Here is a 54,313-nt window from a genome sequence, read left to right on the forward strand (position 1 = left end):
CCCCCCCCCCCCCCCTCCCCCCCCCCCCCCCCCCCCCCCCCCCCCCCCCCCCCCCCCCCCCCCCCCCCCCCCCCCACCGCTCAGGGGGTGTGCCGGACGGCGTTGGCGAGGATCGCGTCGCGCATGTAGGCGGCGAGGCCTGGCCTCGCGGCGTCGATGTTTCGCGTGAAACGTTCGTCCGAGACGTACATCTCGCCCAGGCAGGTGTGCATCTCGTACCCGCAGTCGTAGTGGTTGCGGGCGATCCCCTGCCGGTGGTCCTCGGCGGTGTCCATGGCCGCCTCGGAGTCGGCGGGCTCACCGGCGTCCATCAGGGCGACGAAGCGCCGGGTCAGCTCGTCGGCCTCGTTCTGGATGCGCTGCCAGTCCTCCTTGGTGTACGAGGCGGTCTTCTCCTTGGACTGGCGGTAGGCGTCGGTGTCGCCCCAGCGCTCCTGGACCTCCTCCTCGTACTGGTCGGGGTCGAAGTCGCCGAAGACCTCGAACTTCTCCTCGGGCGTGAGGTTGATGCCCATGCTGCGTGCCTCCATGGCGTGCTCCACGGCCGCCGCCATCTCCTCCAGCCTCTTGATCCGGGCGGTCAGCAGCTCGTGCTGGCGGCGCAGGTGCGCGCGCGGGTCCGCGGCCGGGTCGTCGAGCAGGACGGCGACCTCGTCGAGCGGGAAGCCGAGCTCCCGGTAGAACAGGATCTGCTGCAGCCGGTCGAGGTCCGCGTCACCGTAGCGCCGGTGGCCCGCGTGGCTGCGCTCGCTCGGTACGAGCAGGCCGATGTCGTCGTAGTGGTGCAGGGTGCGCACCGTCACTCCGGCGAAGCCGGCGACCTGTCCCACGGAGTAGCTCACTTCCGCTCCCTTCTCTGACGCCCTTCACGGTGCCTCCTCACGTGACGTGAGGTGCAAGTCCGGTGCGGTCCCGGGTGCCGGACCGTGACTGCCCCGCCTTGCGCGGCGTCCGGCGCCGGTGTCCCCCGTGTCCCCCGTCGGAGCTACCCGGAGCTGTCCACTCGGGGGTGATTCGCAGGAGTCGGCATTCTCGTAGCGTTCTTGGCAGGTCGCGGAAGGCGCGCGGCGGATGCCCTACGGAGGTCACCATGAGTACGACGCGCATCGCGTTGCCCCAGCCCACACGCCAAAAGGCCGGCCGCTTCTTCCGGTCTCCCCTCGGCTGGATGCTGACCGGGATCGTGGGTGTGGGCCTGGCGTCCAGCCTGGTCGCGGTGGGCGGGGTGGTCGCCGTCGTGGGTGCGGCCGTGGCGGTTGTCATCTACTGGGCGGTCATGCGCCACGTCGCCGGGCGGGACGTACCGGAGATCGCGAAGTCGGGGTCCGTGGTCCAGGCGTTGTCCGGTGTCGCGATCGGCTTCGTTCTCATCACCGTGTCGATGCTCACGCTCCTCACCGAGTTCTCGTTCGACGAGCGGCCCGGTAACGGCCTGTCGATCGTGGCGAGCATGGCCGCGATGCAGGTCGGCGCCGCCGTGACCGAGGAACTGCTCTTCCGCGGCCTCGCCCTCCAGGCACTGGAGAAGCTGTGCGGCAGCTGGGCGGCCCTGGCGCTCACCGCGGCGCTGTTCGGCGGACTGCACGCGGCCAACCCGGGCGCCACACTGTGGAGTTCGACCGCGATCGCCATCGAGGCCGGCGTCCTCCTCGGAGCCGCGTTCCTGTGGACGCGCAACATCTGGTTCGTCGTGGGCCTGCACTTCGCCTGGAACACCGCCCTGGGCCTGATCGGCATCCCCGTCTCCGGCCACGCCTCGGAGGGCCTGATGACCACCACTCCGACCGGCCCCGACCTGGTGACCGGCGGAGACTTCGGCCTGGAGGCGTCGATCGTGCCCGTCATCATCAGCGTGCTGATCGCGATCCCCATGCTCATCGCCGCCCACCGGCGCGGCAACCTGATACCCATGCGCCGCGGGCACCGCTGACACCCGGTGCCCTCCGACCACGAGATCTCGCCCCGCTCACCTACGAGCGGTGGCGAGATTCTCGTACCCTGCGCGCTGGACATGAGCCAATCGTCGACCGGCGCGTCAAGGGCCGGGCCCCGGACGCGATCGACCGCGTACGTCAGCGGGCGGTCAGGAGGGGAACTCGCCGCTCCTGACCGCCGTGACGAAGGCCGACCAGGCCGGGGCGGGGACGATTACCGCGGGGCCGTGGGGGTTCTTCGAGTCGCGTACGGGGACGCCAGAGGGAAAGCGGTCCAACACCTCAAGACAGCTGCCCTGGTCGGGCCCGCTGTACGACGATGTGCGCCACCCGGTCGCTATGGACGCATCCGGCATGCTGTGCTCAGTCATGGTGTCCGTAGTCCTTCGCTGTCGCTCTCATGAGGGCCAGTGACTCACGCTGAGGCAGGGCGTCACCCAGCGCAAGATCGTAAGTGTCCCGGAACCGCTCGACCATCGCCGGGGAATCATGCACTACGCCCGTGTGCAAACCCTCGACGTAGGCCACTGGCGGCTGGTCTTCGAACCCCATGAGGGTCAGCATGTTTTGCAGCAGCGGGTGGGCACCCAGGCCGAAGGGCATCACGTGCACACGGACGCGATTCGCCTCGGCCAAGCGAACAACGTGCATGATCTGCTCCGCCATGACTTCCGCCCCACCAACCGGCCGACGCAGCACGGCCTCATCCAGCAGGGCCCACACTACGGGCGTCACCGGATCTGCCAGGATCTCCGCCCGCTCCAGCCGTGTGACAACGGCCCTGTCACATTCCTCTTCCCCCAGAGGAGGGAAGGCAACGCCCAGAACCGCACGCATGTACCTTTCCGTTTGGAGGATGCCTGGCACATAGGACAGAGCGAACTCACGGATCATCGTGGCTTGCTGCTCGAACGCTCGCGCCGCTTCGAAGTGGTCGGCGACTGCGCGATCGTTCTGTGGCAGGAAACTGCTCAGCACATTCCCCGTGCCCAACGCGTTGTCCAGCCGTCGTGCGTCCTCCCGCGACGGGACCCGGCGTCCCGCCTCGATATGCGCGATGTGCGTTCGAGTCATGACCGCCGCCTCGGCCAACTGCTGCTGCGTCAGCCCCGCCGCCTCGCGCTGCTCCTTGAGCCAGTCGCCGTAGTTGGTGCCCACGAGATCAACTCCTTTGTGACAAATGCGCTGTCACTACCAGCCCCCTGGCGAGCCTAATCCCGACCGTCTCACTCTGTATGTCGATCGCTACAGAACGCGACATCGGTCACGGAGTCATACATGCTCGGTCTCATCGCCCGCCTCTTGGAACCACTGCTCAGCCTTGTCGCCCCTGGTACGGGACGACGCCGGCTCGACGCACGGGACGGATACGACCCTCCGCTCCCGCCCGTCGAGGGCCCGGCCCCACGGCAGTTCGGCACACGTCCTCTTCGCGGTGAGGACCACAACCTCGTTCGCCCCTACGTCATCGCGCACGAGCGCCGAGAACAGGAACGGCGTCGACAAGCCCGACGCCGTTCCCTGCTGATCGCCCCACAGGGGGTCCACCTGCCCCCGCGCCCGTACCCGACGCACTGCCTGGGACTGACCGCATGACACACCACGCCCCCACCCCCGCCCGACTCCTGCCCTGGGCAGGACCCGAGGGAAAGCCCTGCTATCTCCTGACCGACGGCAGCGGCCCGCTCTCCCGAGCCGCCGACACCGTCGAAAGCGTCCAACTCGGCATGGCCGGCGACCTCCTCGACCACGTGGCCGACATGCTGGACGACCCGGACGTGACGTCCGGACAGCTCCGCTACGTCCTTGCCCGCATGAGCGAGGCCCTGACCGACGTGAGGCGGATCGCGGAGAGCAGAGGTGCCCGGCTCCTCGCGCACGCGGACGCCAGGGCGGGGCGCTGACGTCCCCGCGCTCACCGGCTGAGCCGCGCGAACCTCCCCACCGCCAGCGGGAAGAACACCGCGAGCAGGGCCAGGGGCCAGGCGATCGCCGCCCATACGTGGCCGGACTCGCCGCCGGGGCCGCCGAAGAGGTCGCGGACGGCCGTGGCGGTCTGGGACATCGGGTTCCACTCGACGACCGTGCCCAGCCAGCCGGGCATGGAGTCGGGCGTGGCGAAGGCGTTGGAGAGGAAGCCGACCGGCCAGACCAGGATCTGCACCGCCTGCACCATTTCGGGCTTGCCCGCCACCAGGGCCAGGAAAATGCCGATCCACAGCATGGCGAACCGGAAGAGCAGCAGCAGGCCCACCGCGCCCAGGAAGGCACCCGGACCGCCGTCGGCCCGCCAGCCGAGCGCGTACCCGACCGAGATCAGCACGGTGAGACCGAGCGCCGACTGGAGCATGTCGGCGACCGAACGGCCCACCAGGACCGCCCCGTTGGCCATCGGCAGCGAGCGGAAGCGGTCGACGACACCCTTGTCGAGATCCCGGGTGACGGCGATCATCGTGCCCTCCAGGCCGAAGGCCATGGTGAGGGCCAGCATGCCGGGTACCAGATAGTCGACGTAGTCGCCGCTCACGCCCCGGCCGCCGCCGACCAGGTAGCCGAACATCAGCAGCAGCATGACCGGGAAGACCAGGTTGACGACGACCGTGACCGGCTGCCGCCCCCAGCGGGCCAGCTCCCGGAGGGTCATGGTCCACGAGTCGGTCAGGGCGTGCGCCATGGGGGTCGTGCCGGTGTTCGTGCTGGTTCCGGTACTCACGCTGATGCTCACACGGTCTCCTTCGTGCGGTCGGTGAGGTGCAGGAACACCTCGTCCAGGGTCGGGCGGCGCAGGGCCACGTCCTCCGCTTCCAGACCGGCCTCCTCCAGCGCCCGTACGACGCCGGAGAGCGCCGCCATGCGGTCGGTTACCGGCGCGCTGAGCAGCCGGCGGTCGGGGTCGACGCGGACGCCGGTGAGCGGCAGCAGGGCGGCCGCGGCGCCCAGTCGGCCGGCGTCGCGCAGGACGACGTCGACGCGGTCGCCGCCGGTGGCGGCCTTCAGTTCGTCCGCCGTGCCGTCGGCGACCACCCGGCCGGCGTCGACGACCGAGATGCGGTCGGCGAGCTGGTCGGCCTCCTCCAGGTACTGGGTGGTCAGGAGTACCGTCGTGCCGCCGCCGACCAGGGAGCGGACCGAGTCCCACACCTCGGCGCGGCCGCGCGGGTCGAGGCCGGTGGTCGGTTCGTCCAGGAAGAGCACCTCCGGTTCGGTGATCAGGGACGCGGCGAGGTCCAGGCGGCGCCGCATGCCTCCGCTGTAGGCGCTGACCGGCTTGCGTCCCGTGTCCGTGAGGTCGAAGCGCGCCAGGAGTTCGTCGGCACGCGCGCGTGCCCGCCGGGCGCCCAGGTGGTGGAGGCGGCCGAACATCTCCAGGTTCTGCCGGCCGCCGAGTTCCTCGTCGAGCGCCGCGTGCTGGCCGAGCAGGCCGATGCGCAGCCGTACGGCGTACGGGTCGGTCACGACGTCGTGCCCGGCCACCGCGACCCGGCCCGCGTCGGGCCGCAGCAGGGTCGACAGGACCCGGACGAGCGTCGTCTTGCCCGCGCCGTTGGGACCCAGTACGCCGTGCACCGTGCCGCGCGTGACCGTGAGGTCGAGTCCGTCCAGCGCGTTCTTGCTGCCGTACCTCTTGCGTGCCCGTTCGACGGTGATCGCTGCGTCGGCCACTGCACCTCCCGGTTAGTCAAACTTGACTACTTGCCCAGGACCGTATCCCCGTCGAAGGGTTTAGTCAAACTTGATTAGCCGAAGTTTTCCGACCGGCCTCCGTTGCCGGTCAGTCGCGGTCTTCGGAGTGCCGCTCCCGCGTCGCGTACGGGTTCTGCTCGCCCTCCCCCAGGACGCCGACGAACGGCTCGCCCTCCCCGGCGAACGTGTACGCGCCGCCGCGGATGCGCTCGATGAGCGCGCGGGTCCACTCGGCGCCGGTGTCGGCGGAGTGCACCCAGAGGTTCATGATCTCGCCGATGTGGCCGAGCTGCCCGGGGCCGGCCTCGGGCGTGTAGTACTCGGTGACGGACTTGCGCCACTGCCGGATGGCCCGGACCCGCTCCTCCAGGAGGGCGAGCACCTCCTCGCGCTCCAGGTCGACCATCAGGCCGAGTCCCGCGGAGAGCACGTCCGGCTTCTGGTCGTAGGCGGTGAGGGACGCGCGGAGGAGGCCGAAGTACTCCTCCGCGCCCCGCTCCGTGATCTCGTACTCCGTGCGCGGCGGGCCGCCGGCGGTCGACGGGGCGATCTCGTGGGCGTGCAGCAGGCCCTGCTTGGCCATCTGCTTCAGCGCGTGGTAGATCGAACCGGGCTTGGCGTTGGACCACTCGTGCGCGCCCCAGTACTCCAGGTCGTTGCGCACCTGGTAACCGTGGGCCCGCCCGTGCTGGCGGACCGCTCCGAGCACGAGGAGACGGATCACTGACATGGGCCCAGGTTAGGCCGCGACCGGTCATCCGGAGGAGCTGCCCTGCTCCTTCGCCATCAGGTCCCAGGCCGAGGCGCCGTCCAGCGATTCGCGGATGATGTCGGCGTGGCCTGCGTGCCGGGCCGTCTCCCGGATCAGGTGCAGACAGAGCCAGCGCATCGAGACGCGCTCGTCCGGCGGGAACCAGGGATCGTCCGGCAGCGGGAAGGTGTCGTCGAGGCTGGACACCGAGCGGACGAACGCCTCCGTCCCGGCGGCGACCTTCTCCCAGTACGCCAGCTGCGAGGCGACCGTCTCGTCGCCGACCAGGACGAAGCACTCGTGCCAGTTCGACTCGTCCCGCGCGACGGCCGGCGGCTCCTGCTTCGCGCGGGCGATCCAGCCCTGCTCGACCTCGGCGACGTGCTTGATCAGTCCGGCCAGGGACAGTTCACCGGCGGTGGGCCGGGACGCCGCCTGCTCGTCCGTCAGGCCCAGCACCGAGCGCCGGATGCCGCCGCGCTGCTCCGCCAGGAAGGAGAGCAGCGCTCCGCGCTCGTCGCCCTGCGCTTCGGGTCGCACGTGAGTGACCATGACGGGCCGCCTTTCGTCGGGTCCGGGGGCCTTTCCCCCGACACCGACGAAGCTACGGGCCCTTGCGGTCAGCCTCTGTCCGCAAGGGCCCGTCCGGAGAGGAGAGACTCAGAACGGGAACCCGCTCCGGCCGTGCTGCACCGAGATCCACTTCTGTGTGGTGAAGGCGTCCAGCATGGTGTCGCCGTTGAGGCGGCCGACGCCGGAGTGCTTCTCGCCGCCGAAGGGCACGATCGGCTCGTCGTGCACGGTCCCGTCGTTCACGTGGAACATGCCGGTGTCGATCTGCTTGGCGAAGTTGACGCCGCGCTCGATGTTCCCGGTGTGCACGGCGCCGCTCAGGCCGTACGGCGTGTCGTTGACGAGGCGTACGGCCTCCTCCTCGCCGTCGAACGGAACGAGGAAGGCGACCGGGCCGAAGACCTCCTGCCGCAGCAGGGCGGAGTCGGCGGGCAGGCCGGTCAGGACCGACGGCTCGACGAGGTTGTCCGTGGCCGTGCCGCGCACCAGGGCGGTCGCGCCCTCGGCGAGCGCCTGCTCCACGACACCGGACAGGGCGTCCGCCTGCGAGGAGTTGATCACCGGGCCGATGACGGTCGACGGGTCGCGCGGGTCGCCGGCCTTGAGGGTCTTCACCTTGGCGACGAACTTCTCGGTGAACTCGTCGGCGACCGAGCGGTCGACCAGGACACGGTTGGCGGCCATGCAGACCTGGCCCTGGTGGACGTACCGGCTGAAGACCGCGGCGTCGACCGCGTAGTCGACGTCGGCGTCGTCGAGGACCACCAGGGCGCTGTTGCCGCCGAGTTCGAGGACCGAGCGCTTGAAGTTCGCGGCGCAGACGGTGGCCACGTGGCGGCCGACCGTGTCGGAGCCGGTGAAGGAGATCACCTTCGGGACCGGGTGCTCCAGGAAGGCGTCGCCTATCTCCGCGATGTCGGTGACGACGACGTTGAGCAGGCCGCCCGGCAGGCCGGCGTCCTCGAAGAGCTTCGCGATCAGGGTGCCGCCGACGACCGGCGTGTTCTGGTGCGGCTTGAGGACGACGGCGTTGCCGAGGGCGAGGGCCGGGGCGACCGACTTCAGGGAGAGGAGGAAGGGGAAGTTGAAGGGGCTGATGACGCCCACGACACCGACCGGCACCCGGTAGACGCGGTTCTCCTTGCCGTCGACCGGGGACGGGATGATCCTGCCCTCGGGCGCCAGCGACAGGTGCACCGCCTCGCGCAGGAACTCCTTGGCGAGGTGCAGCTCGAAGGCGGCCTTCAGGCGGGTGCCGCCCAGCTCCGCGGTGATCGCCTCACTGATCTCCGCCTCGTGGTCCTCGACCAGGCGGAGCACCTTCTCGAACACCGCGCGGCGCGCGTACGGGTTCGTCGCCGCCCACTGCTTCTGCGCGCGCTCGGCCGCCCGGTAGGCGGTGTCGACCTCGTCGACGGTGGCTATGGTGATCGAGGCCAGCTTCTCGTTGTCGTACGGGTTGAAGTCGATGATGTCCCAGGAGCCGGTGCCCGGGCGCCACTCGCCGTCGATGTACTGCTGGGCGAGGTCGGTGAAGTACGACGACATGTGATCCCTCAATCCCCTAGCTGCCGCAGCCGCCGCGAGCGAGCCGCCTGATTGAGCGTCATCGTACTTATGTTTCAGGAGAGTTGGAGGAGTCCCCGCAGGAGGTCGCGGCTCTCGTCCGGCCCCGGGCTGTCCTGCTGGAGCTCCTTCAGCGCCGTCTCGTACTGGGTGACGTCCTCGGGCTTGTCCAGGTACAGCGCGCTGGTGAGCTGCTCCAGGTACACGACGTCCGACAGGTCGGACTCGGGGAAGCTGAGGATCGTGAACGCGCCACTCTCGCCGGAGTGCCCGCCGAAGCCGAACGGCATGATCTGCAGCCGTACGTTGGGGCGTTCGGACATCTCGATCAGGTGCTGGAGCTGGCCGCGCATCACCTCGCGGTCGCCGTACGGGCGGCGCAGCGCGGCCTCGTCCAGGACGATGTGGAACTCGGGGGCGTTCTCGGCGACGAGGTGTTTCTGCCGCTCCAGGCGCAGCGCCACCCGCCGTTCGACGTCCGCCTCGCCGGCGCCCTTCATGCCGCGCCGGACGACCGCGCGGGCGTACTCCTCGGTCTGGAGCAGGCCGTGCACGAACTGCACCTCGTACACGCGGATGAGTGCGGCCGCGCCCTCCAGGCCCACGTAGGTGGGGAACCAGCTGGGCAGGACGTCGGAGTAACTGTGCCACCACCCGGCGACGTTGGCCTCCTTGGCCAGGGACAGCAGCGAGGCGCGCTCCTGCTCGTCCGTGATGCCGTACAACGTCAGCAGGTCCTCGACGTCCCTCGTCTTGAAGCTCACCCGGCCCAACTCCATCCGGCTGATCTTCGATTCCGAGGCGCGGATCGAGTAGCCCGCCGCCTCCCGCGTGATCCCCCGCGTCTCACGCAGCCGCCTGAGCTGTGATCCGAGCAGCATGCGCCGCACCACCGATCCGGGTTCTCCCGCGCTCACCTTCGCCAGCCTCCCCAACCGTCTCCAGGTGCCGAAGTCTGCCACTAAAACACTCCGAGCAGTACTCGCCCGGTTACGGAAACGGAATCGAGCCAGAGGGAGCGCGCAGGATCATGCACGGAGGGGGCGGAAAGCGGTCGCCGAGCGAGGTGAAGGAGAGACGAAGAAGGCGGAAAAATTGACCAACAAGCGGTACGGGCAGGTCCATTTCGGTCACGTGCACGTGCATCTGCCCTTGCATCTGCGGTACGCATCGGAAACCATGGTCCCGCACCACCGCGCCGCATCGCTACGACCGCGAATTCCCGGGAGTGCCTCGCATGGGGACGAATGGATCGACCATGCTCGAGCCGTTACGGCAGGGCCTTCCGCCACTCGACCCCGCGGCCGTGTCCAACGCCGCCTCCTGTGCCCTGCCGCCGCGCTACGAAGCGGTGCGCGAGGCCCGGAATTTCACCCGCAGAACTCTCGACGGCTGGGACACGGGTGACCGTTTCGACGACGTCTGCCTGGTGGTATCGGAACTCGTCACCAACGCCCTGCGGCACGCGCTGCCCGCCGACACCCCGCGGCACGGCGAGCAGAACGGCCCCGTCCGGCTGCATCTGATGCGCTGGACCGAGCGTCTGGTCTGCGCGGTGCGCGACCCCAGCCACGACAGCCCGGTGGCGCGTGAGACGGACGACTTCTCGGCGGAATCCGGCCGGGGGCTGTTCCTCGTCGACTCCTTCAGCGACAGCTGGGGCTGGCACCCGCTCGCCGGGACGCTCAACGGCAAGGTGGTCTGGGCGCTGTTCCGGCTCCGGAAGCCCGACGACATGACGGACCGGCCCGTCTACGAGTGACGGTGACGACGAGCCGCGGCGCCGTTGCGCGGCGCCGCTCCGCGCCGCGGCTCCGGTGTGGCGGCTCGCGTTGACGCGCGGTCGGTTCGCGGCCGGCTTGCGGCCGGTTCGCGGCCGGCTCGCGATCAGTTCGCCCAGTTCGCCATCGGTTTCGCGATCAGTTCGCCCAGTTCGCCATCGGTTTCGCGGTCAGGTCGCGGTTAGCTCGCTGTCGAGTTCGCCCGGTTCGCGATCAGCTCGCGATCAGGTGGTCGAACTCGCCGTCCTTGACGCCCAGCAGCATGGCCTCGATCTCGGCGCGCGTGTAGACGAGCGCGGGACCGTCGGGAAAGCGGGAGTTGCGCACCGCCACGGCACCGTCGGGCAGCCGTGCGAACTCCACGCAGGAACCCTGCGAGTTGCTGTGCCGGCTCTTCTGCCAGGCCGCGTCGTGCAGCTGCGTGGCGGCCATGCCGTTGTACACGTCGTGGTCCACAGGTCGCTCCCCGGTGGTGCACTGGCTGATGTGGCCATTGATGCTGTGGTCAACTGATCCGGATCATAACCCTGTTCCTCGTGCAGATGCATGAGCAAATGCACGTGCACGCGCGGTGCTCCCGTGGTTACAGCCTTGACGGCCGCTCAACTCGGAAGTCCTTGCTCTCTCTGACGCCCGCTCCCAGCAAGTCGTTCCCCGTATGCCCCCGCATTCCAAGAACATGCATCAACATGCAACAAACCGGGGGCCCGCTCGTGAGAGCGAGCCCCCGGCGCGGGGTGGCGCGGATCAGCGCGCGGTGTACGGCAGCAGCGCCATCTCGCGCGCGTTCTTGATCGCCCTGGCCAGTTGCCGCTGCTGCTGGGACGTCACGCGGGTGACGCGGCGGCTGCGGATCTTGCCGCGGTCGGAGATGAACTTCCGCAGCAGGTCGGTGTCCTTGTAGTCGATGTACGTCACTCCGGCCTGGTCCAAGGGGTTGGGCCGTTGCCTGGCAGACCTGCCGTCACTCTTGCGGTCGCTCTTGCGGGGCATGGGGTTCAGACCTCCAGGAGGGTGTCGAAGGCGGGCGGCAGCCGCTCCCAGGCGGCCTGCCCGGCGGCGTACTCGGCGTCGGTCAGCAGGCAGGACTCCAGGAGTCGTTCCAGGCCGTCGCGGTCGAGGCCCGGGGACGTGAAGACCAGGTGCTGGCAGCGGTCGCCGTGCTCGGGGTGCCAGTCCAGCGCGGCGGCGGCGCGGCGCACCGGAGGGACCAGCTCCCAGGCGGCGTCGGGCAGCGACGCGAGCCACGGCCCCGCGCTCTCCACGCACAGGGCCCCGCCCGCGGCGTCCCAGTGCAACAGCGTGTCCCCCTTGCCGGCGAGCCAGAACCGGCCCCGGCTGCGGGCGGCGGCGCAGGTCAGGTCCTCCAGCGCCGCGTACAGCCGCTCCGGGTGGAAGGGGCGGCGCCGGTGCCAGACGAGGGTGGCGACGCCGTGCGCGTCGGCCTCGGCGGGCAGCAGGGCGCAGGCCGGGTGCTGGGCCGCCGCCGCGGCCTCCACGTCGAACCCCGCGAGGGCGGCCCGCGCCAGTTCGGAGGACGCGGGTCCGGAGCCGGAACCGGGGCCGGGGGCGGGTACGGGGCCGGAGGCGGGTACGGGGCCGGAGGCGGGTACGGGGCCGGAGGCGGGTGAGGGCGCGGGGGGTGCGCCCGCCGGGTCACCGTGGCCGATCGGGACCCGGCGGGCCGTCGGATGCAGCTGGGCCAGCAGTTCGCGGTCCTCGTCGTCGGCCTCGGGGGAGCCGGGCGGGGAATCGACGAGGGCGAGGACGGGGGCGTACTCCAGCTGGCGCGCGAAGGTGTCGGCGACGGTGCGCTGGTCGGTGGCCGCGGCGGCGAGGCCGCCCTCGGCGAGGTCGTCGCCGTTGCCGAGGTAGGGCAGTACCAGCGCCGGGTCTACGGCGGTGATCACGCCGGTGACGGTGAAGCCGCCGGCCGTCACCACCTCCGCCATGGCCTTGGGCTCGACGGAGTCCCACAGCTCGACGACCGCCAGCGGGACGCCTCCGGAGTCCGCGAGGCGCTCCAGCTCGGGGACGAGGTCCTCGCGCAGGGCGCAGCAGGCGCAGTCGTTGACCAGGGGCGCCTCACCGGCGGACAGGATGCCGGTGGCGTCCCGGACGGTCCGTACGACCGTGCCCGCGGTGGCCGTCGCCAGGTCGTGGTGGAGGACGACGCTGCCGGGCACGTCGTTCAGCAGCCGGGCCACGGCCGCCCTGCGGGCGTCGGCGTGCAGCCCGCCGACGATCGCCACCGGCAGGGCCGGGCGGTCCGGCCCGCTCATGCCCCGCCCTGCTTCCCGTACCGCCGCTCGAAGCGCTCCACGCGGCCGGCCGTGTCCAGGACGCGGGCGGTGCCGGTGTAGAAGGGGTGGCTGACGTTCGAGATCTCGACGTCGACGACCGGATAGGTGTGGCCGTCCTCCCACTCGATGGTGCGCTCGCTGGTCATGGTCGAGCGGGTGAGGAAGGCGTAGTCCGCGGCGCGGTCGCGGAAGACGACCGGACGGTACTCGGGGTGGATTCCCTTGCGCATGGCGGGTCAGCGCTCCTCTCGGAAGTCGACGTGGCGGCCGGCGACCGGGTCGTACTTGCGCAGGGTCAGCCGGTCCGGGTCGTTGCGGCGGTTCTTGCGGGTGACGTAGGTGAAGCCGGTCCCGGCGGTGGACCGGAGTTTGATGACCGGACGGAGTTCGTTGCGTGCCATGGCTGCCATCTTACTGAAAATGAATTCCATTAACAGCTAGGGGTCGTACGACCCGAAGGAGAGGTACGTCACCGTGTCCGCCCACTGCATGCTGACCGGCACCCGGCCCGGCTTCGGCAACCGCATCTCCCACTCCCACCGGCGGACCTCCCGCCGCTTCGACCCCAACATCCAGACCAAGCGCTACTGGCTGCCGAGCGAGGGCCGGCACGTACGGCTGCGGCTGAGCACGAAGGCGATCAAGACGGTGGACGCGATCGGCGTCGAGGCGGCCGTGGCGCGCATCCGCGCGCGCGGAGTGAAGATCTGAAGGACCGAGGGACCGATGGCGAAGAAGAGCAAGATCGCGAAGAACGAGCAGCGGCAGGAGACCGTCGCGCGGTACGCCGCGCGCCGGGCCGAACTGAAGGAGATCATCCGCAAGCCGTCCTCGACGGCGGCCGAACGGCTCGCCGCCCAGGAGGAACTGCGCAGGCAGCCCCGCGACGCGAGCCCCACGCGCGTACGCAACCGCGACCAGATCGACGGTCGACCGCGCGGCTACTTCCGCGCCTTCGGGCTGTCCCGGGTGAACCTGCGCGGGCAGGCACACGCCGGGCATCTGCCGGGAGTCCGCAAGTCGTCCTGGTAGGCCGCCCTGGCGTGACTTGCTGGTAACTTGCGGCTGTCCTGGGGCCACTGTCCTGGGTCCGACCCGGCCGTCCGGCTACAGCTTGGAGCTTGCGGTGACGTTGGTGACTGCGGAGAGCACGGCGAGTACGGCAAGCACGGCGAGTACGGCAAGCACGGCGAGTACGGCAAGCACGGCTGCAGGTGCGCGCGAACCGCGCCGGCGGACGGCCCGTCGGCCCGTGCGGGCCGCCGCCGTGGCCGCCGTGGCCGTCGGGCTGGTGGGCGCGCTGACGCTGACCGCCTGCACCGGTGGAGGTGACTCCGACGACGGTGGCACGGGCGGTGGTGACAGGTCCTCGGCCGCGCCCAGCGCGACCGCGAGCGCCGACACGGGCGGTGGCAGCGGCGACGGCGGCAGCGGCAGCGGCGGGTCGCCGTCCGCGACCGCGGGCGAACTGGAGGGCAGTTGGCTGGCCACCACCGACGGCCAGGCCGTCGCGCTGATGGTCAACGGCGGCAAGGCCGCCCTCTTCGCCACGGGCGGGACCGTGTGCAGTGGCACCGCCGGCGAGGACTCCGGCACCCGGACGATCCGCCTGACGTGCACCGACGGCAGCGACGACCGGGCGACGGGTACCGTCGAGTCGGTCGACGGGGCATCACTCAAGGTGGCGTGGCAGGGCGGCGTCGGCAAGGAGACGTACACCAGGTCGGAGGGCGGGTCCCCACCACCCGGTCTGCCGACCGCCGGTCTCGGATCCTGAACGGAACGCGGACGGCCGCAGCCGACGCACGCACTGCCGTAGCCGAGGCACGCACGACCGCAGCCGACGCACGCACTGCCGTAGCCGAGGCACGCACGACCGCAGCCGAGGCACGCACTGCCGCAGACAACGAACGCACGGCCGCAGAAAACGCATGCACGGCCGCAGAAAACGCAGGGGCGCCCGTCAACGCGGCACGGGCGCCCTCGCCCGGGAGACGTCTGACGTCTAGGGCAGTGGTCGCCGGCGGCCGACCCGGGCGTGGTCGGCCGCCCGGGTCCCCTCCGTCCAGCCCGCCGCGTCGGCGGCGCCGCGCAGGCGGGTCGTCGTCGTCTCCGGGAACATGCGCTCCAGGCGGTCGGTGACCGCGACCTCACGGGAGGCGAGGACCGGCAGGAGGTCCACGTCGGCAGCCGTGCCGGCCCCGGCGGTGGCCGATTCCGCCACTGCCCGGAGCCGGGTGCCCGCGCGGTGGGCGTAGGCGGCGAGGAACGACTGACGGAAGGTCTTGGTCCGCTTGCGCCCGCCGGCCCGCTGCGCCGCCTCCGCCTTCGCCATCGCCGCCTCGGCCTGCACCAGCAGCGAGGTGTAGAGGAGTTCGACCGCCTCCAGGTCGGCCTCGAAGCCGACGACGGTGGAGAAGCCGAGGGGTTCGTTCCACACGGCCCGGCAGTGGTTGGCGTCGGCCACCGCGTCCAGCAGCACCGCCTTGGCCTGCTCGTACGGCGGCTCCACCCCGATCCGGCAGGCCCCCGGGGCGTCGGGGGAGGGCGCGTGCGCCGACAGCAGCGCCTCGTCGACGCTGTGCCGGGCCATCAGCTCCTGCGCCTTCGCGCTGAGCGCCTCCGCCTCCTCCGGATACCCGGTCGCCTCCGCCTTGGCGAGCAGCGCGCGGATGCGGGCGAGGGTGCGGGACTCGGGCCGGCTCTCCCGGCGGAGCCCCTCACCCGGCTCCCCCGCCTCCAAGGGCTCCAGGGCGGGCAGGCGCAGCAGCAGGCGGTACAGCTCCAGTACGGCCGTGGCGTGCGAGAAACGGTCGGTGCGGGGCGGCGCCTGCCCCGGCACGTCGGCGAGCTGCGCGGCCCAGCGGGGGCCTCGCGGACGGTCCCGCGGGGCCTGGGCGCGGATCAGCGCCGCCACCAGCCGTACGTGGACGTCGTCCAGCTCGCGCCGCACGATCCGTACGAGGTCGGCGGGCTGCCAGCCGCGCCGCCAGGCGGTCGCCACGAACTCCTCACCCCGCCGGGCGAGTTCCGCGTCGGCCGCCGGGTCGGCCGCGAGCAGCGAGGCGGCGGTGTCGAGGGCGTCGTCTGCGGCGTCGTACAGGGCGGTCTCGAAGGCACGGTCGACGGTGCGGGGCGTACTCACCCGGCGATGGTGCCACGGCCGCCCGGCCCGCTCTCACACGCCGGGAAATGACTGTCAACCGTCGGTTGACAGCACAGGGGGTGCAACCTACGGTTGACACATGACGACGAACCCGAGCATCACGTCATCCGTACGCCTCGACGAACTCATCACCGCGATCAAGAAGGTGCACCCGGAGCCGCTCGAACAGCTCCAGGACGCCGTCATCGCCGGCGAGCACCTCGGCGAAGTGGCCGATCACCTCATCGGACACTTCGTGGACCAGGCCCGTCGTTCGGGCGCGTCCTGGACGGACATCGGCAGGAGCATGGGCGTCACCCGGCAGGCGGCGCAGAAGCGGTTCGTGCCCAAGGAGTCCGCCGACCTGGACGCGAGCCAGGGCGCCAGCCGCTACACCCCCCGCGCGCGCGGCGTCGTGATGGCCGCCCAGAACTCGGCCAAAACCGCCGGCTCCGCCGAGCGCCTGCCCGAACACCTCGTCCTCGGCCTGCTCACCGAACACGGGGGCCTCGCCGCCAAGGCGATCGCCGCGCAGGGCGTGACCCTCGACGCGGTCCACGCGGCGGCGACCGCGGCACTCCCGCCCGCCGCCGCGGAGGTCCCGGAACCGGCGCCCTACAGCCCCGCGGCCAAGAAGGTCCTCGAACTCACCTTCCGCGAGGCCCTGCGCCTCGGCCACAACTACATCGGCACCGAGCACATCCTGCTGGCCCTGCTGGAGCACGAGCACGGCGAGGGCGTGCTCAGCGGGCTCGGCCTCGACAAGGAGGCCACCGAGCGCTATGTCACCGAGGCGCTGGCGGAGTTCATCAAAATGACCGAGGGGAAGGAGCCCGGGCAGGGAGAGGGCTGAGGCCCCGCAGGAGAAGGCTGAGGCCGGGGCAGAAGAGAACTGAGCCCCGGCCACAGCAAGGGCGCGACCCCGGCCACAGCAAGGGCGCGACCCCGGGCAGGAAAGGCCTGAGCCCCGACCACAACAAGGGCGGGGACCCCGGCCAGGGCGAGGACTGCGACCCCGACCACGGCTGGCGCGGCGACCCCGGCCAGAGCGAGGGCCGCCACCCCGGCCACGGCTGGCGCGGCGACCCCGGCCAGAGCGAGGGCCGCCACCCCGGCCACGGCTGGCGCGGCGACCCCGGCCAGAGCGAGGGCCACCACCCCGGCCACGGCTAGCGCGGCGACCCCGGCCAGAGCGAGGGCCACCACCCCGGCCAGGGCGAGGGCCATTGTCAGACCCCCCTGCGACACTCGCACTCATGGCCGACCGGTGGGCACTCGCCGTGGCCGAGGACGGTGGCGTGGAGGTCGCCCCCCTCGGCCCCGACGGGCTGCCCGCCGGCCCGGTGCGGCGGGAGGCCGATCCCGCCGAGGCCGTGCGGAGCAGGCCGGACGTCGCACGCTGGGTGTGGCGGTCCACCGCCGAGGTGGCTCCGCGTCTGCTCGCCGCGGGGGTGCGAGCAGAGCGGTGCTACGACGTGGAGGCCGCCGAGACCCTCCTGCTCGGCCACGAGGGGCGGTACGGGGAGCCGCGCTCGGCCGCCGCCGCCCTGGCCCGGCTGCGCGGCGGCCCCGTGCCGCCCGACCCCCCGCAGCGCTCCGCCGAGCCGGGCGCCCAGTCCCCTTTGTTCGAGCCCCAGGGCGTCCACCTGCCCCTGGACGACCTGCTCGCCGTCTACGCCGAGCAGCAGCGCCGCCACGACAGAGCCGCCCACCCCGACAGGATGCGGCTGCTCACGGCGGCCGAGTCGGCGGGGATGCTGGTGGCCGCCGAGATGAACCGCGCCGGACTGCCCTGGCGCGCCGACGTCCACCGCGAGGTACTGCACGACCTGCTCGGCGAACGGTACGCGGGCGGTGGCGAGCCGCGCCGCCTGGCCGAGCTGGCGGAGGAGGTGTCCGCGGCGTTCGGACGCCGGGTGCGGCCCGACCTGCCCACGGACGTGGTCAAGGCGTTCGCGCAGGCCGGCATCAGGGTCGGCTCCACCCGCCGGTGGGAGATCGAGTCGGTCGACCATCCGGCCGTGAAGCCGCTGATCGAGTACAAGAAGCTGTACCGCATCTGGGTCGCCCACGGCTGGTCCTGGCTGCAGGACTGGGTGCGCGACGGACGGTTCCGCCCCGAGTTCCTGGCCGGCGGCACCGTCACCGGACGCTGGGTGACCAACGGCGGGGGCGGCCTGCAGATCCCCAAGGTGATCCGGCGGGCCGTCGTCGCCGACCCGGGCTGGCGACTGGTCGTCGCCGACGCCGACCAGATGGAACCGCGCGTGCTGGCGGCGATCTCCCGCGACCCCGGGCTGATGCAGGTGGCCGGCCGGGAGACCGACCTCTACCAGTCGGTGTCCGACCGCGCCTTCTCCGGCGACCGCGCCCAGGCCAAACTCGCCGTGCTCGGCGCGGTCTACGGCCAGACCTCCGGCGACGGCCTGAAGAACCTCGCCACGCTCAGACGCCGCTTCCCCAGGGCGGTGGCGTACGTCGACGACGCGGCACGCGCGGGCGAGGAGGGACGGCTCGTGCGCACCTGGCTGGGGCGCACCTGCCCACCGGCGGCCGGCGCGGCCGACGGTGCCGAGGAGGCGGGCATGCCGCAGGACGATCCCTCCGCCACCCAGGGCCGGACGCAGGAGTGGGTGCCCGGCTACGCCTCCACCGACGCCCGCGCCCGAGGCCGCTTCGCCCGTAACTTCGTCGTCCAGGGCAGCGCCGCCGACTGGGCCCTGCTGCTGCTCGCCGCGCTACGGCAGGCCCTCGCGGGCAAGGCGGCGGAGCTGGTCTTCTTCCAGCACGACGAGGTGATCGTGCACTGTCCGCAGGAGGAGGCCGCCGCCGTCGTCGCGGCGATCCGGGAGGCGGCGGAGCTGGCGGGCCGGCTGACGTTCGGGCGGACGCCGGTGCGGTTTCCGTTCACGACGGCGGTGGTCGAGTGCTACGCGGACGCCAAATGACCGGCGGGCCCGGCTGTCACCGCCGCAGACCTCGGCGGCGGGGCTGCGGAAGCTCAGGCATCCGGAGCACGACAGCGACCGACTCGTACGGCAGGACCACCAAGGAGACCGCGATCACGGCGGTCCCCACGCCGGCCCTCGATCAGGCGGAATCCACGGGGCGGAGATCACGGACCGGCGATCATGTCCGGACCACGCTCACAAGCCGACCCAACACGGCAACACGAACGCCGAAACCCCAAGCCGCAGAAAGCGGGCCTGGGGTTCCAATGGAGCCGCCTTCGGGATTCGAACCCGAGACCTACGCATTACGAGTCAGCGTTCGAATGTGACGAGGGCTGACAGCCAATGCCAGCCGCTCGCGTTCCCGCAGGCCAGCAGGCCAGAGCACCACCACCACGTACCGGCCCGTGTCGGCCAGATTCAGCGCGTCCGTGACCACGCCCGTGACCACGTGACCACCGCGCCCCGACACGACGACGGCGCCGCCCAGTGCTCGCAACACCCGGCGGCGCCTTGACCCGAACCCCTTCCGGTACAAGGAGCCCAGACCCATGCAGGACCGTACCCCGGACGTCGTCCGCGACTTGCTCGCGGCCGTTTTCGACGCCCTCGACATTCCCGCGCCCGCCACGGTCGGCGGCAGTGAGGCGCACGACCGCGTCCTGAACGACCGCGCCATGCACGCGAAGATCGCGCTCCGCGACGTCCTCGACGGCGCCCCGCTCGGCGTCGAGTGGACCACGCGGTACCTCCGCGAGCGGCTCGCCGAGTCCCCGCCCACCGGCTACGTCACCAGTGCCCAGGCGCACACCGCGCTCGCCGCGGGTAAAACGTGGTCCGAGGCCGTCGCCCTGCCCGGCGGTGAGTCCCGGTGAAGCGCGACCCTCTCGCATGGGCGGCGCTCGCCGCCGCCCTGGCCGTGACCGCGTCGGCCGAGTACGCCCTCGCCCGCGCCGCGGGGTTCGGCGAGTGGACAGCCGCGGCCCTACCCGCCGCCCTCGACATCTACGCCGTGCGTGCCCTACGGGCACGCCGGGACGTCGCCGCAGCCGTCGCCGCGATGATCGCCACGAACGCCGCCGCGCACCTCGTCGCCGCCGGCCTGCTGCCTGTCGACTGGCCCCTCGTCGTCGCCGTGTCCGCGATCGCTCCCCTCGTTCTGTGGCGGGTGCACCGGCTCGCCGGCCACGCCGAGGCCACCCCCGAGCAGTCGCTCGTGCCCCTGGTGAACACCGCGCCACCTGCCGCCGTCCCCCTCATCGACGAGGGCACCGACACCCCCGGCAAGGAGACCGGAGCACCGCACGTCCCGGTGACCGTCGAACAGCGGGTCGCCGGACACCGCGCCGTGACCGCGCCGCACGTATCACCGCTGGTGATCTGCGGTGATGGGCAGGTGTACACGCTCGCCGTACCCACAGCCGACACCGACGACGAGGTGAACACCGGCGCCTCCGACGAGGTGACCGTCGAGCCGGTCGCCCGGCTCGGCACCGCGCAGGCACGCGAGGTCATCGAGGCGTGTTGGGTGAACGGGGTGAGCATCCGCGAGACCGCCCGCCGCGCGACGCGTTCACCCGCCTACGTCACCAAGGTGTTCGCCAAGCTCGGCGAGGGCGGCCCGACTGCACCTGTCCCGGGACAGCTCGCCCTCGTCGCGCAGGCAGCGACCGCGTAGGCGTCAGCCCGGACGCAGGACAGCCCAAGGGGCGTCGGCGGGATCACTCCCGTACGGCGCTCCTTCTTTCAGTCCGCCCCGCATTCAAGGATTGGTTTGCCTGTGCCGAGAGGTCTGTGCAAGCCTCTTACGTCATCTCTCCGAAAGGGCTGATCGTGACGCTCGGCATGGTTCTCGGCGACTTCTCCTCTCGCGCTTCGACGCGGGAGCGGTAGCCCTACCTGCCCTGACATGGGTGCCCGTGCGGCAGCACGGGCCGTTTCCCCTGCTCCTCGTCGAAGTGCTCTTCGTGCCCCCGCACGTTCGATCACGAGGAGTACACGGTGTCCACCATCCGTTGGACCGAGACAAGCACCACCCGTTCCGCCCACTGGCATTCCGAAAACGCGACACCACCTCCCAGCCGGGTCATCTGCGCGGACGATCGTACGAAAGCCGACTCGGCTTACCGTCTGGCCTGCGAAGGCAGCGCCTTGCTGTGGCAAGGCGACTTCCACAACGCACGTCAACTGCTGCAAGCCATGCGTCGCCGCATCGACCGGAAGCCTCCGCGGCAAGGTGACAGCCCAGCAGAGTCCTTCCACCTGCATCGCCGCGCCCGCAGCCATCGCGCCCGTGTGCTGGGCAGGCTTCTCGTTCTGCTGGAAGACGACTATCGCCTGAACCTGCGCAGAGCCCCCGATGTGCGCCAGGCATGCACGGAGGCGTACGGTCCGTCGTCCGAGCCAATGGCGGTCTCGCTCACAGAACTTCTGGGCGTGGTCGGCGCGCATCAGTGGCGTACGAACGGCGTGCAGGTACCTGCCCTCGGCGCTCGCATTCATCCGCACTACGGCGTGTTCGCCCCGGTCAGGGGTGAATACGTCGACCTCGTCGCGCATGCACCGCTTCCCACGCCGACGGGCCGTCGCGCGGATCGCCGCACCGCGTTCGACCTCGGGACGGGGACCGGAGTGCTCGCGGCCGTCCTGGCCCGCCGGGGGATCGACCACGTCGTGGCGACCGACATCAGTCCGCGTGCCCTGGCCTGCGCACGTGACAACGTCCGCCGACTGCACTACACCGGGCGCGTCGACATCATGGGCCCCGACCTCTTTCCCGACGGGCGGGCGGACCTCGTTGTCTGCAACCCGCCTTGGATTCCCGCCCGGCCCACCTCCGCAGTGGAGCAAGGCGTCTATGACTCGGGCAGTGGCATGCTCCGGAGTTTCCTCGACGGACTCACTGCCCATCTCGAACCGGAGGGTGAGGGGTGGCTCATCCTCTCGGACTTGGCCGAGCGTCTCGGGCTCAGAACGCGCAGCGAGCTGCTGGCCGCGATTGAAGCAGGGGGCCTGTACGTGGTCGACAAGATCGACACTCGGCCGCAGCATCCACGAGCGAGAGACACCTCCGACCCCCTCTACCTCGCTCGTACAACGGAGGTCACGTCGTTGTGGCGCCTGAGACGGAGCGCCTCATTTCCTCCGGGCCTCGGCAAGCAGCGGTCAACGTCTCGCCGGGCTCTGCTGCGGACGCCCGTCCCACCGCCGGCGCGGGTGGAGCTACCGGCGGCGGGGACTCGGCGGCTGCCGAGTGTCGTCGAGGGCGACGAACGTGCAGCCGTGCAGTGATCGGATGAGCTGTCCGGCCGTTACCCACCGGGCCGCGGGATTGCCGTAAGGGATCACGCGCTTGTCGAGCCGTTGTGGCGCCCCCAGTGCGGTCGGGGCCCATCGGCGGCCGAGTACGGCGCATGCGTCGCTTTCGCGGACGCGTACGGCGACGTACCGGCCGCGGAGGTGCGGGCAGAGGTCGGCGGCCTGTCGGGCGCACGGCAGGCAGACCGGAGGGTGCGCGGTCATCAGTCCATCGGGCCACCCGGTCCAGTCGGCCCGGTTGTCCTCCAGGAGCCACAGGGTCCCGCGTCCGTCGCGGTCGGCCGGCGCCCCGCACACCTGGCACAGCAGGTGTGCCATGGCCTCGCGCTGCCTGACCGGGTGGACCTCCCCGAAGCGTGGGCGGCCGACTCCGCGGGCGCGGGCGCGGCCGTTCCACAGGACGCCGTATTGGTCGCGGTCGTCGGGCTGCTCGTCGGCGTAGGCGATGCCGTCGGTACGGCACACGAGGCGTCGCTCGGCGGTCTGTTCGCCGGACCATGCGGCGATGTACGGCACTGGCAGTGCGGGCGCGGTCATGTCGCGCGCCTCGCGGTGGTGGCATCCCGGAGCGCGCGGCGCAGACGGGTGCCGGTCTCGCAGTCGCGTTCGGGGCTGTTGCAGTCGGGGCACGGGGGCGCGGCCTCGGTGCCGCCCGTGTGGTCGACGAGGGCGCGGTACGCGGTCTCTTCAGCCGGTGACCAGGGGATGTGCTGAATGCTCAGGGCGGGGGTCCGTGTGGTCATGCCGGGACGGTAGGGACTGCGATTGCGCGCCCGTGCGCGGATTGCGCGTGATTGCGCATGTGAGGGCCCCGGCTGCCTCGGATTGCCTACAGAGGGTCGAGGGAGGCGCGAGCGCGGCCGATCAGGCGGCGTGCCGGTGGTCCGTACTCGGCGGCCTCGGCGAGCCACTCCCACGCCCGCTCGTACAGGGCCAGGTCGTCATCACCGGTCAGCCACAGTTCCTCGCTGATCGTCTCGACGATGACCAACCGGCGGTCATAGATCCAGAAGCCGTGCGGCGCGGTGCGTCGTAGTTGAGTGCCGAACGGAAGGATGCCGATCTCTACGCGGCGTTGCCCGACGAGGTTGTACAGGCGGTCGAGCTGCTCGGCCATGACGTCGGCCGGGCATGAGCGGTGGTACAGGGCTGCTTCGCACAGCAGGAAGCGGAAACTCTTCTCCGGGTCGTACAGGGCCTCTTGGCGACGCATGCGGGCGGCGACGGCGGCCTCGGTCGTCGGCGCGATACCGCGGAACTCCGCGTTGGCGTCGAAGATGACGCGGGCGTACTCCGGGGTCTGGAACAGGCCGGGTACGCGGGAGACTTCCAGGCCCCGGATCATCGCGGTGTGTTCGGTCTGGCGTACCGCGATCTCCTGTCGGCCGCGGTGGCCTCCGGCCAGTTGGCGGCGCCATGACCGGTGGCGCTGCTTCATCTCCAGGCCGGCGCGCAGCCCCTGCAACTCGCCTTCCGCGTCGGCCTGCTCGCACGCCTGCGCCCACGCCGTGAGATCGGCGCGGGTGGGTGTCTGTTTGCCGTTCTGCAACCGGGAGACCTTCGACGTCTGCCAGCCGAGTTTGGCGGCGAGGTCTTTGCCGTCGAGGCCGGCCTCGGTGCGCAGCTCGCGCAGCCGCGCGCCGAGGGCTTCCCGGGCCGTCTGAAAGTCGCTGGTCACGCGCTGGAACGTACCTGCTCGGCGTAGTCGCTGGTAGGCGTGGCGTGGTGCCATGCGGCGTCGCGGGCCTGGCAGGCGGCGAGCACTTCGGCGGGGTCCTCGGTGATGTGGACGCCGAGGGTGGTGTCGTCCTCGCCGAACGCGAACCGGGCGAGGATCTTGGAGTCGAACAGCCAGAAGTCGTATTCGGGCAGGCGCAGCCGTTCGGCTTCGGCGCGGGGCAGGTTGCGGATGTCCTCGCCTGCGGCGAGGTTGCCGGGTGCGCTGGCGAGCAGGAAGCGTTGCCCCTCCGTGGGCGGGGTGTCGACGAGGCGGACGCGTTCGTACCTCTTGCCCTGGGCGGTCTGGGCGGCGACGTTCTCGCGCCACGGGTTGGGCGGCTCGGTGGCGATGTCCTCGCCGTTGAGCCAGCGTTGCCATTTGGGGCTGTTGCGGTCGGAGGCGTAGCCGCGGCGGGTCTCCAGTCGGAACGCTGTGTGCCGGAAGTCGCGGAACAGGTGGGAGATCGCGGAGAACGGCTGTAGCGGGGGCGTGTCGGTTCTGGGGGCGTAGCGGGTGAGGAGTGCTCGGGGGACGCGTACGAACGTCTCGGACGGCTTGACGTCGCGGAGCTGGGCGAGGTGCTCGGGGTCGGTCTCGCGGTCGCCCTGGACGAGGATTTCCTCGGTCCCCGGGATCTCGTACAGGGTGGGGCAGTCTCCATCGTCGCTGGTGGTGCCGATGAACCGTAGCGTCATGTCGCCCTCCGGTCGCCTGTGGTCGGATGACCAGGATGCGCCGAATGGCTGCCGACTGCCCGGTGATTGCTGGAAATTGCGGACAGGTGGGCGGGCTGCTGGGTTGCGCGCAATCGGAGACGCGACGAGGCCCCGGCGGTGAGGGCGCCGGGGCCTGTCATGCTCGGGTGCGGGGGCGGCCGACGAGGCGTTCGTGGTCGTCGGGCCATTCGGTGGCGAGTCGGTACCACGGCCAGGTGGTGAGGTGGCGAGCGTCGGTGAGGGTGGCCGGCGGGCGGAACACCCGCAACCCTGCGGGCTGCTCGTCGGCCTGGTCCTCGTGCTGCTCGCTGCTCACGGTGCGGTGAACTGGGCGCCGATGGCGGGTACCCGTTCGCACGCCTTCTTCGCTCGCGCGGGCGCGTGGGTGCACGCCTCGCTCACGGGTCCGGCCGCGTAAGGGTCGTCGGCCGGGAGGGCGAGGGCGACCGCGGTCGCGACGGCGTCGGCCGGGCTGATGGCTCGCACCTGGGTCGGGGTGGCCTTGCCGACGGCGAGGGCGAGTTCACCGGCGTACCCGCCGCGGCCGATGCCGTAGCGGGCGCGGATGTCGGGGATGCCGGCCTGTTCGGCCTCGCGGCGGATCACGTCGACGCGTTCGGTCATCTCCTTGATACGGCCGTGGCGGTCGGCGGCCGTGGCGTACAGGGCAGCGAGGGCGTCGACGGCGGTGCGCATCTTCACGGCCAGGCCCTCGGCGTCGTCCTGCTCGGCCAGGGCGGCGGCCTCGGCGGCGACGGCCTCGGCGCGCTTGTGCCGGTCGGCTTCGGCCTGGGCCGCGGCCTTCTTCTCGGCAGCCTTGATGCGGAGGCGGGCGAACACGCCGGCCTGCTCGGCTTCCGCCAGGGCGGCCGGGGTGACGGTGGTGTCGCCGTTCTCGACGGCGACGCGCAGTTCGGCGGCGCGCTGCTCGGCGGCCTCGGCTTCGGCCTCGGCGGCGGCGGTGATCTCGGCGGGGGTGAGGGTCTTAGCCACGGTGGGTCTCCTTCGGGGGCTGGGTGGTGGGGCGTGTCGGGTTCGGTCCGGCGAGGTTGCGGGCGATCGCTGACGCGAGGGGGTTCGGTGGCTTGGTCTTGGCCTCGGCGGCCTGGCGCTGGATGCGCCGGCGGATCGCGTCGGCAAGCGCGGTCATGCGGCGGCTCCCTTGGTGGCGTCGGTGAGGAAACCGCGCACGCGGTCGCCGTGCTGGTGTGCCTGCTCTGTGATCGGGCGGCGCATGAACTCGGTCTCGCCCATCGGGGTCCGCAGCTGGGAGGCGGCGGTGACGTCGGCGAGCAGGGTCCCCAGCACACTGCCGCTGTGCAGCGGGGAGCGGGACTTGCCGGTGTCCACCGACAGGGCGAGCGGGTGGCCGTGCGCGTCGTAGCTCACGGTCGGCGCGGTCCGGGACGCGGTCGCCGGGCGCGGCTCCTGCGTGGCGTACCCGCCGCCGTGCTCGACCCGCTCGTACCTGATGGACGGCGGGGCGTCGGCCTGGGCAAGCAGGCGCGCGGCCTCGGTCACCGTGTCGTCGTGCCGGTCGACGGCAGCGACGAGGGCGGCGAGGGCCTGGCGGGCGGTCTCGTACGCGTCGGCGACGGTGGCCGGGTCGGCCTGCTTGTCGAGCAGGGTCACGGCCTGCTCGGTGAGGGCCTGGCGGCGGGCCTGCTCGGCACGCTCGGCGGCCTTGCGGGCCTTACGCTGGGCGGCTTTGGCGCGGAGGCGCGCGAACTTACCGGCCTTCTGTGCGGTGTCGAGCTGCTCGGGCGTCACGCTGTCGTCGCCCTCGCGGACGCGTTCGGCCAGGTGCTCGGCGGCCTCGTCGGCGGCGACGGCCTCGGCCTCGGCGGCGAGGTAGTCGGCCTCGGCCTCGTCGGCCGGCGTGGTGATGGCGGCAGCAGTCATGCTGCGGCGCTCCTTCCGTTGGTGCGGCCGTGCCGGTAGTCGTCGAGTGCGGCGCGGTCGATGAGCCATTGCGGGCCGACGCGACGGGCGGGGAGGGTGCCGCGGCGGGCGAGGCGCCGTATCCACTCGGCGGATGAACCGAGCAGGTCGGCGGCCTCGCCTGCCGTGACCAACCCAAGACGCCCATGCGCGTCGAGGTCCACGGTGCCCGCTTCGAGCGGTGCTGTTGCGTCGGCGGAACTACCGGCCAGGGGCGGGGTGTTCCGGGCCTGTACGGCTGCACGCAAGGCGTACAGGAACGCGTGAGCCTCGGCAGTGAGCGCGCCTCCGTCGGCCCGCTGGCGTGCGGCCAGGTCGGCGACGACGGCGCGGCGGACGGCGGGAACCAGGGCAGGCGGCACGATCACGGACCCGTCGGTGCGGACCAATGGCGCGGGACCGTCGGCGGGACGCTGTGACGCGGGGAACCTACGGATTTCATATCCGACGGCGGGGGCGTCGGCGCTGGTCACAGTGGGGGTGCTCACGGCAGTGTCACGGGGGCGGCTCGTCATGCGGCACCCCCTCGGGACGGTCGTTCGATTTCGTTACCGCGCTGTTCGAATGCGGCCCGGTCCTGCTGGGCGAGGCGACGCAGCTTGACCACGTGGCGGGCGGCGACGCCGTGAGCGCGCTGGGCAGGCCGTGCGGCGCGGTCGGTGGCCTGCTGCTCCCGGCGGGCGCGTACGGCGGCGATACGGGCCGCTATCTGCTGCTCGACGTGGCTAGGCATCGGCGGCGCCTCCTTCCTGCTGCTGCTCGGCGGCGAGGGCGAGCAGCAGGCGGCGGATGCCGTCGGGGTTCATCGGGGCGCCGGCGGGGCCGTGCGCGGCCAGGTACGCAACGCCGTAGGCGAGGGTGCCGAGATCCTCGCGGGACAGGTCGGCGAGCAGGGGCTCGACGTCGGCGGTGCGGTGTTCCGCGGCGAGGGCGAGCAACGCCCATGCGCGGGCGGTGAGCGGGGCGGAGCGGGTCACTGGGCCGTACCTCCCTCGCGCTCGTACAGGGCGACGAGGCGGCCCTCGTCGTATGCCTGGCACCACTCGGCGGCGACAGCGCGCATGCTGCGGCCGATCATCGACGTGTCGGCGTCCGGCGCGAGTAGGGCCATGTCACGGGCCGCGGGCGGCGGTTCGGGCGGTTCCTTGCCGTTCAGGGCGAGGCCGGCCGTGAACGTGCGCAGCATGGCGAGCGTGGACAGGCGGACGGTGCGGCCGTCGGTGAGGCGGTAGGTGTGGGCGAGGCGGCGCCGGTCGCGCTGCTGCTCGACGGTGGTCAGGCGGCGGGCCAGGTTGGCGGCGCGGTTCATCGGCGCTGTCCTTCCTCGTCGGCCTCGATGGCGGCGAGGCGCTGCTCGATGTCGACGTGCTCGCGGACGGGGAGCAGGGCACGCAGCAGGACGTCACCGGCTTTGACGCGGACGTGGCCGGGCTGCTCGTGGTCGGCGACGAGAGTTGCGAGGGTGGTGACCGCGTCGGACGCGGCGGCGGCGAGGCGTCCGGCGGTGTCGTCGAGGATGCGGGCGCGGACGTCGCGGACCTCGGCGGCGAACGCGGGGTCGGTCTGCCAACGCTGAATGGTGCGGCGGGAGACGCCGGCGCGCTGGGCGACGACGGCGAGCGGTTCACCGGCGGCCAGGGCGGCTACGGCGGCGGTGCGGCCTTTCACGGTGTGGTTCTCCTTCTCACGTGCGCGCGCGAGACACGGCGTGCCGCGCGGCGACAGGGGTTGTGGGTGGGCCTGGTTGCTGCTGTGTGGTTCTGGCCCGGGGCGGATCAGTCGGTGCGGGGCTGTCCGCTGTCCGCTCCCCTAAGGAGGGGGAGCGGACGGACAGGTCGGGGACTCGCCCTGTCCGTACCTGTCTGGGAACTGTCCGGGACAGGTTTGACCTGGGCTTTTCTCTGTATCTGTCCGGGAGGCGCGGACAGATGGTTAGTCCGTTTCCTCCTGTCCTGTGTCGTGAGGGCCTGCGGACAGGTCTGCGGACAGGTGGTTTGTCTGGTTCTTCCTGTGCCGGGCTACGTCGGCGAGGACCTTGTTTTCGGCCCTGATTCCGAGGCGGCTGCACTCGTTGCGAAGGCGGTCGCGGCCGGCCGCTGTAGGCACTCCGGCGGCGTCGAGGGCGGCGGCGATCTCCTGCACGCGTCCCTGGTAGCCGGTGCGGGCCTGCGCCTGCCCGACGGGGTCAAGGCGAACAAGGACGATGGACGTGGCGGGACTGCCGTCCTCGGTGGCCTCTCCATCGAGGGCCACCGTGTGAATGCCGAACTCCATGTCGTCGAGTTCGGCGTCGTCCTTCTGCTTGCCGGTCTTCAGCGTGATCACGGGGCCGGTGCCGGGCGCGTCCTTGCGGGTGACGCCCAACTCGGTTTGCAGGGCGCCTTTGACGGCCGTGGCGCCGCGGCTGCGGCCCTCGTCGTGGCCGGTGTGGTGAACGAGCAGCAGGCAGGCCCCGGATGCCGCGCGGAGCTGCTCCATGTGGTGCACAACCCGGCCCATCTCGGTATTGCTGTTCTCTTCGACGCCGACCGTGACGCGGGCCTGCGTGTCGACGACGACCAGGGCGGGAGCGAGGCGCCGGCACACCTCGACGAGGACGGCCCATTCGGCGTCCATCGCTTGTACGGGGCGGGGAAGGAACTTGACGCCGGTCATTTTCCGGCCGTGGTGCTGCTCCCACGCCCGGACGCGCTTGCGGATGCCGCGCAGACCCTCGGCGACGAGGTACACGACGGGGCCGGGGTGGGTGGTCTGGCCGTGCCAGGGGGCGCCCGTGGCGACGCACGCGGCGATGTCGAGCGTCATGAACGACTTGAAGGTGCCGGACGGGCCATAGATGCGGGCGAGGGTGTCGCGAAAGAGCATGTCGGCGACGACGGGTTCGAGGGGCGGGATGCTGTCGAGGTCGCCCGTGTCGAGCATCTCGGCGAGCATGCCGTTGACGCGTTCCTCGAAGTGCTCGGCGGCGGCCTCTTCGGACGACTGCCGCTGCTCGCCCTGGTCCTCGTCCTCGGCCGCGGCGAGCTGCTGGCGGATCCGTTCGGTGATGTCGGCGACGTTGGGGGTACTCACGCGCTGCTCCGAGGGTGCTTGGCGCCGGCGGTCATGCCACGCGTGACGGTGGCTTCCACCTCGGGGAGGGGAAGGCCGGTGGAATGTCCGGCGGTGAGGAGCGCTTCGATAGCCAGGGCGACGGGCAGGGATCCGCCTGCGGCCAGTTGCCCGAGGCTGAATGCCGCGCTCACCAACTCGTTGTTGCGGGTGCCAGGGCGCGAGTCGAGGACGCGTTGAACCTCGGCACGCAGGGCCGCGGCGGCGTAGCCGGTTGCGTCGCGAACGGTGACCGGCTTCATGGGGCGCGTGGTGACCGGTTTCGGTCCGGCGAGGGTGGCCAGCCATCCGGGGAGCGGTGCCGGTTCGGTGGTCCACGGCGCGGTGACCCACGTGTACGGCCTGCCCGCGGCGGTGCTGGGCGGGGCGACGACGTATCCGCCGGCCGCGCGCACGTCGATGCGCCACCCGACCCTGCCCGCACTGTTGCGGACGTTCCGCCCCTGAGGGGCGCGGTAGTACAGGTGGGTGCCGCCGGAACCGGTTCGGGCTTCGGGGGTGGTGCTGATCGGGTACCGGTCGCCGTGCGCCTCGTACAGGACGGCGAGCATGTCGGCCCCGTCGTGGACGCCGGGGGCGGGCGGGGCCTCACCCTTGGCGGTGTCGAGGTCGACGACGACGAGGCCGGACGGCCCGCACGCGATACCGACGCCGTACGAAGCGTGTGACCAACAGCGCCGGATGCGGCCGGGGTCGGTAGTGGCGCGCTGCTCCCAGTCGGAAACGGCCGGCCGCTTGTCGTTGGGACGGAGAGGGAAGACGGACAGCCCGAGGGCCGCCAGGTCGAGAACATGCTCGACGAGGCGGCCGACGGGTACGGTGCGGGCGCTCACGCTGCGCGGGCCTCCCGCACGTTCAGGCGGGCGTCGACCTCGCCGGGGCTCCATCCAGCGGTGAGCAGGCGGGACCGCTCGGCGAGCAGTTCCCGCGCGGTCAAGCCGTACGAGGAACGGCCGTGCGGGGCGACGGCACACCGGATGGGGTCGTGGTGCCCGCAATCCAGCGGTGGCGTGCGGAGGGCGGCGAGGTGGCGGTGGCGCAGTTCGCGCGGGGTGCTGGTCACTGGCCGGCCTCCATCGCGCGGACGAGGGCGCGCATGGTGGCGAGGGCGAAGCGGTCGGCCTGGTCCTCGTCGCCACCGGCCGCGAGGGCCTCGGCGCGGCCGTGCTGGCGCCACTGCTCGGCGGCGTGCTGGAACTGGTGCAGGTAGGCATCCGACAGAGGCAGGCCGGTGTACGCGGCGCGGGCGCGAGCGGCGGCGTCCTGCACGGAGTCGGCGGCGCGTCCGAGGCGGACACCGGGCGCGGGGTTGCGGTCGGGACCGGAGTGGGCGGCGTAGAGGGCAGCGCCGATGGCGACCCCGGCGGTGGCGAGTGCGTTCGCCTCGGGCGAGCCCACGAGGATACGGGCGCGCTGTTCGGCGACCGCCGGATCGGCGGCGGCGCGGTCCGCATCGAGCAGGGGCGACGGGATGGCAGAGGCAAGTTCGGTAACCTGCATGGTAGGCGTTCTCCAATCGATTGGAGGCAGGGCCCCGGATCGCTGGCGAGCGAATGAGCCGGGGTTCTGCTGTTTCTGGGGTTCGTCGAGGGCTCTCACCGGGGCGGCAACCCTGGTGAGGGCCCGTTTTCATGCGGCGGCGTGTTCGGTTGGCGCGGTAGCGCGGTCCGGAATGCCGAGCAGGTCGAGTAGGTCGGTGCGGCGGGCGCGGTATTGAGCGCCGAGGCGCAGCAGCGGTACGGGGAACTCGCCGCGCTTGGCGAGGTCGTAGGACCGGGTGCGGCCGATGTTGAGGGCGCGGCCGGCGGTGAGCACGTCGACGGCGGCCGGCAGGTCGAGGATTTCGGCGGTGGACATTCCGCGGGCGCGGTGTGCGCTCATGTCACAACTCCCTAGGGGATCAGTGCTTTAGCCGCACACTAGAGTGGCGTGCTGGACAGTGTCAATCAGCACCCGGTACTGTGCTCACATGACACAACCCCAGTGGCCGAGCCGCATCGGTACGGCGGTCGCGGCCGAGGTACGCCGGCACCGGCACGCGCAGGGAATGAGCGCTCAGCAGCTCGCCGACCGATGCGCCGCCCTCGGCCTCCCGCTCGGCCGCTCCGTCATCGCCAACTTTGAAAGCGGCCGGCGCCCCACCGTTTCCGTGCCCGAACTGCTCGTACTCGCCTACGCCCTCGGCGTACCGCCGCTCGCCCTGCTGTTCCCGGCGGGCCGCGAGGCTACCGTCGAGCCCCTGCCCGACCGCACCGCGCCAACGTGGGACGCCCTGCGCTGGTTCACCGGCGAGGGGCCGCTACCGACCAAGCAGCCCGACGGCGCCCCCCGCCCCTGGGCAGTCGACCGCGCCGACGCCGAGGCATGGCAGGCCGACCATGCCGGCCTCACCGACTACCGATGGCACGAGAGGTACCTCGAGGAGTGGCGCGAAGACCGTGCCGCCGCCGCACGCGCCACCAACGATGCAACCCGCGCCGCCCTGCTACAGCAGGCGGCCGGCCGCGAGGCGCCCCTGTGGGACGCCCGCCGCCGCCTGCGCACCCTCGGCCTACAGCTACCCGAGCTGCCCGCCGAACTGCTCCACATCGACGACGACACGTACACGCCCGATTGGGGGAGCCTGCGATGAAAGGCAGCGTCTACAAGCGGTGCAAGTGCCCCGCGCAGTACAACGCCAAGGGCGACCGCATTAACTGCCGCAAGGATCATGGCGCCTGGTACTACGTAGCCGACGTAGGCATCGGCGAGGACGGTAAGCGCAAGCAGGTACGCAAGGGTGGTTTCCGCACCTCGACCGACGCCGAGGCGGCGCTCGCCAAGCTGACCACCCGTGTCAACGAGGGCACCTACACCCACGACCAAGGCATGACCGTGGCCACGTGGCTTGAGCAATGGCTAGAGCTCAAGCAGCGTTCGGACGTGCGGCCCTCGACACTCCGCTCGTACCGCTCGCACGTCGACCAGTACCTCACGCCGCAGCTCGGGCGCCTACGCCTGCGCGACCTGCGCCCCGGGCACGTCGACCAACTGCTCGCCAACCTCGACAACGGCAAGCGCAAGGGCGCCACCATCCGCCGCATTCACGCGACGCTGTCGAGCGCACTCACGACCGCGACGAAGAAGCACCTGATCACGTACAACCCGGCCGAAGCGAAGAAGGTCGAGCTGCCCAAGAAGGGCCGCCCGCAGGTGAAGCCGTGGGAGCCCGCCGAGCTCGGCGAGTTCCTCGACAGCATCGGCACGCACCGCCTCGGCGCCTTGTTCGAGGTCATCGCCGGCACCGGCCTGCGCCGCGGCGAGGCCGTGGGCCTGCGCTGGGCCGACGTCAACGCCGAGGCGCGCACCATTACCGTGCGGCAACAGGTCGTACAGGAGATCGGTCGGAAGAAGCACAAGCAGCCGCCGGCGCAGTGCCCGTACTGCGATGCCGGGCACATGGGCATGTCGTTCGGCAAGCCGAAGACCGAGGCGGGCGAGGGTCGCGTCGTCGACCTCGACGAGGGCACCATGGGCGCCCTGCTCGCCCACCGCATGCGCCAGGACGCCGAGCGGGCCACGTGGGGCGACGCATACGCAGACCATGACCTCGTGTTCGCACGCGAGGACGGCAACCCACTGCGCCCCGACGACGTAACCAAGCTGTTCGCGACCCTGGTCGACGCGGCTGGCCTGCGCCGCGTGCGACTGCACGACCTGCGACACGGTCAGGCGTCGCTCATGATGGCCGCGGGCGTCGAAATCTCCGTCGTGTCCAAGCGCCTCGGTCACTCGTCCATCAGCATCACGAACGACACCTACTCGCACCTGCTCGGCGGAGTCGGCCGTGACGCCGCCGACCGCGCCTCGGCCCTCGTACCGCGCGCCCGCCGCAGTACCCCCGTTGCGCCTACCGAAGGCGACCGTGACCACTCGGTGACCACCCCGGCTACGGATTCACCCACCGAGCAGGACCCGGGAACGACGAAACCCCCGTTGACCAGTGCCAACGAGGGTTCCAACCTGAGCCGCCTTCGGGATTCGAACCCGAGACCTACGCATTACGAGTGCGTTGCTCTGGCCATCTGAGCTAAGGCGGCGCGCTGCGCACCTATGGTGCGATCAGCAACGTCGGTAAGTCTACACAGTTTCCCGGGGTGCTTCGCACCCGCCCCGGAGGGGTGGATTCCGGGGCGGGTGCGGGGCGGGTGCGGGGCGGGTGCGGGGTGGGTGCAGAGCAGGTGGAGGGCTGCTACGAGCAGCGTTTGCCGTCCCTCGGCGCGGTGCCACGCAGGAGGTACGTGTTGATCGCGGAGTCGATGCAGGTGCTGCCGCGGCCGTAGGCGGTGTGGCCGTCGCCCTCGTAGGTGAGGAGGCGGCCGGAGGAGAGCTGGCCGGCCAGCGCCTCGGCCCAGCGGTACGGGGTGGCCGGGTCGCGGGTGGTGCCGACCACCACGATCGGGGCGGCGCCGGCGGCCTCGATGCGGTGCGGCTCACCCGTGGGCTTCACCGGCCAGTACGCGCAGTTCAAGGAGGACCAGGCGAGGCCCTCGCCGAACACCGGGGACGCCTTCTCGAAGTCGGGGAGGGCGTCGCGCACCTCGTCCGGGGAGGAGAAGGCCGCGGGGAGGTCCAGGCAGTTCACGGCGGCGTTGGCGAACATCAGGTTGCTGTAGCCGCCGTCGGACTCGCGCTCGTAGTAGCTGTCGGACAGGACCAGCAGGCCGGCACCGTCGTTGTCCTTCATCGCCGCGGCCAGCGATTCGCGCAGCCGCGGCCAGGCGCCCTCGTCGTACATCGCGGCGATCACACCGGTGGTGGCCAGGGACTCGGTGAGCTTGCGGCCGTCGGCGTCACCGGTGGGGATCGGCCTGGCGTCCAGGTCTTCGAAGAAGGCCTTCAGGTTCTTGCCGGCCCGGCCGGGGGTGGTCCCCTTTCCGCCGAGGGGGCAGTCGGGCTGCCGTACGCAGTCCTTCGCGAAGGACTGGAACGCCGTTTCGAAGCCGGCCGTCTGCTCCAGGTTCAGCCGGCGTGCGGGCAGCGACGGGTCCATCGCACCGTCCAGGACGAGCCGGCCCACCCGGTCCGGGAACAGGCCGGCGTACGTCGCGCCGAGGAACGTGCCGTACGACGCGCCCACGTAGGTCAGCTTCTTGTCACCCAGCGCCGCCCGCAGGACGTCCATGTCCCGGGCGGCCTCGACGGTCGACACGTGCCTCAGCAGCTTCGGCGCGTCCGCTCCGCACCCCTCGGCGAACTCCTTGTAGGCGCCGACCAGCTTGTCCGCCTCGCCCTCGTCGTCCGGGGTGACGTCCGTCCGCGTGTACGCGTCCATCTCACGGCCGTCGAGGCACTCGATGGGCTCACTGCGGGCCACGCCCCGGGGATCGACGGCCACCATGTCGTACTGGGCGCGGACCGCCTTCGGGTAGCCGATGCCGGCGTACTGCTGGAGGTAGCCGATCGCCGAACCGCCCGGACCGCCCGGGTTCACCAGCAGCGAGCCGAGCCGCTCGCCCGGGCCGGTGGCCTTCTTGCGGGCCACGGCGAGCCGGACGTCCCCCCGGGCCGGTTTCGCGTAGTCGAGCGGGGCCTTCATGGTGGCGCACTGGAAGCCGGGGACGCCGCAGTCGCGCCAGCTCAGCCTCTGCTCGTAGTACGGCCTCAGCGCGGCGGGCGTGGCCTGCGGCAGCGCGGCCAGGGCCGCCTTCGCCGCCTCCGTCGCTCCGGCCGCCTCCGCCGCCGCACCGGCGGACGTCGACGCGCCCCCGGCCGAGCAGGCGGTGGCGAGCAGCGCGGCGGCCAGCAGCGTGGTTCCGGTACGGGTCCTGCGATGAGTGCGCCTTGTGTGCATTGAGCGAGGGTAACTCTCCGCGACCGCATCGACGCCGTGCGTACTCGCCGTGCCTCGTACGAGTTACGTCGTCAACCGCGGACGCGGCCTCCGGCCCTCCCGGAGTGTCAGCCCTCTCTCAGCGCCATCGCCATCGCCTCCACCGCGAGCAGCGGCGGCACATTGCGGTCGAGGGCCTCCCCGCAGGCGGCGATCGCCTCGATGCGGCGCAGGGTCGACTCCGGTGTGCCCGCGCGGGCAAGGCGCTCCAGGGTGTCCTCGGCGTCGGCGTTGGCGATGGCCACGCGGGAGCCGAGCTGGAGGGCCAGGACGTCTCGGTAGAAGGCGGTGAGGTCGGTCAGGGCGAGGTTGAGGCTGTTGCGCTGGGTGCGCGTTCTGCGGCGCTTCTGGTTGTCCTCCAGGTCCTTGATCACGCCTGCCGTGCCGCGCGGCAGCCGACCGCCCTGGGCCGCGCCCAGGGCCGCCTTCAGTTCCTCGGTCTCCTTGGTGTCCGTCTCCTCGGCGAGCTGCTTGGCGTCCTCCGCGGCGGCGTCGACCAGTTCCTGGGCGGCCTTGAGGGCGCTGCCGACGTCCTGGACCCGCAGCGGCAGTTTCAGCACGGCGGCCCGTCGCTCGCGGGCGGCCGGGTCGGTGGCCAGGCGGCGGGCACGGTCGACGTGGCCCTGGGTGGCCCGGGCCACTCCGGCGGCGACGTCCGGCTCGATGCCCTCGCGCCGTACGAGCATATCGGCGACGGCACCGACCGACGGCGTACGCAGGTTCAGGTGGCGGCAGCGGGAGCGGATCGTGGGCAGGACGTCCTCGACGGACGGGGCGCACAGCAGCCAGACCGTACGCGGGGCGGGCTCCTCGACGGCCTTGAGGACGGCGTTGGCGGACTTCTCGTTCAGCCGCTCTGCGTCCTCGACGAGGATGATCTGCCAGCGGCCGTTCGCGGGTGAGGTGAACGACTTGCGGACCGTGTCGCGCATGGCTTCCACGAGGATCTGCGCGCCCACCGCGACCACCGTGCTGACGTCCGCGTGGGTGCCGACGAGCGCCGTGTGGCATCCGTCGCAGAAGCCGCAGCCGGGGACGCCGCCGAGGGCGCGGTCGGGGCTCACGCACTGCAGCGCGGCGGCGAAGGCCCGCGCCGTCTGTGTCACTCCCGAGCCGGGCGGGCCGGTGAACAGCCAGGCGTGGGTCATGCTCGACGTCTCGGGGAGCGGGCCGTCGGCCGCGGCGGCGGTGACGAAGGCGTCGGCGTCCCGGGCAGCGGCGGCGAGCTGCTCGCTCACCCTCTCCTGCCCGACGAGGTCGTCCCACACGGTCATGGGTCACGCCGTCCTTCCGTTGCTCTCCGCCGGCACACCGCGCCGCGCCGGTCCACTTTGCGCCCGTCCGCGTCGCGCTTTCCATTGTGCGGGGCGGCACTGACAACGAGGCGGGACGCCTCGGTCAAACCAGCCGGAACGCCTGGGGCAGGGGCCCCGCTCAGCGCCTGCCCCAGCCCGTGCCCCGGCCCCGGCCCCGGCGGCCACCGTCGCCGCCGTCGTCATCGCGGCCTTCACTCCGGCTGTCGCCCCGGCCGTCTCCTCCGCCGTCGTGCGGGCCGAGCAGTTCGTCCGCCAGTGTCGGCAGGTCGTCCAACGGTGTCTCCTCGGCCCAGTCCGAGCGTCGCCTGCGGGGCGGCTCCTGGTTCGGGTCGATCTGGGGAAGCTCCCGCGTGCGGTCCTCCTGGGCTTGTCCGGACCGGTCGGAGCGACCGGCCGGGCCGTCCTCGCGGAAATAGCCCGGCGGCACCCGGTCGGCGGGGTCTTCCTCGCGTACGGCGGGCAGCACCGCCGTCTCGTCGACGGACCTCGGCTCCACCGCCGGCAGCACCGCCGTCTCGTCCGCCGCACCGGGCGGCACCGGCGGCATGGGCAGCTCGGCCGTCACTTCGGACTCGGGCACCTCGGACTCGGACTCGGGATCAGGCTCGGAGCCACCCGACGCCCCGGGCGCCCGGCCGTCGTCGCCGCGCCCGCCCCAGGCGTCGTCCTCGGCGCCGCCCCGGTCGTCCCGGGAGCCGCCCGGCTCCCGCACCGGCCGCAGTACCGCCGTGTCCTCCACCGGCCCGCCGGACGCATCCGTCGGGGTCACGACCGGGGTCGGCACGGTCATCGCGTCCGAGGGGTCCGAGACGGCCGGAGCAGCCGGCGCCGGGCGGGGCGCGCCCGCCGCGGGAGGTGCCGTCGGCTTCGGACCCGCCGCGGCCGCTGCCGCCGCCTGCTCCGCCGCCCGGCGTGCCTCCTCGGCCCGCATCAGGGCCTCCTCGGCCTTGCGCTGCTTCTCCAGGCGCCGGGCCTCGGCCTCGGCCCTCAGCCGCGCCTCCTCCTCGGCCTGCTTGCGGCGCCGCTCCTCCTCGACCCGCAGCCGCGCCTCCTCCTCGGCCCGTGCCTTCTCCTCGGCCAGGAGCCGCGCCCGCTCCTCCTCGGCCTTCCGGCGCGCTTCCTCGGCCCGCTGCCGGGCCTCCTCCGCCTGCCGTTCGGCCTCGCGCCGCTGCGCCTCCTCAAGCTCGCGCCGCTTGCGCTCCTCCTCCTCGGCGCGCAGCCGCTCCAGCTGTTCGAGGCGCTCGCGCTCCAGGCGCTCCTCCTCGGCCTTGCGCGCGGCCTCTTCCTCGGCCTTGCGGCGCGCTTCCTCCTCGGCCTTGCGGCGGGCCTCCTCCTGGGCCTTGATCTCGGCCTCGGACAGCGGCAGCACCTGGTCGAGCCGGTGGCGTACGACGGTGGTGACGGCCTCGGGCTCCTGGCCCGCGTCGACGACGAGGTAGCGCCCGGGGTCGGCGGCGGCGAGGGTCAGGAAACCGGAGCGCACGCGCGCGTGGAACTCGGCGGGCTCCGACTCGAGCCGGTCGGGTGCCTCGGTGAACCGCTCGCGCGCGGTCTCCGGCGGGACGTCCAGCAGGACCGTCAGGTGCGGTACGAGCCCGTGGGTCGCCCAGCGGTTGATGCGGGCGATCTCGGTCGGCGACAGATCGCGGCCGGCGCCCTGGTAGGCCACCGAGGAGTCGATGTACCGGTCGGAGATGACCACGGCGCCGCGCTCCAGCGCGGGCCGGACGACGGTGTCGACGTGCTCCGCGCGGTCGGCGGCGTACAGCAGCGCCTCCGCGCGGTGCGACAGACCGGCGCTCGACACGTCCAGCAGGATGGACCGCAGGCGCTTGCCCACCGGCGTCGCCCCCGGCTCGCGCGTCAGCACGACCTCGTGCCCCTTGCCCCGGATCCACTCGGCGAGGGCCTCGGCCTGGGTGGACTTCCCGGCGCCGTCGCCGCCCTCCAGGGCGATGAAGAAACCGTTCGCCACGGGCGTCGCCGCCGGGTCGTCGCCGCCGAGCAGCGCGTCCCGCAGGTCGTGCCGCAGGGGCACACCGGAGCGGTCGTCGACCTTGGCCAGCACCAGCGCGGCCACCGGCAGCAGCAGCGCGCCGAGCAGCATGAGGACGAACGCGGCGCCGCCGTGCGCGAAGACGAACCTGCCGTTCTCCAGCCGGTGCGGTCCGATCGACGCCGCCATCACGGGCGCGACGACCGCGCCGAGTGCCACGTACACGCGGACGACGGCGTGCAGGTGCTCGGTCGTCCGCGTCCGGCGGGCGTCCTCGGTCTCCTGGTCGAGCAGCGCGTGCCCGGTGTTGGCGGTCACGCCCGCGCCGACGCCGGCCAGTACGAGGAGCAGCAGCACGGTGGTGTCGTCGGGGACGAGCCCGGCGGCCAGCAGGGTGACGCCGGCGAAGGCGATCGCCAGGGCCAGCAGCCGCCGGCGCGACAGGGACGGCAGCAGGGCGGGGGCCGTGCGGATGCCGACGACGACTCCGCCGGTCAGCGCGCCCACCATCAGCCCGTACAGCACGGGGCCGCCGCCCAGGTCCTTGGCGTGCAGCACCGCCACGGCGACCGCGGCGGACACCACGGCGGCGACCGCCGCGCAGGCGAGTACCAGCAGGGGGAGGACGCCGGTGCGGCCCTTGTCGACGCCGGTGCCGGTCTTGGGGCGGCGCATGCCCTCCAGCGGTGACCGCGCGCGGGGGGTGCGGACGCCGGGCAGTTCCAGGAAGGTCACCAGGGACAGGGACGCGGCGAACAGCCCGGCCGCGACGTACGAGCCGAGCGCCGCCTGGTGCTCGGCGAACCAGTCGATGCCGGCGCCCAGCAGGTTGTTCAGCAGCCCCGCGACGACCAGCACGGCGCCGGCGAGGGGGATCGCCACGAAGCCCGTACGCAGCGACAGGCGGCGCAGCGCGTCCATGTGGTCCGGCAGCGGTCGTACCGTCGCGCCCTCCGGCGGCGGCGCGGGCAGCAGCGCGGGGGCCGCGCTCTCCCGGCACACCGTCCAGAAGCGCTCGGCGACGCCGGTGACGAAGGCGGTCACCAGGAGGACGGCGAGCGCGTCGTCCGGCGTCCAGTCGATCCACAGCGGAGCGACGATCAGCAGCGCGGCCCGCAGCCCGTCGGCGCCGACCATGGTCCAGCGGCGGTCGAGCGGGCCGTCCTGCGAGGTGAGTGAGGTGAGGGGCCCGAGCAGGACGGCACCGAAGAGCAGCGTCGCCAGGATGCGTACGCCGAAAACGGTCGCCACTGCGAACGCCACGCCCCGGTAGCCCCCGCCGAACGAGCCCGCGCCGATCGCGGCCTGGACGGCGAGGAGGACCAGCACCAGGAGGGCGAGGATGTCGCCGACACCCCCCACGAGCTGTGCGCTCCACAACCGCCTCAACTGCGGGCGGCGCAGCAGGGCGCGGACGGCGCGCTCGCGGGAGTCCGCGACCAGGGCGTCGTCCGGGGCGGGGTGAGTGGCCGTTGGCTGCTCGGCTCGCGTCATGCGTTCAGCCTATCTGCCGTCGCCGACAGTCCGGTGTGCCCGGCCGAACGTACGCGCGCCCCGGCACCGAAATGATGCCGGGGCGTTCGTTTCGCGAAGAAGCGCGGGAAGGAAGAAGCGCGGGAAGAGCGCCCGGAGCGCCGAGCGGTCCCTGGAGCGGGCTCAGTCCTCCGACACCTTGGAGGCGGTCGCCTTCTTGGTGGCCGTCTTCTTCACCGCGGTCTTGGCCGTCGTCTTGGTCGCGGTCTTCTTCGCGGCCGTCGTCTTGGCGGCCGTCGTCTTGGCGGCCGTGGTCTTCTTGGCCGCGGTCTTCTTCGCCGTCGCCTTCTTGGCCGGGGCCTTCTTCGCGGCGGCCTTCTTCGCCGTCTTCTTGGCGGGCCCCTTGGCGCGCTTCTCCGCGAGGAGCTCGTAGCCGCGCTCCGGCGTGATCTCCTCGACGCTGTCGCCGGAGCGCAGGGTCGCGTTGGTCTCGCCGTCGGTGACGTACGGGCCGAAGCGGCCGTCCTTGACCACGACCGGCTTCTCGCTGACCGGGTCGGTGCCCAGCTCCTTCAGCGGCGGCTTGGCCGCGGCCCGGCCACGCTGCTTGGGCTGGGCGTAGATCGCCAGCGCCTCCTCCAGCGTGATCGTGAAGAGCTGCTCCTCGGAGGTGAGGGACCGCGAGTCCGTGCCCTTCTTCAGGTACGGGCCGTAGCGGCCGTTCTGCGCGGTGATCTCGACGCCCTCCGCGTCGGCGCCGACGACGCGGGGCAGCGACATGAGCTTCAGGGCGTCGTCGAGGGTGACGGTGTCCAGCGACATCGTCTTGAACAGTGAGGCCGTACGGGGCTTCACGGCGTTCTTGCCGGTCTTCGGCGTGCCCTCGGGCAGCACCTCGGTGACGTACGGGCCGTAGCGGCCGTCCTTGGCGACGATGGCGTGGCCGGTGGCCGGGTCGGTGCCCAGCTCGAAGTCGCCGCTCGGCTTGGCGAGCAGTTCCTCCGCCAGTTCGACGGACAGCTCGTCCGGTGCCAGGTCCTCGGGGACGTCGGCGCGCTGGTGGTTCTCGGCGTCCTTCTCGCCACGCTCGACGTACGGGCCGTAGCGTCCGACGCGCAGCACGATGTCGTTGCCGACGGGGAAGGACGACACCTCGCGCGCGTCGATCGCGCCGAGGTCGGTCACCAGCTCCTTGAGGCCGCCGAGGTGGTCCCCGTCGCCGTTGCCGGCGTCGGCGGCGCCGCCGTTGCCGGCACCGTCGCCCTCGCCGAAGTAGAAGCGCCGCAGCCACGGCACCGCCTGGGCCTCGCCGCGGGCGATGGCGTCGAGGTCGTCCTCCATCTTCGCGGTGAAGTCGTAGTCGACGAGCCGCCCGAAGTGCTTCTCCAGGAGGTTGACCACGGCGAAGGACAGGAAGGACGGGACGAGCGCCGTGCCCTTCTTGAAGACGTAGCCGCGGTCCAGGATCGTGCCGATGATCGACGCGTACGTCGACGGGCGGCCGATCTCGCGCTCTTCCAGCTCCTTGACCAGCGACGCCTCGGTGTAGCGGGCCGGAGGCTTGGTGGCGTGGCCGTCGACCGTGATCTGCTCGGCCGTCAGCGCGTCGCCCTGGGCGACCTGCGGCAGCCGGCGCTCGCGGTCGTCCAGCTCGGCGTTCGGGTCGTCGGCGCCCTCGACGTAGGCCTTGAGGAAGCCGTGGAAGGTGATCGTCTTGCCGGAGGCGCTGAACTCGACGTCCCGGCCGTCGGAGGCGGCGCCGCCGATCTTCACGGTGACGCTGTTGCCGGTCGCGTCCTTCATCTGGGAGGCGACGGTCCGCTTCCAGATGAGCTCGTAGAGCCGGAACTGGTCGCCGGTCAGCCCGGTCTCGGCGGGCGTGCGGAAGCGGTCGCCCGAGGGACGGATCGCCTCGTGCGCCTCCTGCGCGTTCTTGACCTTGCCGGCGTACGTCCGCGGCTGGGCGGGGAGGTAGTCGGCGCCGTACAGCTGCGTGACCTGGGCGCGGGCGGCGGTGACCGCCGTGTCGCTCAGGGTCGTCGAGTCCGTACGCATGTAGGTGATGTAGCCGTTCTCGTACAGCTTCTGGGCGATCTGCATGGTCGCCTTGGCGCCGAAGCCGAGCTTGCGGCTCGCCTCCTGCTGGAGCGTCGTCGTACGGAACGGGGCGTACGGCGAGCGGCGGTACGGCTTGGACTCGACGGAGCGGACCGCGAAGCGGGTGTCCTCCAGGGCGGCGGCGAGCGCGCGGGCGTTCGCCTCGTCGAGGTGGAGGGTGTTCGCGCTCTTGATCTGGCCCAGCGAGTCGAAGTCGCGGCCCTGGGCGATCCGCCGGCCATCGACGGTCTGCAGGCGGGCGACCAGCGACGACGGGTCCGACGCGTCACCGGCGCGGCCGGTCGCGAAGGTGCCCGTCAGGTCCCAGTACTCGGCGGAACGGAACGCCATGCGCTCGCGTTCCCGCTCGACCACGAGGCGCGTGGCGACGGACTGGACGCGGCCGGCCGACAGCTTCGGCATGACCTTCTTCCAGAGGACCGGCGAGACCTCGTAGCCGTAGAGGCGGTCGAGGATGCGGCGGGTCTCCTGGGCGTCGACGAGCTTCTGGTTGAGCTCGCGCGGGTTGGCGACGGCGGCCCGGATCGCGTCCTTGGTGATCTCGTGGAACACCATGCGCTTGACGGGGATCTTCGGCTTGAGGACTTCCTGCAGGTGCCAGGCGATGGCCTCGCCCTCGCGGTCCTCATCGGTGGCGAGGAAGAGTTCGTCGGAGTCCTTCAGCAGGTCCTTGAGCTTCCTGACCTGCGCCTTCTTGTCAGCGTTGACCACATAGATCGGCTGGAAGTCGTGTTCGACGTCCACACCGAGGCGGCGGACCTCACCGGTGTACTTCTCGGGCACCTCCGCGGCGCCGCTGGGAAGGTCGCGAATGTGCCCGACGCTCGCCTCGACGACGTAGCCAGGGCCGAGATAGCCCTTGATCGTCTTCGCCTTGGCAGGCGACTCGACGATGACGAGTCGGCGGCCGCCCTTCGCGGTCTCGCTGGTCGGGGACAACTTCGCTCTTCTCTCCGGTCGACGCTGGGCCTCCCCAGGCCGTGGTCCCGGGGTCGGGGTGTGCTGCATTTCGGTCGTGACGCTGCGGAGTGTGACGGTACCTCCCGCCCCCGTGTCAAACGGGAAAAGCCCGCAACGGCCACTCGAACGGTAACCCGACGAACCCTGTTCCTGCCGCCCGGAGTGTTTACCTGCCCTGAAGTGCGCATCCGGAGCGCGATCCCCCGATTACTCGGGCGGGGGTGCGGCCGGGGGCCGGAACCGGCCTCTCACACGTGCGTCAGGCACCATGCCCCGAGAGCGAGGGCGGTCACCCCGGCGACGCTCGCGACGGTCGCCGATGCGACGGGGCTCACACCGTGCGCGACGGGCCGGCCGTGCCGGACCCGCGTCGCGGTCCACACCAGCAGACCGGCCCCGAACAGGGCGAACACCATCCCAGCGAAGATCGCCGGCCCGCTCTCCATGGTCCCCGTGCCCCTTTTCTCCAGCTTGCGTGTGTCCAGCCCCCGGGAGGCTGTCACGCGACGGCGGCGGGCAGGCGAACCCGAGGTGAACGGGGAACCGCCGGCTCGGCGGCCCCCCGCCCGTGGCTCGTTCCCGTACAGGACCTGGCGGCGATGAGCGCCGCCCCCGTCTCTACGCCGGTTCGAGGAATCCCTGCTCCACCAGCAGCCGGATCTGCGCGGGCGTGCGGTCGCGCAGCGCCACCGGGTCCTCGCCCACCAGCTGGGCGATGGCGTCCAGGATGCGGCCCGCGCTCATGGTGCCGTCGCAGACGCCCGCGAAACCGGCGCCGACGGTGTCGACCCGGGTGGCCCGCCGCATCCCGCGGTTCTGGCGCAGGACGACGTGCTCCGGGTCCTCGGCGCCGGGCAGTCCGACCTGTTCCTGGACGACCTCGCCGGCCAGCGTGAAGTGCGCTTCGAGCAGGGCCGCGTCGTCGTGTGCGCGCAGGTAGTCGACACGGTCGAAGTACGCGCGCACGGTCTCGCCGAGCGGCTGCTCGATCGGGTGCGGCCATTCCTCGACCACGACGGAGGGCTCGGCGGCCGCGGTCCGGCGCAACGTGATCCAGCCGAAGCCGACCGCCCTGACCTTGCGCGCGTCGAACTCGTCCAGCCACGCGTCGTAGCGCGCCTGGTAATCGGCCGCGTCGCCCCGGTGGTCGCCCGCGTCCCGGAGCCACAGCTCGGCGTACTGCGTGACGTCCTGCACCTCGCGCTGCACGATCCAGGCGTCGCAGCCGCGCGGCACCCAGGAGCGCAGCCGGTCCGTCCAGTCCTCCCCCTCCACGTGCTGCCAGTTGGCGAGGAAGTGCGCGAACCCGCCCTCGTTCAGGCGCTCCCCCGTCTGCTGAACGAGCGAGCGGCACAGATCGTCCCCGCCCATCCCGCCGTCGCGGTAGGTGAGGCGGGCGCCCGGTGAGATCACGAAGGGCGGGTTGGAGACGATCAGGTCGTACGTCTCGTCGTCGTGGACCGGCTCGTAGAGGGATCCCTCGCGCAGCTCGGCGGCCGGGGCACCGGACAGGGCGAGCGTGAGCGCGGTGATGTGCAGCGCGCGCGGGTTGACGTCGGTCGCCGTCACGCGCGTGGCGTGCGCGGCGGCGTGCAGAGCCTGGATGCCGGAGCCGGTGCCGAGGTCCAGGGCCGCGGAGACGGGCGTACGGACGGTGAGGCCGGCGAGGGTCATGGAGGCGCCTCCCACACCGAGGACGACGCCCTGGGCGTGACTGCCGGTGCCGCCCGCCCGTCGCCCGTCCTCGCCCCTTCCAGGAGCGCCGACGCGCACCCCTCCCGCTCCGCCGACCGCGCATCCCAGGTCGGAGACGATGAACCAGTCCTCGCCCCCGGGCCCCCCGTACGGCCGTACGTCCACGGTGGCCGCCACCTCGTCGTCACCCGCGCGGACGAGCCACCCGCTCTCCAGGCACGCGTCGACGGGCAGCACCTCCTCCACGCGCGCGTGGAGGACGGGTTGCTGGAGCAGGAAGAGCCGTACGAGCAGTTCCAGCGGCGTGTCGCCGCGGGTGGCCCGGAGCGCGGGCACGGTCTCGCTGCGCGACAGCGCCGCGTAGGCGGGGGCGCCGAGCAGCTCCAGCAGTCCGTCGGCGGTGAAGGAGGCCCCGAGCAGGGCGTCCCGCAGCCGGGCGGTGACGTCGGGGCGGTCGGCGGAGGGCAGGGGGGAGAGGCTGGCGTTACTCACTCCCCCATTGTGGCCCGGAGTCCCGCACCTCGCTGGGGCCCTGCGCCCGCACCTCGTGCGGTTCTGTGGCCGCACCTCGCTGGGGCCCTGCGCCCGCACCTCGTGCGGTTCTGTGCCCGCACCTCGCTGGGACCCTGCGGCCCGTGCCCCGCCCCGTGTCCGTGCGGCGGAGGTCAGCCGGCCGCGGCCGACGGCGTCCCCGAGGCCGACTTGCAGCTGGCCTGCTTGGCCATCGCCTGGCCGACGTCGCCCTCCTCGAGGGTCTTCAGCGCGTCGCTGCCGCTCTTGCTGAGCTTGTTCAGTTCGGTGGCGATGCCCTTGAGACCGTCGGCGAACTTCGCCTGGTCCTTGGTGTCGAGGGCCTCCACCTGTTTCCTCAGGGAGGCGTACGACGAAGAGAGGCCGTTGAGCTCGGCGACCGCGTCCTTCTGCTTCTTCTCGCCATCCTCGACGTCCGGCGCCCCGGCCTTCTGGACGGCTCTGCCCATCGCCTTGTAGGCGTCGGACATGTCCTGGAACGCCTTGGCGTCGGTCTTCTGGACCTCGTCCGGCGTGCTGTTGTCCGAGGTCTCCTTCTGGATCGCCGCGTTGGCCGCCTCGATCTTCTTGGCCTGCGGCTGCACTCCGTCGCAGACCTCCTTCGCCCAGGAGTCCAGCTTGTCGTTGTCGTCGCTGCTGCTGCATCCCGTCAGCGCCAGTACCAGTACCGCACCGCCGGACAGTGCGGCCGCGAGCTTCTTGTTCACCGGATTGGTCCCTTCCATGGCTCTCGGCCCCGGAACATACACGCCGGACGGGGGACCTCCGCAGGACGAACATCCGTTAAGACCGTATTGCAGCCATTTGCATCAAGAGAGAGAAGGCTCACGATGAAGGGCGCGCACGCGCACGACGCGGGCGTACGGCGCGTCAATACGCGCCGTACGCCCGCCTTTTGCCCTTCGTCTCCAGGAGAGACCGCTGTCGGAATCTACGAAACCACCGCCGGATCGGCCGACTTGGGCTCCCGGTCGGCGTCGCCCTCGTCGCCCATGGCGATTCCGCGCCGCTTGGAGACGTAGACCGCCGCGGCGATGACGACGAACGCGACGACGGCGATCCCCACCCGTACGCCGATGCTCTTGTCGGCGCCGTAGGAGAACTTGATGACCGCCGGAGCGATGAGCAGTGCCACCAGGTTCATGACCTTGAGCAGGGGGTTGATCGCCGGGCCCGCGGTGTCCTTGAAGGGGTCGCCGACCGTGTCGCCGATGACGGTGGCGGCGTGGGCCTCACTGCCCTTGCCGCCGTGGTGACCGTCCTCGACGAGTTTCTTGGCGTTGTCCCAGGCACCACCGGAGTTGGCGAGGAACACCGCCATCAGCGTGCCCGCGCCGATCGCGCCCGCCAGGAAGGCGCCGAGCGCGCCCACACCGAGCGTGAACCCGATGAAGATGGGCGCCATGACGGCGAGCAGCCCGGGCGTGGCGAGTTCGCGCAGGGCGTCCCTGGTACAGATGTCGACGACCTTGCCGTACTCGGGTTTCTCGCTGTAGTCCATGATCCCGGGCCGCTCCCGGAACTGCCGCCGCACCTCGAAGACCACGGCGCCCGCCGACCGCGACACCGCGTTGATCGCCAGCCCCGAGAAGAGGAAGACGACCGCCGCGCCCGCGATGAGCCCGACGAGGTTGTTGGGCTGCGAGATGTCCATCATCAGGCTCATCGGCGCGCCCTCGCCGCTGAGTTTCTCGCCCACGTCCGCCGCGCCGGTGGTGATGGCGTCGCGGTACGACCCGAAGAGGGCCGCGGCGGCGAGTACGGCGGTGGCGATGGCGATGCCCTTGGTGATGGCCTTGGTGGTGTTGCCGACCGCGTCCAGGTCGGTGAGCACCTGGGCGCCGGCTCCCTCGACGTCGCCGGACATCTCGGCGATGCCCTGCGCGTTGTCGGAGACCGGGCCGAAGGTGTCCATGGCGACGATGACACCGACCGTGGTGAGCAGGCCGGTGCCGGCCAGTGCCACGGCGAACAGCGCCAGCATGATGGACGTACCGCCGAGCAGGAACGCCCCGTAGACGCCGAGGCCGATCAACAGGGCGGTGTAGACGGCGGATTCGAGACCGATCGAGATACCGGCGAGGACGACGGTGGCGGGGCCGGTGAGCGAGGTCTTGCCGATGTCCTTGACGGGGCGTCGGGTGGTCTCGGTGAAGTAGCCGGTGAGTTGCTGGATCAGGGCGGCGAGCACGATGCCGATGGCCACCGCGACGAGTGCGAGGATCCGCGGGTCGCCGTCCCGGCCCGCGATCGCCGCGTCGGTGACGCCGTCCAGGTCGGAGTACTTTCCGGGCAGGTAGACGAAGACGGCCACCGCCACCAGCGCCAGCGAGATCACCGCGGAGATGAAGAAGCCACGGTTGATCGCGCTCATGCCGCTGCGGTCGGACCGGCGGGGTGCCACCGCGAAGATGCCGATCATGGCCGTGACCACGCCGATCGCCGGCACCAGCAGCGGGAAGGCCAGTCCGGCGTCGCCGAACGCCACCTTGCCGAGGATCAGCGCGGCCACCAGGGTCACGGCGTACGACTCGAAGAGGTCGGCAGCCATGCCCGCGCAGTCGCCGACGTTGTCACCCACGTTGTCGGCGATGGTCGCGGCATTGCGCGGATCGTCCTCCGGAATGCCCTGCTCGACCTTGCCGACCAGGTCGGCGCCGACGTCGGCGGCCTTGGTGAAGATGCCGCCGCCGACTCGCATGAACATCGCGATCAGCGCGGCGCCGAGGCCGAAGCCCTCCAGGACCTTCGGGGCGTCGGCCGCGTACACCAGCACCACGCAGCAGGCGCCCAGCAGGCCGAGTCCCACCGTGAACATGCCGACCACGCCGCCCGTACGAAAAGCGATCTTCGTCGCTTTGTGCGAGACGAGGGTGAGGTCTTTTTGCGGTTCGCCGGGAGCGGGTGTCGCTTCCCGCGCCGCCGCGGCGACGCGTACGTTGCTGCGCACCGCGAGCCACATGCCGATATAACCGGTGGCCGCCGAGAACGCCGCGCCGATCAAAAAGAAGATCGATCGTCCGGCCCGCTGATTCCAGTCGTCCGCAGGCAGCAGCATGAGCAGAAAGAACACGACGACGGCGAATACGCCGAGCGTACGAAGCTGCCGGGCCAGGTAGGCGTTCGCGCCTTCCTGGACGGCCGCCGCGATCTCCTTCATCCTGTCGGTTCCCTCGCCCGCCGCGAGCACCTGGCGCACCAGGACGCCCGCGAGCACCAGCGCTGCCAGCGCGACGACCGCGATCACCGCGACCAGGGCACGGTTCGAGTCGGTCAGGACGGCGGCTGCGACGGTCGAGGTGTCACCCAGCTGATGAGGGGTGGAAAGCTCCGCCATTCGTCCTCCTTGACGCTTGGACTGAGCTCAAGATGTGGACGGGATTGTAGGTACCGGAACCTGATCAAAACAGTGCACGACAAAAGGAATTGACCTGTCAACCCAAAGGGGCCAGAAGTAGTAATGGCCTTCCGGCATTAGCGGCGATCACCTGACGTTCGCATTGCCGTGATCCATTTTCTCGCACGATCGATCGTGAATGAATTCACTTATCGCCCGTACGGCACCACTGTATGTGCGGGCCTCGCCTTCCGCACATGACGAAGGGCCCTACGAGGTAGGGCCCTTCGGGTGACTTGCGGGCTTGCGGGCTTGCGGGCTTGCGGGTGACTGCGTGAGGCCCTGGGTCCGGGGTGGCCCGGGTCCGGGGTGGCCCGGGTCCGGGGTGGCCCGGGTCCGGGGTGGCCCGGGTCCGGGGTGGCCCGGGCGGGCGTCAGACCGGCGGCAGGATCGCCGGTGCGGTCGGCCAGGTCATGCGGATCAGTCCGCCGTCCTCGCCGGCCGTGACCTCCACGTCGTCGACGAGTCCGCTGATGACAGCGAGACCCATCTCGTCCTCCTCGGCCTCCGCGTCGTCGACGGCGCCCGGGTTTCCGGCCCCGGGTACCGCGTGCGGCGCCTCGTCGCCGACCTCGATGGAGAACTGCTTCTCCTCCTCGATCAGCGACACCTTGACCGGCGCGGTGATGCCGACGTGCTGATGCAGGCCCACGGCTCGGGAGCAGGCCTCGCCGACGGCGAGCCTGACCTCGTCGAGGACGGCCTCGTCCACTCCGGCCCTGCGTGCCACCGCCGCCGCCACCAGACGGGCGGTGCGGACATGCTCGGGCAACGCGCTGAAGCGGAGTTCGACGGTGGCCATGCGTCCCCCTCGGAACTACGGGCGTGCTTACGGAGGTCCGGGCCGCCGACAGCCCGGACCTCCCTTGTACTGCTGCGGTCCCGGGCCCAGGGGCCCGGGACCGGTCGTCAGTCGGTGGCCGCCACCGCTTCCTCGACCGAGGTGTGAATGGGGAACACCTTGGTGAGGCCGGTGATACGGAAGATCTTGAGAATGCGCTCCTGGTTGCAGACCAGGCGCAGCGAGCCCTCATGGGCACGCACGCGCTTCAGTCCGCCGACCAGCACGCCGAGCCCGGTGGAGTCGAGGAAGTCCACGCCCTCCATGTCGACGACGAGGTGGAAACTCCCGTCGTTCACGAGCTCGACCAGCTGCTCTCGCAGCTTGGGCGCGGTGTATACGTCAATTTCGCCACCGACCTCGACGACCGTACGATCGCCGACGGTACGGGTCGACAGGGACAGGTCCACGGATCCTCCAGCACCTTGCTATCGAGCGGTCGTCCCTCGGGACACCTCGGCTTGAAGCCCCCAGGACGGTTCGCCAGCCGCGATGGCATTCAATCACTTACCGGCGGGCGTGCACGACGCCTTGGTCCCATTGTCCGTCACGCCAGTGACAGACTCGGTGCCGATGGCCAAGAATCACCGATCCGATCGACCCCCGGCGGAGCCCGGCTCCCGGCCCGATCCGGGCATGCTCCTGGACCGGCTCGCCGCGGGACCGAGCCGGGCTACGCGCATCACTCATACGGAGCACTTGCCCCCGCGTGCGGGTCGTCATGCCGCCTGGCCGGACCGGATTCGGCCGGAGGTCGTCGCGGCGGTACGGGCCGCGGGCATCGAACAGCCCTGGGCCCACCAGGCACGCGTGGCCGAGCACGCCCTGGACGGCGACTCGGTGGTCGTCGCCACCGGCACCGCGTCCGGCAAGTCCCTGGCGTACCTGGTGCCGGTGCTGTCGACGCTCCTGGACGGATCAGAGGCCCCCAACGGGCGTGGCGCCACCGCCCTCTACCTGGCACCGACCAAGGCGCTCGCCGCCGACCAGTGCCGGTCGGTGAAGGAACTCTCACAACCTCTCGGCACATCCGTGCGAACCGCGGTGTACGACGGCGACACGCCGTTCGAGGAACGCGAGTGGATCCGCCAGTACGGCACCTACGTGCTGACCAACCCGGACATGCTGCACCGCGGCATCCTGCCGTCCCATCCCCGCTGGTCCTCCTTCCTGAAGTCGCTGAAGTACGTCGTGATCGACGAGTGCCACACCTACCGGGGCGTCTTCGGCTCCCATGTGGCCCAGGTGCTGCGAAGACTGCGCCGGCTGTGTACGCGCTACGGCGCGTCGCCCGTGTTCCTGCTCGCCTCCGCCACCTCCGCCGAGCCCTCGGTCGCGGCCCGGCGGCTCACCGGACTGCCGGTGGTCGAGGTCGCCGACGACGCCTCACCGCGTGGTGAACTGGTGTTCGCCCTCTGGGAGCCGCCACTGACCGAGCTGGAGGGCGAGAAGGGCGCGCCGGTCCGCCGCACGGCCACCGCCGAGGCCGCCGACCTGCTCACCGACCTCACCGTGCAGGGAATGCGTTCGATCACCTTCGTCCGGTCCCGGCGCGGCGCCGAGTTGATCTCGGTGATCGCCCAGGAACGCCTGGCCGAGGTCGACCGCTCGCTGGCCCGGCGCGTGGCGGCGTACCGCGGCGGCTACCTCCCCGAGGAGCGCCGCGCCCTGGAACGCGCCCTGCACTCCGGTGAGCTCCTCGGTCTCGCGGCGACGAACGCCCTCGAACTCGGCCTCGACATCTCCGGCCTGGACGCCGTGGTGATCGCCGGCTATCCGGGCACTCGGGCCTCACTGTGGCAGCAGGCGGGCCGGGCGGGACGGTCCGGGCAGGGGGCCCTCGCGGTGCTGGTCGCCCGCGACGATCCGCTGGACACCTTCCTCGTCCACCACCCCGAAGCCCTGTTCGACCAGCCCGTGGAGTCCACGGTCCTCGACCCCGACAACCCGTACGTACTCGCCCCCCACCTGTGCGCGGCGGCGGCCGAGCTGCCTCTGACCGACGAGGACCTGACGCTGTTCGGCCCCGCCTGCGAGGAGTTGCTCCCCCAGTTGGAGGAAGCCCGGCTGCTGCGCCGCCGGACCCGGGCCTGGCACTGGACGCGCCGGGAAAGGGCCGCCGACCTGACCGACATCCGCGGGGAGGGCGGACGTCCGGTCCAGGTCGTCGAGGCCGGGACCGGCCGGCTGCTGGGCACGGTCGACGCCGGCGCCGCCCACACGACGGTCCACGAGGGCGCCGTGCACCTCCACCAGGGGCGCACGTATCTCGTCCGGTCCCTGGACCTGGAGGACTCCGTCGCGCTGGTCGAGCAGGCCACCCCGTCGTACTCCACGGTCGCCCGCGACACGACGGCGATCTCGGTCCTGGAGACCGACACCGAGGTCCCCTGGGGTGACGGACGCCTCTGCTACGGCTCCGTCGAGGTCACCAACCAGGTGGTCTCCTTCCTGCGCCGGCGCCTCATCACCGGTGAGGTCCTGGGCGAGACGAAACTCGACCTCCCCCCTCGGACGCTGCGCACACGCGCGGTGTGGTGGACGGTCACCGAGGACCAGCTGGACGCGGCCCGGATCAACCCGGAGATCCTCGGCGGGGCCCTGCACGCCGCCGAACACGCCTCGATCGGCATGCTTCCCCTGTTCGCGACCTGCGACCGCTGGGACATCGGCGGCGTGTCGGTCCCCCTGCACCCGGACACGCTGCTGCCGACGGTCTTCGTGTACGACGGCCACCCGGGCGGCGCCGGTTTCGCCGAGCGCGCCTTCCGTACGGCCCACGACTGGCTCACCGCCACCCGGGAGGCCATCGCCTCCTGCGACTGCGACGCCGGCTGCCCGTCCTGCATCCAGTCCCCCAAGTGCGGCAACGGCAACGAGCCGCTGCACAAGCGGGGCGCCGTACGGCTGCTCACGGTGCTGTTGCGTGGGGTGGCGGAGGGGTCGGAGCGGGGTGCGGAGCCGGGGACGGCGCCGAAGCCGGTGACAGAGCCGGAGACGGGTCCTGCCGCGGGTAGGGAGGCGGGGTAGGCGGGGGCCCCGCCAGGAACCCCGTCGACCGGCCCTCGGTCGGCACGGCCACGGTCGGATCGACACCGGTCGGATCGACACCAGCCGGGGCGACACCGGTCGGCGGCACGCCCGTAGCCGGGCCTGCTCTCGCCCGGACCTCCGCCGCGAACGGCCCCCGGCCCGAAGCCGCCGTCACGTCCGAGGTCTGCCCGGTGAGCACGCATCGCACCAACCGCGTCCCCTGGGCACGCGCGACCCGGTCCGCCCGGGCACACGCCGCCCTGCCGCCCTGTGCCCAGTGGTCCGCCGCCGCGAGCGCTGCCAGATCGGCGCCGCCGGCCGCCCGGTGCCGAACCACGACAGCCTGGCCCAGGGCCAGCACGATGCCGAACACCAGGCACAGAACAGCAATGGCTCCGACGCTCCACACAGTGGCGGAGCCCCGGTCGCAGGCGGAGGCGGAGGCGACGCCCGAGCCCCCACCGGGGCCGGGGACCGATCCGATGCCCGAGGCCGATCCCGAGCCCGGGTCGAGCCCGGAGCCCGGGTCGAGCCCAGAGCCCGAGCCCGAACCTGAGCCGGGGTTGGGTCCCGCGGCCGAGCCCGAGCCACCGTTGAGACCGGAGCCGGGGTTGGAGCCCGAGCCCGGGCTGAGGCCCGAGCCCGGGTCTTCTGAGCCGAAGTCGGAGCCTGAGCCGATGCCAGTCCCCGAATTAGACCCCGAACCAGGTACCGAGCCAGGTACCGAGCCACGAACGGGCTCAGGGGCGGGCTCGGGGCCGGGCCCAGGACCCAGGGCGGTCACCGCGCCGAGCGACACATCGCCTCTCATGGCCCCGCCCCCACCGTCTGCTCCACCGAAGCCACGGCCTCCTCCCGCACCTCGAAGGGCAGGCCGTGCAACGCCGGCGGCTCGGCCACCACGACCACACGGACCCGGCCCTCCTCCCGGCTGACCGTGACCCGCGCTCCGCGCGGTGCCGCCTGCTCGGTGGCCTCGACTACCGCGTCGGCCGGATCCTGCCGGGCCGCCGCACGGGCCCCCGTCCGCGCCGCGTCCACGCACTGGATCTGAGCCGCCACGACAAGCAGCCCGCACACCAGCGCCATCGCGAACACCACCAGCACCGGCAGCACCACGGCCGTCTCCGCGGTCACGAACCCCCTGTCCAATCCTCTGCCGAAGCGGTTGCCGGAGCCTCTGCCGGTTCCTCGGCGGGATCCCGTCCCCGCTGCCCGCTCACATCCGCGCATCGAGTGCCTGCTTCACGATGCCCTGCAGCTCCGCGCTGACCGCACCGCTCGTCACCACCTTGTAGAGCACCACGGCGAACGCCACCGCCGCGACGATCCCCATCGCGTACTCGGACGTGACCATTCCCGCGTCCCGCCGTGCCGTACGTACTGCTCCGCGCACCCGGGCACTCAACCGTGCCCGTGCCGCCCGACACACCCGACACACCTGATACATCTGATACATCGCAACCCCCGTAAGGTCCGTTCTCGTTGCTCACTCACTCGTTCGTCGGTCACTCACTCGTGGGCTCCGCGCCCTCCGCTCCGGTCCGTCAGCCACCACCCCCTCCCTCTCCCAGCACCCCGCCCGCA

The 54,313-nt window shown here is 71.7% G+C and carries 60 protein-coding genes, 1 tRNA gene and 2 pseudogenes (1 of these 63 only partly in view); 14 read left to right on the forward strand and 49 right to left on the reverse strand.

Features of this window, described 5'->3' with window-relative positions; genetic code table 11:
* Positions 1-80 precede the first annotated feature (80 nt).
* Positions 81-842: a MerR family transcriptional regulator gene (locus tag ACZ7G3_RS13785; protein WP_470925523.1), complete on the reverse strand. Its 762-nt coding sequence runs from the start codon at positions 840-842 to the stop codon at positions 81-83.
* Between the two features lie 248 nt (positions 843-1,090).
* On the opposite strand from ACZ7G3_RS13785, the gene ACZ7G3_RS13790 reads away from it, so the two are divergent.
* Positions 1,091-1,930 (forward strand): lysostaphin resistance A-like protein, encoded by an 840-nt coding sequence (locus tag ACZ7G3_RS13790; RefSeq protein ID WP_470925526.1) that lies wholly within the window; start codon positions 1,091-1,093, stop codon positions 1,928-1,930.
* Between the two features lie 153 nt (positions 1,931-2,083).
* Here the strand turns inward: ACZ7G3_RS13790 and ACZ7G3_RS13795 are convergent, their stop codons facing one another.
* Together ACZ7G3_RS13795 and ACZ7G3_RS13800 are read right to left on the reverse strand one after the other, a co-directional pair.
* Positions 2,084-2,305: a DUF397 domain-containing protein gene (locus ACZ7G3_RS13795; RefSeq protein ID WP_426523872.1), complete on the reverse strand. Its 222-nt coding sequence runs from the start codon at positions 2,303-2,305 to the stop codon at positions 2,084-2,086.
* Positions 2,298-3,092, reverse strand: a complete 795-nt coding sequence (locus tag ACZ7G3_RS13800) for a helix-turn-helix domain-containing protein (protein ID WP_426601269.1) — start codon at positions 3,090-3,092, stop codon at positions 2,298-2,300. The genes ACZ7G3_RS13795 and ACZ7G3_RS13800 overlap by 8 nt, the downstream gene beginning before the upstream one ends.
* 434 nt (positions 3,093-3,526) lie before the next feature.
* Between ACZ7G3_RS13800 and ACZ7G3_RS13805 the strand changes: the two genes are divergently transcribed.
* The gene (locus ACZ7G3_RS13805) at positions 3,527-3,838 is read left to right on the forward strand and encodes a hypothetical protein (RefSeq protein ID WP_470925531.1); all 312 of its coding nucleotides are present in this window, start codon (positions 3,527-3,529) and stop codon (positions 3,836-3,838) included.
* An 11-nt stretch (positions 3,839-3,849) separates the two neighbouring features.
* On the opposite strand, the gene ACZ7G3_RS13810 is transcribed toward ACZ7G3_RS13805, so the two are convergent.
* From ACZ7G3_RS13810 to ACZ7G3_RS13835, 6 genes are all read right to left on the reverse strand, one after another.
* Entirely contained in the window at positions 3,850-4,608 is a 759-nt protein-coding gene (locus ACZ7G3_RS13810) for an ABC transporter permease (RefSeq protein ID WP_470925800.1), read from the reverse strand.
* Between the two features lie 47 nt (positions 4,609-4,655).
* On the reverse strand, positions 4,656-5,597 hold the full coding sequence (locus tag ACZ7G3_RS13815; protein WP_470925533.1) for an ATP-binding cassette domain-containing protein: 942 nt from the start codon (positions 5,595-5,597) through the stop codon (positions 4,656-4,658).
* 109 nt (positions 5,598-5,706) lie between these two features.
* On the reverse strand, positions 5,707-6,348 hold the full coding sequence (locus ACZ7G3_RS13820; RefSeq protein ID WP_470925535.1) for a PadR family transcriptional regulator: 642 nt from the start codon (positions 6,346-6,348) through the stop codon (positions 5,707-5,709).
* A gap of 24 nt (positions 6,349-6,372) precedes the next feature.
* Positions 6,373-6,921: a DinB family protein gene (locus tag ACZ7G3_RS13825; RefSeq protein WP_470925537.1), complete on the reverse strand. Its 549-nt coding sequence runs from the start codon at positions 6,919-6,921 to the stop codon at positions 6,373-6,375.
* Between the two features lie 108 nt (positions 6,922-7,029).
* The gene (locus ACZ7G3_RS13830; RefSeq protein ID WP_470925539.1) at positions 7,030-8,490 is read right to left on the reverse strand and encodes an aldehyde dehydrogenase family protein; all 1,461 of its coding nucleotides are present in this window, start codon (positions 8,488-8,490) and stop codon (positions 7,030-7,032) included.
* Positions 8,491-8,564: 74 nt separating this feature from the next.
* Positions 8,565-9,389 (reverse strand): helix-turn-helix domain-containing protein, encoded by an 825-nt coding sequence (locus ACZ7G3_RS13835; protein WP_426601330.1) that lies wholly within the window; start codon positions 9,387-9,389, stop codon positions 8,565-8,567.
* Between the two features lie 356 nt (positions 9,390-9,745).
* Here ACZ7G3_RS13835 and ACZ7G3_RS13840 point away from each other — a divergent pair, with 356 nt between their 5' ends.
* Positions 9,746-10,270: an ATP-binding protein gene (locus ACZ7G3_RS13840; RefSeq protein ID WP_470925541.1), complete on the forward strand. Its 525-nt coding sequence runs from the start codon at positions 9,746-9,748 to the stop codon at positions 10,268-10,270.
* 232 nt (positions 10,271-10,502) lie between these two features.
* Here ACZ7G3_RS13840 and ACZ7G3_RS13845 read toward each other — a convergent pair whose 3' ends face one another.
* From ACZ7G3_RS13845 to rpmG, 5 genes are all read right to left on the reverse strand, one after another.
* Complete coding sequence (locus ACZ7G3_RS13845) at positions 10,503-10,745, reverse strand: DUF397 domain-containing protein (RefSeq protein WP_279564253.1); 243 nt, start codon at positions 10,743-10,745, stop codon at positions 10,503-10,505.
* 291 nt (positions 10,746-11,036) lie between these two features.
* Positions 11,037-11,282, reverse strand: coding sequence for a 30S ribosomal protein S18 (rpsR, locus tag ACZ7G3_RS13850; protein ID WP_426601276.1), 246 nt, complete (start codon positions 11,280-11,282; stop codon positions 11,037-11,039).
* Positions 11,283-11,287: 5 nt separating this feature from the next.
* Positions 11,288-12,571 (reverse strand): CobW family GTP-binding protein, encoded by a 1,284-nt coding sequence (locus tag ACZ7G3_RS13855; protein ID WP_470925544.1) that lies wholly within the window; start codon positions 12,569-12,571, stop codon positions 11,288-11,290.
* A complete protein-coding gene (locus tag ACZ7G3_RS13860; protein WP_470925546.1) occupies positions 12,568-12,822 on the reverse strand; it encodes a type B 50S ribosomal protein L31 in 255 nt (84 codons plus the stop codon). The genes ACZ7G3_RS13855 and ACZ7G3_RS13860 overlap by 4 nt, the downstream gene beginning before the upstream one ends.
* 6 nt (positions 12,823-12,828) lie before the next feature.
* Positions 12,829-12,993 (reverse strand): 50S ribosomal protein L33, encoded by a 165-nt coding sequence (gene rpmG / locus ACZ7G3_RS13865; protein ID WP_044382365.1) that lies wholly within the window; start codon positions 12,991-12,993, stop codon positions 12,829-12,831.
* A 73-nt stretch (positions 12,994-13,066) separates the two neighbouring features.
* Between rpmG and rpmB the strand changes: the two genes are divergently transcribed.
* The 3 genes from rpmB to ACZ7G3_RS13880 all read left to right on the forward strand — a co-directional run bounded on the left by rpmB (position 13,067) and on the right by ACZ7G3_RS13880 (position 14,369).
* A complete protein-coding gene (rpmB, locus tag ACZ7G3_RS13870; protein WP_426601279.1) occupies positions 13,067-13,303 on the forward strand; it encodes a 50S ribosomal protein L28 in 237 nt (78 codons plus the stop codon).
* A 15-nt stretch (positions 13,304-13,318) separates the two neighbouring features.
* Positions 13,319-13,624 carry a 30S ribosomal protein S14 gene (rpsN, locus tag ACZ7G3_RS13875; RefSeq protein ID WP_470925548.1) on the forward strand — a complete coding sequence of 102 codons (306 nt, stop codon included), beginning with the start codon at positions 13,319-13,321 and terminating at the stop codon, positions 13,622-13,624.
* Between the two features lie 220 nt (positions 13,625-13,844).
* Complete coding sequence (locus ACZ7G3_RS13880) at positions 13,845-14,369, forward strand: hypothetical protein (protein ID WP_470925549.1); 525 nt, start codon at positions 13,845-13,847, stop codon at positions 14,367-14,369.
* 228 nt (positions 14,370-14,597) lie between these two features.
* On the opposite strand, the gene ACZ7G3_RS13885 is transcribed toward ACZ7G3_RS13880, so the two are convergent.
* Positions 14,598-15,737, reverse strand: coding sequence for a DUF2786 domain-containing protein (locus tag ACZ7G3_RS13885; protein WP_470925551.1), 1,140 nt, complete (start codon positions 15,735-15,737; stop codon positions 14,598-14,600).
* A gap of 100 nt (positions 15,738-15,837) precedes the next feature.
* Between ACZ7G3_RS13885 and ACZ7G3_RS13890 the strand changes: the two genes are divergently transcribed.
* Together ACZ7G3_RS13890 and ACZ7G3_RS13895 are read left to right on the forward strand one after the other, a co-directional pair.
* The gene (locus tag ACZ7G3_RS13890; protein ID WP_470925553.1) at positions 15,838-16,590 is read left to right on the forward strand and encodes a Clp protease N-terminal domain-containing protein; all 753 of its coding nucleotides are present in this window, start codon (positions 15,838-15,840) and stop codon (positions 16,588-16,590) included.
* 403 nt (positions 16,591-16,993) lie between these two features.
* Positions 16,994-18,685, forward strand: a complete 1,692-nt coding sequence (locus ACZ7G3_RS13895) for a bifunctional 3'-5' exonuclease/DNA polymerase (protein ID WP_470925555.1) — start codon at positions 16,994-16,996, stop codon at positions 18,683-18,685.
* A 301-nt stretch (positions 18,686-18,986) separates the two neighbouring features.
* Here ACZ7G3_RS13895 and ACZ7G3_RS13900 read toward each other — a convergent pair whose 3' ends face one another.
* Positions 18,987-19,190 carry a hypothetical protein gene (locus tag ACZ7G3_RS13900; RefSeq protein WP_470925557.1) on the reverse strand — a complete coding sequence of 68 codons (204 nt, stop codon included), beginning with the start codon at positions 19,188-19,190 and terminating at the stop codon, positions 18,987-18,989.
* A gap of 49 nt (positions 19,191-19,239) precedes the next feature.
* Between ACZ7G3_RS13900 and ACZ7G3_RS13905 the strand changes: the two genes are divergently transcribed.
* The 3 genes from ACZ7G3_RS13905 (at position 19,240) to ACZ7G3_RS13915 (ending at position 21,979) form a co-directional block, all read left to right on the forward strand.
* Entirely contained in the window at positions 19,240-19,563 is a 324-nt protein-coding gene (locus ACZ7G3_RS13905; RefSeq protein WP_470925559.1) for a hypothetical protein, read from the forward strand.
* On the forward strand, positions 19,560-20,366 hold the full coding sequence (locus tag ACZ7G3_RS13910) for a hypothetical protein (RefSeq protein ID WP_470925560.1): 807 nt from the start codon (positions 19,560-19,562) through the stop codon (positions 20,364-20,366). Before ACZ7G3_RS13905 ends, ACZ7G3_RS13910 begins: the two co-directional genes overlap by 4 nt.
* 323 nt (positions 20,367-20,689) lie before the next feature.
* Entirely contained in the window at positions 20,690-21,979 is a 1,290-nt protein-coding gene (locus ACZ7G3_RS13915) for a methyltransferase (RefSeq protein ID WP_470925562.1), read from the forward strand.
* Here the strand turns inward: ACZ7G3_RS13915 and ACZ7G3_RS13920 are convergent.
* From ACZ7G3_RS13920 to ACZ7G3_RS14005, 18 genes are all read right to left on the reverse strand, one after another.
* Entirely contained in the window at positions 21,911-22,543 is a 633-nt protein-coding gene (locus ACZ7G3_RS13920; RefSeq protein WP_470925563.1) for a hypothetical protein, read from the reverse strand. The two genes, ACZ7G3_RS13915 and ACZ7G3_RS13920, sit on opposite strands and share 69 nt — an antisense overlap.
* On the reverse strand, positions 22,540-22,749 hold the full coding sequence (locus ACZ7G3_RS13925) for a hypothetical protein (RefSeq protein WP_470925564.1): 210 nt from the start codon (positions 22,747-22,749) through the stop codon (positions 22,540-22,542). Before ACZ7G3_RS13925 ends, ACZ7G3_RS13920 begins: the two co-directional genes overlap by 4 nt.
* Before the next feature lie 86 nt (positions 22,750-22,835).
* Positions 22,836-23,684 carry a helix-turn-helix domain-containing protein gene (locus ACZ7G3_RS13930; protein WP_470925565.1) on the reverse strand — a complete coding sequence of 283 codons (849 nt, stop codon included), beginning with the start codon at positions 23,682-23,684 and terminating at the stop codon, positions 22,836-22,838.
* The gene (locus ACZ7G3_RS13935) at positions 23,681-24,421 is read right to left on the reverse strand and encodes a DUF6879 family protein (protein ID WP_470925567.1); all 741 of its coding nucleotides are present in this window, start codon (positions 24,419-24,421) and stop codon (positions 23,681-23,683) included. The genes ACZ7G3_RS13930 and ACZ7G3_RS13935 overlap by 4 nt, the downstream gene beginning before the upstream one ends.
* Before the next feature lie 157 nt (positions 24,422-24,578).
* The gene (locus ACZ7G3_RS13940) at positions 24,579-24,758 is read right to left on the reverse strand and encodes a hypothetical protein (protein WP_470925569.1); all 180 of its coding nucleotides are present in this window, start codon (positions 24,756-24,758) and stop codon (positions 24,579-24,581) included.
* The gene (locus ACZ7G3_RS13945) at positions 24,755-25,435 is read right to left on the reverse strand and encodes a hypothetical protein (RefSeq protein WP_470925570.1); all 681 of its coding nucleotides are present in this window, start codon (positions 25,433-25,435) and stop codon (positions 24,755-24,757) included. The genes ACZ7G3_RS13940 and ACZ7G3_RS13945 overlap by 4 nt, the downstream gene beginning before the upstream one ends.
* The gene (locus tag ACZ7G3_RS13950; RefSeq protein ID WP_154693818.1) at positions 25,428-25,592 is read right to left on the reverse strand and encodes a hypothetical protein; all 165 of its coding nucleotides are present in this window, start codon (positions 25,590-25,592) and stop codon (positions 25,428-25,430) included. Before ACZ7G3_RS13950 ends, ACZ7G3_RS13945 begins: the two co-directional genes overlap by 8 nt.
* Positions 25,589-26,344 (reverse strand): hypothetical protein, encoded by a 756-nt coding sequence (locus ACZ7G3_RS13955; RefSeq protein ID WP_470925572.1) that lies wholly within the window; start codon positions 26,342-26,344, stop codon positions 25,589-25,591. The genes ACZ7G3_RS13950 and ACZ7G3_RS13955 overlap by 4 nt, the downstream gene beginning before the upstream one ends.
* Positions 26,341-26,751 carry a helix-turn-helix domain-containing protein gene (locus ACZ7G3_RS13960; RefSeq protein WP_470925574.1) on the reverse strand — a complete coding sequence of 137 codons (411 nt, stop codon included), beginning with the start codon at positions 26,749-26,751 and terminating at the stop codon, positions 26,341-26,343. Before ACZ7G3_RS13960 ends, ACZ7G3_RS13955 begins: the two co-directional genes overlap by 4 nt.
* A 143-nt stretch (positions 26,752-26,894) precedes the next feature.
* Positions 26,895-27,116, reverse strand: coding sequence for a hypothetical protein (locus tag ACZ7G3_RS13965; protein WP_470925576.1), 222 nt, complete (start codon positions 27,114-27,116; stop codon positions 26,895-26,897).
* Positions 27,109-27,360 (reverse strand): hypothetical protein, encoded by a 252-nt coding sequence (locus ACZ7G3_RS13970; protein WP_470925578.1) that lies wholly within the window; start codon positions 27,358-27,360, stop codon positions 27,109-27,111. Before ACZ7G3_RS13970 ends, ACZ7G3_RS13965 begins: the two co-directional genes overlap by 8 nt.
* Positions 27,357-27,692, reverse strand: coding sequence for a hypothetical protein (locus ACZ7G3_RS13975; protein WP_385956005.1), 336 nt, complete (start codon positions 27,690-27,692; stop codon positions 27,357-27,359). The genes ACZ7G3_RS13970 and ACZ7G3_RS13975 overlap by 4 nt, the downstream gene beginning before the upstream one ends.
* Positions 27,689-28,051, reverse strand: a complete 363-nt coding sequence (locus ACZ7G3_RS13980; RefSeq protein ID WP_470925580.1) for a hypothetical protein — start codon at positions 28,049-28,051, stop codon at positions 27,689-27,691. Before ACZ7G3_RS13980 ends, ACZ7G3_RS13975 begins: the two co-directional genes overlap by 4 nt.
* A gap of 264 nt (positions 28,052-28,315) precedes the next feature.
* The gene (locus ACZ7G3_RS13985; RefSeq protein ID WP_470925582.1) at positions 28,316-29,455 is read right to left on the reverse strand and encodes an AAA family ATPase; all 1,140 of its coding nucleotides are present in this window, start codon (positions 29,453-29,455) and stop codon (positions 28,316-28,318) included.
* A complete protein-coding gene (locus ACZ7G3_RS13990) occupies positions 29,452-30,327 on the reverse strand; it encodes a bifunctional DNA primase/polymerase (protein WP_470925584.1) in 876 nt (291 codons plus the stop codon). Before ACZ7G3_RS13990 ends, ACZ7G3_RS13985 begins: the two co-directional genes overlap by 4 nt.
* On the reverse strand, positions 30,324-30,557 hold the full coding sequence (locus ACZ7G3_RS13995) for a hypothetical protein (RefSeq protein ID WP_219178353.1): 234 nt from the start codon (positions 30,555-30,557) through the stop codon (positions 30,324-30,326). The genes ACZ7G3_RS13990 and ACZ7G3_RS13995 overlap by 4 nt, the downstream gene beginning before the upstream one ends.
* The gene (locus ACZ7G3_RS14000) at positions 30,554-30,994 is read right to left on the reverse strand and encodes a hypothetical protein (protein ID WP_219178354.1); all 441 of its coding nucleotides are present in this window, start codon (positions 30,992-30,994) and stop codon (positions 30,554-30,556) included. Before ACZ7G3_RS14000 ends, ACZ7G3_RS13995 begins: the two co-directional genes overlap by 4 nt.
* Positions 30,995-31,123: 129 nt before the next feature.
* Entirely contained in the window at positions 31,124-31,375 is a 252-nt protein-coding gene (locus ACZ7G3_RS14005; protein WP_470925586.1) for a hypothetical protein, read from the reverse strand.
* An 88-nt stretch (positions 31,376-31,463) separates the two neighbouring features.
* On the opposite strand from ACZ7G3_RS14005, the gene ACZ7G3_RS14010 reads away from it, so the two are divergent.
* Entirely contained in the window at positions 31,464-32,126 is a 663-nt protein-coding gene (locus tag ACZ7G3_RS14010) for a helix-turn-helix domain-containing protein (protein WP_470925588.1), read from the forward strand.
* Positions 32,123-33,244, forward strand: a pseudogene (locus ACZ7G3_RS14015) (site-specific integrase); the annotation flags it as partial. The gene ACZ7G3_RS14010 and the pseudogene ACZ7G3_RS14015, both read left to right, overlap by 4 nt.
* Positions 33,245-33,499: 255 nt before the next feature.
* On the opposite strand, the gene ACZ7G3_RS14020 reads toward ACZ7G3_RS14015, so the two are convergent.
* The 11 genes from ACZ7G3_RS14020 to bldG all read right to left on the reverse strand — a co-directional run bounded on the left by ACZ7G3_RS14020 (position 33,500) and on the right by bldG (position 50,103).
* Positions 33,500-33,573, reverse strand: a tRNA-Thr gene (locus ACZ7G3_RS14020).
* A 152-nt stretch (positions 33,574-33,725) separates the two neighbouring features.
* Complete coding sequence (locus ACZ7G3_RS14025) at positions 33,726-35,327, reverse strand: alpha/beta hydrolase (protein ID WP_470925590.1); 1,602 nt, start codon at positions 35,325-35,327, stop codon at positions 33,726-33,728.
* 107 nt (positions 35,328-35,434) lie between these two features.
* Positions 35,435-36,640, reverse strand: coding sequence for a DNA polymerase III subunit delta' (locus ACZ7G3_RS14030; RefSeq protein ID WP_426601285.1), 1,206 nt, complete (start codon positions 36,638-36,640; stop codon positions 35,435-35,437).
* Positions 36,641-36,800: 160 nt separating this feature from the next.
* Positions 36,801-40,172, reverse strand: a complete 3,372-nt coding sequence (gene tmk / locus ACZ7G3_RS14035; RefSeq protein ID WP_470925591.1) for a dTMP kinase — start codon at positions 40,170-40,172, stop codon at positions 36,801-36,803.
* A gap of 162 nt (positions 40,173-40,334) precedes the next feature.
* Positions 40,335-43,208, reverse strand: a complete 2,874-nt coding sequence (gene topA, locus ACZ7G3_RS14040) for a type I DNA topoisomerase (protein ID WP_470925592.1) — start codon at positions 43,206-43,208, stop codon at positions 40,335-40,337.
* Between the two features lie 269 nt (positions 43,209-43,477).
* On the reverse strand, positions 43,478-43,675 hold the full coding sequence (locus tag ACZ7G3_RS14045) for a hypothetical protein (protein ID WP_426601288.1): 198 nt from the start codon (positions 43,673-43,675) through the stop codon (positions 43,478-43,480).
* A gap of 172 nt (positions 43,676-43,847) precedes the next feature.
* Entirely contained in the window at positions 43,848-45,416 is a 1,569-nt protein-coding gene (locus ACZ7G3_RS14050) for a DUF7059 domain-containing protein (protein WP_470925593.1), read from the reverse strand.
* Between the two features lie 173 nt (positions 45,417-45,589).
* On the reverse strand, positions 45,590-46,180 hold the full coding sequence (locus ACZ7G3_RS14055) for a small secreted protein (RefSeq protein ID WP_470925594.1): 591 nt from the start codon (positions 46,178-46,180) through the stop codon (positions 45,590-45,592).
* 206 nt (positions 46,181-46,386) lie between these two features.
* On the reverse strand, positions 46,387-48,792 hold the full coding sequence (locus ACZ7G3_RS14060; RefSeq protein ID WP_470925595.1) for a sodium-translocating pyrophosphatase: 2,406 nt from the start codon (positions 48,790-48,792) through the stop codon (positions 46,387-46,389).
* 433 nt (positions 48,793-49,225) lie between these two features.
* The gene (locus ACZ7G3_RS14065; protein WP_426601292.1) at positions 49,226-49,654 is read right to left on the reverse strand and encodes an ATP-binding protein; all 429 of its coding nucleotides are present in this window, start codon (positions 49,652-49,654) and stop codon (positions 49,226-49,228) included.
* Between the two features lie 107 nt (positions 49,655-49,761).
* Entirely contained in the window at positions 49,762-50,103 is a 342-nt protein-coding gene (gene bldG, locus ACZ7G3_RS14070) for an anti-sigma factor antagonist BldG (protein WP_003975386.1), read from the reverse strand.
* An 82-nt stretch (positions 50,104-50,185) separates the two neighbouring features.
* On the opposite strand from bldG, the gene ACZ7G3_RS14075 reads away from it, so the two are divergent.
* Positions 50,186-52,723, forward strand: coding sequence for a DEAD/DEAH box helicase (locus ACZ7G3_RS14075; RefSeq protein WP_470925596.1), 2,538 nt, complete (start codon positions 50,186-50,188; stop codon positions 52,721-52,723).
* A gap of 85 nt (positions 52,724-52,808) precedes the next feature.
* On the opposite strand, the pseudogene ACZ7G3_RS14080 reads toward ACZ7G3_RS14075, so the two are convergent.
* The 4 genes and pseudogenes from ACZ7G3_RS14080 to ACZ7G3_RS14095 form a co-directional block, all read right to left on the reverse strand.
* Positions 52,809-53,210 (reverse strand): annotated as a pseudogene (locus ACZ7G3_RS14080) (Rv3654c family TadE-like protein); the annotation flags it as partial.
* A gap of 323 nt (positions 53,211-53,533) precedes the next feature.
* Positions 53,534-53,863 carry a TadE family type IV pilus minor pilin gene (locus tag ACZ7G3_RS14085; RefSeq protein ID WP_470925597.1) on the reverse strand — a complete coding sequence of 110 codons (330 nt, stop codon included), beginning with the start codon at positions 53,861-53,863 and terminating at the stop codon, positions 53,534-53,536.
* An 82-nt stretch (positions 53,864-53,945) separates the two neighbouring features.
* Positions 53,946-54,176, reverse strand: a complete 231-nt coding sequence (locus tag ACZ7G3_RS14090; protein WP_470925598.1) for a DUF4244 domain-containing protein — start codon at positions 54,174-54,176, stop codon at positions 53,946-53,948.
* A 97-nt stretch (positions 54,177-54,273) separates the two neighbouring features.
* Positions 54,274-54,313, reverse strand: partial view of a type II secretion system F family protein gene (locus ACZ7G3_RS14095; protein ID WP_470925599.1) — the final stretch only. Its footprint extends 770 nt past the window's final position; only the last 40 of its 810 coding nucleotides appear in the window; its start codon lies off the right edge, out of view — the gene reads right to left on this strand; the stop codon is at positions 54,274-54,276.

This window comes from Streptomyces sp. NPDC037271, assembly GCF_055603605.1.

Coding starts and splice junctions, on each gene's coding strand:
- ACZ7G3_RS14000 (WP_219178354.1), bottom strand. CDS start 30,994: ATGCAGGTTACCGAACTTGCCTCTGCCATCCCGTCGCCCCTGCTCGAT.
- ACZ7G3_RS13820 (WP_470925535.1), bottom strand. CDS start 6,348: ATGTCAGTGATCCGTCTCCTCGTGCTCGGAGCGGTCCGCCAGCACGGG.
- ACZ7G3_RS13895 (WP_470925555.1), top strand. CDS start 16,994: ATGGCCGACCGGTGGGCACTCGCCGTGGCCGAGGACGGTGGCGTGGAG.
- ACZ7G3_RS13935 (WP_470925567.1), bottom strand. CDS start 24,421: ATGACGCTACGGTTCATCGGCACCACCAGCGACGATGGAGACTGCCCC.
- ACZ7G3_RS13825 (WP_470925537.1), bottom strand. CDS start 6,921: ATGGTCACTCACGTGCGACCCGAAGCGCAGGGCGACGAGCGCGGAGCG.
- ACZ7G3_RS14010 (WP_470925588.1), top strand. CDS start 31,464: ATGACACAACCCCAGTGGCCGAGCCGCATCGGTACGGCGGTCGCGGCC.
- ACZ7G3_RS13905 (WP_470925559.1), top strand. CDS start 19,240: ATGCAGGACCGTACCCCGGACGTCGTCCGCGACTTGCTCGCGGCCGTT.
- ACZ7G3_RS13925 (WP_470925564.1), bottom strand. CDS start 22,749: ATGACCACACGGACCCCCGCCCTGAGCATTCAGCACATCCCCTGGTCA.
- ACZ7G3_RS14075 (WP_470925596.1), top strand. CDS start 50,186: ATGGCATTCAATCACTTACCGGCGGGCGTGCACGACGCCTTGGTCCCA.
- ACZ7G3_RS14045 (WP_426601288.1), bottom strand. CDS start 43,675: ATGGAGAGCGGGCCGGCGATCTTCGCTGGGATGGTGTTCGCCCTGTTC.
- ACZ7G3_RS13790 (WP_470925526.1), top strand. CDS start 1,091: ATGAGTACGACGCGCATCGCGTTGCCCCAGCCCACACGCCAAAAGGCC.
- ACZ7G3_RS13965 (WP_470925576.1), bottom strand. CDS start 27,116: ATGCCTAGCCACGTCGAGCAGCAGATAGCGGCCCGTATCGCCGCCGTA.
- tmk (WP_470925591.1), bottom strand. CDS start 40,172: ATGACGCGAGCCGAGCAGCCAACGGCCACTCACCCCGCCCCGGACGAC.
- ACZ7G3_RS14055 (WP_470925594.1), bottom strand. CDS start 46,180: ATGGAAGGGACCAATCCGGTGAACAAGAAGCTCGCGGCCGCACTGTCC.
- ACZ7G3_RS14025 (WP_470925590.1), bottom strand. CDS start 35,327: ATGCACACAAGGCGCACTCATCGCAGGACCCGTACCGGAACCACGCTG.
- ACZ7G3_RS13830 (WP_470925539.1), bottom strand. CDS start 8,490: ATGTCGTCGTACTTCACCGACCTCGCCCAGCAGTACATCGACGGCGAG.
- ACZ7G3_RS14060 (WP_470925595.1), bottom strand. CDS start 48,792: ATGGCGGAGCTTTCCACCCCTCATCAGCTGGGTGACACCTCGACCGTC.
- ACZ7G3_RS14005 (WP_470925586.1), bottom strand. CDS start 31,375: ATGAGCGCACACCGCGCCCGCGGAATGTCCACCGCCGAAATCCTCGAC.
- ACZ7G3_RS13855 (WP_470925544.1), bottom strand. CDS start 12,571: ATGAGCGGGCCGGACCGCCCGGCCCTGCCGGTGGCGATCGTCGGCGGG.
- ACZ7G3_RS13890 (WP_470925553.1), top strand. CDS start 15,838: ATGACGACGAACCCGAGCATCACGTCATCCGTACGCCTCGACGAACTC.
- ACZ7G3_RS13805 (WP_470925531.1), top strand. CDS start 3,527: ATGACACACCACGCCCCCACCCCCGCCCGACTCCTGCCCTGGGCAGGA.
- ACZ7G3_RS14030 (WP_426601285.1), bottom strand. CDS start 36,640: ATGACCGTGTGGGACGACCTCGTCGGGCAGGAGAGGGTGAGCGAGCAG.
- rpmG (WP_044382365.1), bottom strand. CDS start 12,993: ATGGCACGCAACGAACTCCGTCCGGTCATCAAACTCCGGTCCACCGCC.
- ACZ7G3_RS13955 (WP_470925572.1), bottom strand. CDS start 26,344: ATGACTGCTGCCGCCATCACCACGCCGGCCGACGAGGCCGAGGCCGAC.
- rpsN (WP_470925548.1), top strand. CDS start 13,319: ATGGCGAAGAAGAGCAAGATCGCGAAGAACGAGCAGCGGCAGGAGACC.
- ACZ7G3_RS13975 (WP_385956005.1), bottom strand. CDS start 27,692: ATGAACCGCGCCGCCAACCTGGCCCGCCGCCTGACCACCGTCGAGCAG.
- ACZ7G3_RS14065 (WP_426601292.1), bottom strand. CDS start 49,654: ATGGCCACCGTCGAACTCCGCTTCAGCGCGTTGCCCGAGCATGTCCGC.
- ACZ7G3_RS13860 (WP_470925546.1), bottom strand. CDS start 12,822: ATGCGCAAGGGAATCCACCCCGAGTACCGTCCGGTCGTCTTCCGCGAC.
- ACZ7G3_RS14090 (WP_470925598.1), bottom strand. CDS start 54,176: ATGTATCAGGTGTGTCGGGTGTGTCGGGCGGCACGGGCACGGTTGAGT.
- ACZ7G3_RS13810 (WP_470925800.1), bottom strand. CDS start 4,608: ATGGCGCACGCCCTGACCGACTCGTGGACCATGACCCTCCGGGAGCTG.
- ACZ7G3_RS13835 (WP_426601330.1), bottom strand. CDS start 9,389: ATGCTGCTCGGATCACAGCTCAGGCGGCTGCGTGAGACGCGGGGGATC.
- ACZ7G3_RS13950 (WP_154693818.1), bottom strand. CDS start 25,592: ATGACCGCGCTTGCCGACGCGATCCGCCGGCGCATCCAGCGCCAGGCC.
- ACZ7G3_RS13795 (WP_426523872.1), bottom strand. CDS start 2,305: ATGACTGAGCACAGCATGCCGGATGCGTCCATAGCGACCGGGTGGCGC.
- ACZ7G3_RS13920 (WP_470925563.1), bottom strand. CDS start 22,543: ATGACCGCGCCCGCACTGCCAGTGCCGTACATCGCCGCATGGTCCGGC.
- ACZ7G3_RS13840 (WP_470925541.1), top strand. CDS start 9,746: ATGGGGACGAATGGATCGACCATGCTCGAGCCGTTACGGCAGGGCCTT.
- rpsR (WP_426601276.1), bottom strand. CDS start 11,282: ATGCCCCGCAAGAGCGACCGCAAGAGTGACGGCAGGTCTGCCAGGCAA.